This is a genomic window from Streptomyces sp. NPDC051218, from assembly GCF_044455475.1.
In the GTDB taxonomy this organism is placed as follows: Bacteria; Actinomycetota; Actinomycetes; order Streptomycetales; family Streptomycetaceae; genus Streptomyces.
The window spans coordinates 328,668-385,715 of record NZ_JBITEU010000009.1 but is presented as its reverse complement, the minus strand read 5'-3'; the positions used below and the strand labels follow the sequence as shown (position 1 = coordinate 385,715).

Here is a 57,048-nt window from a genome sequence, read left to right as displayed (position 1 = left end):
GGACACGCGCCTTCGGGTGTCGGGCACGGATGAACTGGCCGATCTGTCACGGACGTTCAACCGCACCGCGGAGAGCCTGGAGAAGAAGGTCGACGACATGAGCGCCCGTGACGAGGCGTCGCGGCGCTTCGTGGCCGACATGTCGCACGAGCTGCGTACGCCGCTGACCGCGATCACCGCGGTGACCGAGGTCCTCGAGGAGGAGCTCGACGCGGAGACCGGCAGCGTCGACCCGATGATCGAGCCCGCCGTGCGTCTCGTGGTCAGCGAGACCCGCCGCCTCAACGACCTGGTGGAGAACCTGATGGAGGTCACCCGCTTCGACGCGGGCACGGCGAGGCTCGTCCTTGACGACGTGGACATCGCCGACCAGATCACGGCCTGCATCGACGCCCGTGCCTGGCTCGACGCGGTCGAGCTCGACGCGGAGCGCGGCATCACGGTGCGGCTCGACCCGCGCCGCCTCGACGTCATCCTGGCGAACCTCATCGGCAACGCGCTCAAGCACGGTGGCTCCCCCGTGGAGGTCTCCGTACGGCTCGCGGGCGAGAAGCTCCTCATCGCGGTGCGGGACGGTGGCCCCGGCATCCCCGAGGACGTCCTGCCGCACGTCTTCGACCGCTTCTACAAGGCGAGCGCGTCCCGGCCGCGTTCGGAGGGCAGCGGGCTCGGGCTCTCCATCGCCCTGGAGAACGCCCACATCCACGGCGGTGAGATCACCGCCGCGAACTCGCCCAAGGGCGGCGCGGTGTTCACGCTGTGGCTGCCGCGCGATCCGTCGGCGCTGCTGCCCGATGACGAGGCCGCGGAGGGCACGGACGGCGACGCCGCCGTTGAGGGGGAGAAGCGATGAACCGCCGACGGCTGCGCGCCGCGCTGCTGGCCACCGCGCTGACCGCGACCCTCGCGGGCTGCGGGATCCGCTCGACGGAGGTGCCGACGGACTTCGGCCCCGGCCCGTCACGGGTGCCCTGCGTGATGTCCGGTTCGAGCATCGCCTCGCAGTCCAGCGGGGTCCCGGTGCAGGTCTTCCTGGTGTGCGCGGCGCAGCTGGTGACCGTCGACCGGTCGGTGCGCATCCCCACCGAGAAGGCGACGACGGACCGGGTGCGTATCGCGCAGGCGCTCCTCGACGAGCTGTCGCACGCGCCGTCGGACCAGGAGAAGCAGGCGGGCTTCGCCACGGACGTACGCGGTGGCACGGTGGTCGGCGGCCCGGGGAAGGGTGACCCCGAGGACGCGCTGCGGTTCAGCACGTCTCCGGAGGACCTGTCGGCGTTCGCGCTCGCCCAGGTCGTTTGCACGTTCGCGGACAGCGCGGCGGCGGGCGACGACCGCGAGGTCATCATGGGCGGCCCCGGCGACGCCCCCCTGCGCCGCTACGAATGCACCCAGGAGGTCCGCCAGCGCCCCGGGACGGTGGCCCCGCCCACGGAGACGGTGAAGTGACCGAGCCGGTGAAGCGGCCGATCAGGACAGTCACGGTGTGCGATCAGGACACTGCCGGGCACCGGGAGTGAATGCGCGGAACCGATCCTGCCGCTAGGCGCGTCTTGGGGTGCGTGCGTCAAGGCTCGGGCGGCCACGGGGCCGCCATCCGCTTCCGTGCGGCAGGAGGATTCCTCCTCGTCGCGCATCTTCTGTTCGTCGGCTGGCTCACTCTGCGTCCACTGGACGTGCCGTGGGTCAGCGCGGCGAATCTGCAGCCGTTCGCCGGCATCAAGGCGGATCTGGCGCTCGGTCCCGCGCAGGCAGCCCGGCAGATAGGCGGCAGTCTGCTGCTGCTCTCCCCGCTCGGTGTGCTGCTTCCGCTCGCCGGTGGGCGGGTCCATGTGTCGCCGCTGGGTTCGCTGGTGCGGACGGTCGCGGCGGGCGCGCTGATCTCGCTGGGCATCGAACTGCTGCAGACCGGGGTCCCCGGGCAGGTCGTCGACGTCGACTCGCTGTTCCTGAACACCGTGGGCGTGGCCCTCGCGCATGTCGCCGTGGTGCCGGCGCTCAGGGCCAGGCTCCGCCGCCGTACTGATGTGGAGCACCGCGCGGCCCTCCCTCGGGAGGACGCTTCTCAGGGGTCGACCCCGACGATTCCCAGGGTCGGTATCGCACCCTAGAGCGACGCTTTGCCCGCTTCGCGAACGTAGCTTTGAGACATCGGGGTAGACGCCCCGGACCTCATACCGACGGTTCACGAAGGAGCCACCATGACCGCCCTTGCCCGCCCCACCAACGGCCGGATGATCGGCGGAGTGTGCGCCGCCCTCGCCAAGCGTTTCGGCACGTCGGCGACCACGATGCGCGTGATCTTCGTGATCTCGTGTCTGCTGCCCGGCCCGCAGTTCCTGCTCTACATCGCCCTCTGGGTCCTGTTGCCCTCCGAGGGCAAGGCCAGGCAGGCAGCCTGGTGAACCGGCGGCCCTCGCTGCCGCACACGTACGCCGATGGGGCGCACCCTTGAGCAGGGGTGCGCCCCATCGGCGTGTGCGGGGACCGTGGTGATCAGCCGAGCGGCACACCGTTCACGGGCAGGCCCTCCAGGGGGAGACCCTGCAGGGGCAGCCCCTGCACGGGCAGGGCGCCGGCCAGCGGCAGGCCGCCGAGCAGACCGGTGACCGGGTCGGCCGGAGCGGGCTTGCCCCGGTCCTCGGCGGGCTTCATGCTCTCGCCGAGCTTGCCGACGGTCGGCGCGGAGGCCTGCAGGGTGCTGCCGACCACGTTCTGGCCGGCGGCGACCGCCTCGGGGCCACCCGCGGGCAGGTTCTCGCCGAGCTGCTCCGTGGGAAGCATGGCGGTGGCGGAACCCAGGGCGCCCGTGGCGTCGGGCAGGGCCGGCGCGGCGTTGGCGGCACCCGCGCCTGCGGCGGCGAAGGCGGCGCCGAGAGCGGCGACACCGAGGGTCTTGGCTGCAGACTGCTTCATCTTCAATGCGTCCTTGATGACGGGGACTTTTGAGCGGCCCATGACCGTAAACATGTGAAGGGGCAGTCCGCAAACAGCAAAACGCGACCGGGAATTAATGTTCCCGGCCGCGCCCACAATGCTGAATTTTCTGTTACGCGTCGGCAGAAGCCCTGGTGGAGGCGGTCTGACGGAACAGCCATTCGGACTTCAGCTCGGCATATCCGGGCTTGATCACGTCACTGATCATGGCAAGGCGTTCATCGAAAGGAATGAACGCTGATTTCATCGCATTGACTGTGAACCACTGCATGTCGTCGAGCGTGTAACCGAATGTGCCGACCAGGTGCTCGAATTCGCGGCTCATGCTGGTGCCGGACATCAGACGGTTGTCGGTGTTCACCGTGGCCCGGAAGTGCAGCTTGCGCAGCAGACCGATGGGGTGCTCGGCGTACGAGCTCGCCGCGCCGGTCTGCAGGTTGGAGCTGGGGCACATCTCCAGGGGGATGCGCTTGTCGCGCACATAGCTGGCGAGGCGGCCGAGCTTCACGGTGCCGTCGTCGGCGACCTGGATGTCGTCGATGATCCGCACGCCGTGGCCCAGGCGGTCGGCGCCGCACCACTGCAGGGCCTGCCAGATGGACGGCAGGCCGAAGGCCTCGCCCGCGTGGATCGTGAAGTGGTTGTTCTCGCGCTTGAGGTACTCGAACGCGTCGAGGTGCCGGGTGGGCGGGAAGCCCGCCTCCGCGCCCGCGATGTCGAAGCCGACGACGCCCAGATCGCGGTAGCGGTTGGCGAGTTCGGCGATCTCCAGGGCGCGGGCGGCGTGCCGCATGGCGGTGAGCAGCGCGCCCACGCGGATGCGGTGGCCGTTCTCCTTCGCGCGCCGCTCGCCCTCCCGGAAGCCTTCGTTGACGGCCTCGACGACCTCTTCGAGGGTGAGGCCCTGCTCCAGGTGCTGCTCGGGGGCGTACCGGATCTCGGCGTAGACGACGCCGTCCTCGGCGAGGTCCTCGGCGCACTCGGCCGCCACGCGCCTGAGGGCGTCCTTCGTCTGCATCACCGCGCAGGTGTGGGCGAAGGTCTCCAGATAACGCGGCAGCGAACCGGAGTCGGCGGCTTCCCTGAACCAGATCCCGAGCTTGTCGGGGTCGGTCTCGGGCAGTCCCTCGTAACCCGAATCGCGGGCGAGGTCGACGATCGTGCCGGGGCGCAGGCCGCCGTCGAGGTGGTCGTGCAGGAGCACCTTCGGGGCGCGGCGGATCTGGTCGGCGCTGGGCGTTTCGCGGTCCGTCTGACCGGCTTTGGTGGTCTGGCTCGTCATCTCGGCACTCTAGCGCCTACGCGCGTAGATCGCCGGGCCGATCTCACGGGTCGATACGTAACAGTGACCCTGCGGAAGGGTGGCGTACACCATCGCTTCTGACACTGTTCTGTCATGGCACAGCAAGCGACGCCCGATTCCGCGCGCGCGGCCAGGCTCGGGCGCGTGATCGGCGCCCGGCCATCGGCGGTCAGCGGCGCGGTGCTGCTGCTCCCCGGCGGCCACGAGACCTCCGCCCGCAAGCCGACCCCGTTCGCCGCGAACTCGATGCGCGCGCTCGGCCGCAGGCTCGCCCAGGACGGGCGCGCGGAGGGGCTCGCCGCGCACGTCGTGCACTACCGCTACCGCGGCTGGAACGGGGCGCAGGCGCAGCTCGCGCGGGACGCGGAGTGGGCGGCGGACGAGATCGTCCGGCTCTACGGCGACGTCTCGATCTGCCTCGTCGGCAGGGACATGGGCGGCCGGGCCGCCCTGCGGGCCAGTGGCCACGACGCGGTCAACTCCGTCCTCGCGCTGGCCCCTTGGCTGCCGGAGGACGATGTGGCCGCGTCCCCCGAACCGGTGAAACAGCTCGCGGGGCGGCGGGTTTTGATCGTGCACGGCACGAACGACGAGCGGACCGACCCCGAGCTCTCGTTCCGGCTCGCGGCGCGGGCGAAGAAGGCGAACCGGGAGGTGTGCCGGTTCGAAGTCCATTCCGACGGGCACCGGTTGCAGCAGCACCAGGGCGAAGTCGAGGCGCTGGCATCGGACTTCGTCCTGGGTTCCCTGTTCGGCCATGCGTACGCGCGCCCGCTGGAGGACGCGCTCGCGGCGCCGCCGCCGCTGGGGTTGCGGATGCCGCTCGCCGCCGGGTTCGGGGAGTCGATGCGGCACTGAGGGGGGTGGGCCTGCGGGGCTTGCACGATGTCCTCGAACGCCGGACGGGCTGTTTCCATCCGCTACTCCGGCAGCAGCCGCCCCCGCCGCCCCAACAGAAACCTCTTGAACGCCGCCACCGGCGGAGTGTCCGGATGCCCGTCCAGCCAGGCCACGCCGATCTCGCGTACCGCCCGCTGGCCTGTCACCGTCAACTCCACGACTCCCGGGCGCGGCACGGCCGGTGGGGGCAGGAGCGCGACGCCCAGGCCCGCCGCGACCAGGCCACGGAGCGTCTCGGCCTCCTCACCCTCGAACGCAATCCGTGGCTTGAAGCCGGCCTCCTGGCAGAGGTCGTCCGTGATGCGCCGCAGGCCGTAGCCGGGTTCGAGGGTCACGAACGCCTCGTCCGCCGCCTCCGCGAGACGCACCCGCTTGCGGGCGGCGAGGCGGTGGTCGTCCGGCACGACCAGGCGCAGGCGCTGTTCGTCCAGGCGGCGGGCGACGAGATCGGGCGCGTCCGGCACGGGCGACGTCAGGCACAGGTCCAGCTCCCCCGCCCGGAGGCGCTCGATCATCGCCTCCCCGTAGTTCTGTACGAGGCTGAAGCGGACCCTCGGATGGTCCGCGCGGAAGGCGCGGATCAGACCGGGCACGGTCTCCGAGCCCATCGTGTGCAGGAAGCCGAAGGCCACCTTGCCCGACGCCGGGTCCGCGTCCGCCCGTACGGACTCCGCGGCCCGCTCCACCTCACCCAGCGCCCGTTCCACCGAGGCGAGGAAGGTGCGGCCCGCCGGGGTCAGGGACACCGTCCTGCCGTGCCGCGCGAACAGGTCGACACCCAGGTCCTGTTCGAGGCGTACCAGCGCGCGCGACAGCGTCGACTGCGGCACCTGCATCTCCTGCGCGGCCCGCGTCACGTGCTCCGTGCGCGCGACCCCCGCGAAGTACGCGAGCCGCGGCGAGAGCAGCGCGGACCAGGACTCCGGGGTCAGCTCGGCCGGCGCGGACACTGTCGCGCCGATGTCTCCTACGTAACTGCTCTGCGACAGACGCCGCCCTGAACTGCGCTCATGCACCATGGGAACGATTATGACCAGTTCATGCATTGGACGGATGAGTCCTGTGTGCTTACGTTCGATGCATGCCTCCTGCCAGTAGCGGGGCGTCCGCCACCCACGCGGCCGCCCTTCCTCCGTCGTCCACCGATGCCTCTCCCGAAGCCGACTCCCGGCTCACACCCGGCGGGCCCGGCTACCGCCGGATGAGCTTCGCCCTCTTCCTCGCCGGTGTCGCGACCTTCGCCCTCCTCTACTCCACGCAGGCGCTGCTCCCCCTCGTCTCCGCCGACTTCGGCGTCAGCGCGAGCTCCGCGAGCTGGACGGTGTCGGCGGCGACGGGCGCACTGGCCCTCTTCGTCCTGCCCCTGAGCGCGCTCAGCGAGCGCTTCGGGCGCCGGACGCTGATGACGGCCTCCCTGACCGTCGCGGTGGTCGTGGGTCTTCTCGTCCCCTTCGCGCCGTCCATCGGCGCGCTCATCGCGCTGCGCGCCGTGCAGGGCGCGGCGCTCGCCGGGCTCCCGGCGTCCGCGATGGCCTTCCTCGCGGAGGAGGTGCGGCCCAAGGCGCTGGTCGCCGCGATCGGCATGTTCGTGGCGGGCAACTCCATCGGCGGCATGAGCGGACGCATCATCACCGGCTGGGTCGCGCAGGCATGGGGCTGGCGCGCGGCCGTGGCTGTGGTGGGTGTCGTGGCCGTCCTGTGCGCGCTCGCCTTCCGCGCGCTGCTGCCCGCGCCGCGCCACTTCACGGCGGGCTCGCTCAACCCCAAGGCGCTCGGCAGGACGATCCGTTCGCACCTCTCCAACCCGCTGCTGTGCCGCCTGTACGCGATCGGCGCGCTGTTCATGACGGTCTTCGGCGCGGTCTACACGGTGATCGGCTACCGCCTCACCGAAGCGCCGTTCTCGCTCCCGCAGGGCATCATCGGCTCGATCTTCCTCGTCTACCTCGTCGGTACGGTCTCGTCGGCCGCCGCGGGCAAGCTGGTGACGCGGCTCGGCCGGCGCGGGGCGCTGTACCTGGCGGTGAGCACGACGGCCGGCGGTCTGCTGCTCTCCCTCTCCGACTCGCTGGTCATGGTGCTGCTCGGGCTCGTCCTGATCACCGCGGGCTTCTTCGCGGGCCACGCGGTCGCCTCCTCGTCCGTGAGCCGTACGGCCACCGCGGGGCGCGCGCAGGCTTCGGCGCTCTACCAGTCCGCGTACTACCTGGGCTCCAGCGCGGGCGGCACGCTCGGCGCGGTCGCCTTCCACGCGGGGGGCTGGGCCGGGACGGTGGGCCTGGGGCTGCTCGCGGTGCTCGGCGTCGTCTCCATCACCGTCTGGGGGTCGCACGCGGCCCGGGTGCAGGAGCGGCGGGCGCGTCAGGAGCGGCGGGGGCTCGTGGCGGCGCACTGAACCACCCTTCTCACCTGCGGGTTTCTTCACTCCGGGGGCCGTTGTCAGTGGGCTGCGGTAGCTTCCAAAGTGCTGGGACTTTCGTGGCAGCCGCAGGGGTGGGTGGGTTGGTATGACGGACATCGCAGGTACGACGTCGGAGCTCGACGTCACGCTGGAGAAGCACCGGGTCGAGCTGACCGGGTACTGCTATCGCATGCTGGGGTCGGCCTTCGAGGCCGAGGACGCGGTGCAGGACACGATGGTGCGGGCGTGGCGGAGCCATGAGAAGTTCGAGGGCCGCTCCAGCCTGAGGTCCTGGCTGTACCGCATCGCGACGAACGTCTGCCTGGACATGCTGAACGCCGGCAACCGCCGCGCCCGCCCCATGGACCTGACGGCGGCGGCGCCGCTGGCCCAGGCCGCGCTCACACCCCGCCCGGACAACGTATGGCTGGAGCCGATGCCGGACGCGCGCGTGCTGCCCTCCGTCAGCGACCCCGCCGAGGCCGCCGTGGCGAAGGAGTCGGTGCGGCTCGCCTTCGTCGCCGCCCTGCAGCAACTGCCGCCCAAGCAGCGGGCCGTGCTGATCCTGCGCGAGGTCCTCGCGTGGAAGGCCAGCGAGGCCGCCGAGCTCCTCGACACGTCGGTGGCCTCCGTCAACAGCGCGTTGCAGCGGGCGCGGGCGACGCTGGCCGAGGGGCCCGGGGACGACACCGCCGTGTCCGACCCACTCGACGAGGAGCAGCAGAAGCTCCTTGAGCGGTACGTCGCCGCCTTCGAGGGTTATGACATGGCGGCCCTGACGGCGCTGCTGCACGAAGACGCCATCATGACGATGCCCCCGTTCGACCTGTGGCTGCGCGGCACGTCCGACATCACCGGCTTCATGTCGACCATCGGCGCCTCCTGCGCCGACAGCAAACTGTTCCCGGTGCAGGTCAACGGCACGCCGGGCTTCGCCCACTACAAGCCCGACCCCGAGAAGGGCGGGTTCGCGCCGTGGGCGGTGCAGGTCATCGAGATCTCAGAGGGGCGGATCGCGGGCTTCCACTGCTTCCTGGACACGCCCCGGTGGTTCCCGCTGTTCGGCCTGCCGGTCCATCTCGATCTCAATGGGGAGCCCGACGAGGTGCAGTAGCTCGCGCAGGGCCGGGGCCGGGTTCCTGACGCGGATCCGGCCGCCTGCGCGGCGGGCGGTGAGTTGCAGGCGGGCCAGGGTGTCTATCGCGGAGAGGACAGGTGGGCCTACGTCTGCGACGTCGCATACGAGGGTGTCCGCGTCGTCCCTCGCGCGCAGCAGGCTTCTGGCCTCCTCGCAGAGGCGGTGCGTGGCCTCTCGGTCGAGGGTGCCGGTGAGGGTCAGGTCTGGCTGCGTCTTTGGGGTCACGTTGGGGTGACTGGGCTGGGCGCCGGAACTCATCGGTAGGTTCGTTTCGCCTGCGGCGGGCTCAGTCCCCAACCCCGCCCCTTCCCGAAAACCGTGCCTGCGCCCCGGACCTACCTGGGGCTCCGCCCCAGACCCCGCTCCTCAAACGCCGGAGAGGCTGATTCTCAGCCCGTCCGGCGTTTGAGGACGAACTCGGCGGAGCCGGTGATGACGGCACGCAAGGCCCCCGCGCCAGAGCGGGTTTTCGGGAAGGGGCGGGGTTGGGGAAAAGAACCCCCTACGCGATGCGGTCCAGGACGATCGGCGTCGCCGCGAAGCCCGTGCCCTCCGGCGCGATGTCGAAGGAACCCGCCACCGCCTGCAAGGCGTACTCGAAGCGCTCCGGAGTATCCGTGTGCAGGGTCATGACCGGCTCCCCCGCGCGGACCTGAGCGCCCGGCTTCGCGTGCAGCTCGACACCCGCCCCCGCCTGCACGACGTCCTCCTTGCGCGCACGCCCCGCGCCCAGGCGCCACGCGGCGACGCCCACGTCGTACGCGTCGAGGCGCGTCAGGACGCCCGACGTCGGCGCCGTCACGACGTGCGTCTCCCGGGCCACCGGCAGCGTCGCGTCCGGATCGCCGCCCTGCGCGGAGATCATCCGGCGCCACACGTCCATCGCCGAGCCGTCCGCCAGCGCCTTCGCCGGGTCCACGTCCTTCAGGCCCGCCGCGTCCAGCATCTCCCGCGCCAGCGCGAGGGTCAGCTCGACGACGTCCGCCGGGCCGCCGCCCGCGAGGACCTCCACCGACTCGCGGACCTCAAGGGCGTTGCCCGCCGTCAGGCCGAGCGGCGTGGACATGTCCGTCAAGAGCGCCACCGTGCGTACGCCGTGGTCCGTGCCGAGGCCCACCATCGTGGACGCCAGTTCACGCGCGTCCTCCAGCGTCTTCATGAACGCGCCCGTGCCGACCTTCACGTCCAGGACCAGCGAACCCGTGCCCTCGGCGATCTTCTTCGACATGATCGAGGAGGCGATCAGGGGGATGGCCTCCACCGTGCCCGTCACGTCCCGCAACGCGTACAGCTTCTTGTCCGCCGGAGCCAGGCCGTCGCCCGCCGCGCAGATCACCGAGCCCACGCCGTCCAGGACCGAGAGCATCTCCTCGTTCGAGAGGAGGGCCTTCCAGCCCGGGATCGACTCCAGCTTGTCCAGGGTGCCGCCAGTGTGGCCCAGGCCCCGGCCCGACAGCTGCGGGACAGCGGCTCCGCACGCGGCGACCAGCGGGGCGAGCGGCAGCGTGATCTTGTCGCCGACGCCACCCGTGGAGTGCTTGTCGGCCGTGGGGCGGGACAGGGACGAGAAGTCCATGCGCTCGCCGCTCGCGATCATCGCGGCCGTCCAGCGGGCGATCTCACCGCGGTTCATGCCGTTCAGCAGGATCGCCATGGCAAGGGCCGACATCTGCTCGTCGGCCACCACGCCGCGCGTGTACGCGTCGATGACCCAGTCGATCTGCTCGCCGCTCAGCTCGCCGCGGTCCCGCTTCGTACGAATCACGGAGATGACGTCCATGGCATTACCCCTCTTGCGCCTACAACGGTGATCTACAACGGATCAAAAACGGTGATCGCGAAACTCTACGCGCATAGAGCCGCGAGATGAAGAAGGCCCCTGCCGACCGGATCACAACCGGCAGGGGCCGTACGTCAGTTGAGGTGCTGCGGCCCGAACGGGTCCGGCAGCATCTCGCCCAGGGTCCGGATGCCCGCGGCGGTCTCCAACAGGAGCGTCGCGCCGCCGAACTCGTAGAGCAGCTGGCGGCAGCGGCCGCACGGCATCAGGATCTCGCCCTTGGCGTCGACGCAGGTGAAGTGCGTCAGACGGCCGCCTCCAGTGAGCTGGAGCTGCGAGACCAGGCCGCACTCGGCGCACAGGCCAAGACCGTACGACGCGTTCTCGACGTTGCAGCCCGCCACCGTGCGGCCGTCGTCCACGAGGGCCGCGGCACCGACCGGGAAGCCTGAGTAGGGCGCGTACGCACGGGACATGGCCTCGCGCGCAGCATCCCGCAGCGCGTCCCAGTCGGTATCGGTCACGTTCCTTGTCCCTTTCGGTAGGGCTGGCCGTCCGCCTTCGGCATCCGGAGCCGCTGAGCGGAGAGCGAGAGCACCAGCAGCGTGACGACGTACGGCGTCGCGGTGACGACCTGGTTGGGCACCTCGTCGGTCAAGCCGTACCACGCGAACATCAGCGCCGAGACGGCCGCGGTGATCGCCGCGGGGACGTAACGCTTGCGCCAAACGAGGTACGCCGCGCCGATGACCAGCAGGATCGCCAGGAGCAGGAGCAGTGCGTGCACGTTCGTGCCGCCGCCCCGGAGCTTCAGGCTGTCGGTGTAACCGAACAGGCCGGCACCGAGCGCGAGTCCGCCCGGCATCCAGTTGCCGAAGATCATGGCGGCGAGGCCGATGTAGCCGCGTCCGCCGGTCTGGCCCTCCAGGTAGATGTTCGAGGCGACCAGGGAGAGGAACGCGCCGCCGAGGCCCGCGAGGCCACCGGAGATGATCACTGCCAGGTACTTGTACTTGTAGACGTTGACGCCGAGGGACTCGGCGGCGACCGGGTTCTCGCCGCAGGAGCGCAGGCGCAGACCGAACGCCGTGCGCCACAGGACCCACCAGCTCAGCGGCACCATCGCGATGGCGATGACGGTGAGCGGCGACAGGTTGGTGAACAGGCCGCCGAGCAGGCCCGCGATGTCCGAGACGAGGAACCAGTGCTTCTCGTTCAGGTCCTGCAGCCAGTTCGAGAGGCCCGGCACGGAGAACTCCCCGAGCGAGTCCACCGGCGGCGACTGCTTCGACGTACCACCCTCCTTGCCCTCGAAGGCGAAGGTGGAGAGATAGCGCGTGACGCCCAGGGCGAGGATGTTGATGGCCACACCGGAGACGATGTGGTTGACGTTGAACGTGACCGTGACGATCGCGTGCAGCAGACCGCCGAGCGCGCCGCCGAGGATGCCGAACAGGATGCCGACCCACGGGCCCCACTGGTAACCGGCGAACGCGCCGAACCAGGTGCCGAGGATCAGCATGCCCTCAAGGCCGATGTTGACCACGCCCGCGCGCTCGGCCCACAGACCGCCGAGGCCCGCGAGGCCGATCGGCACGGCGAGCCGCAGCGCGGTCGACATCTGGCCGGTGGAGGTGATGCCGTTCGCGTCGGTGATCAGCCGGACCACGGACGTCAGGACGAGGACGCCCGCGATCACGAGAAGGAGGACGGGGAGCGATATGCGGCGGCGGCCCGGCGTGGGCTGCTTGGCCGGGGGCTTGGCTACGGTTGCCGAGCTCATCGGGCAGCCACCTCCTTCACGGTGTCGTTGGTGCCGTTGTTGCGGGCTGCGGCGGCCAGTTCCTCGCCGACGCGGCGCTGCTGGCGCTTGAGGCCCCAGCGGCGTACCGCCTCGTAGGAGACGACGACCGCGATCACGATGAGGCCCTGCATGATCACCGCGATCTCCTTGTCGTACGCGACCGGGGTCGCGTAGTCGAGGGCGGGCGACGCCTTGTCGAGGAAGGCCCAGAGCAGCGAGGCGAAGGCGATGCCGACCGGGTTGTTGCGGCCGAGCAGCGCGATGCCGATGCCGGTGAAGCCGAGCCCCGCGGGGAAGCTGAGGCTGTAGGTGTGGGTGTCGCCGAGCAGGATCGGCATGCCGGCGAGGCCCGCGACCGCGCCGGAGATCAGCATGGCGCTGAGCACCATGCGCTTGGCGTTCACTCCGGAGGCCGCGGCGGCCGACGTGGAGGCGCCGGTGGCGCGCAGGTCGAAGCCGAAGCGGGTGCGGTTGAGGATCACCCAGTACAGGACGCCCGCGAGCGCGGCGATGATCACGAAGCCGTAGATCTCGCCGGACTCGCCCATGCTGATCCCGGGGAACCAGCCGGACTTGTGCATCTCGCCGGTGGTCTGGTTGTTGCCGACCGGGACACCGAAGTTGTCGGTGAGGGTCATGTAGCCGATGACGCTCGTCGCGATGGCGTTGAGCATGATCGTCGCGACGACCTCGCTGACGCCCCGGGTGGTCTTGAGGATGCCCGCGATGCCCGCCCAGAAGGCGCCGGTGAGCATGGCGACCAGCATCAGGAGCGGGATCTGGAGCGGGGCCGGGAGCGCGATGTGCGCGCCGACCACGGCGGTGGTCATCGCGGCGAGGCGGTACTGCCCGTCCACACCGATGTTGAACAGGTTCATGCGGAAGCCGACGGCCACCGCGAGCGCCGCCAGGTAGTACATCCCGGCCTGGTTGATGGTCAGGACCTGGACGTCGGAGTAGCTGATCTGCTCCAGCATCAGCGTGTACGGCTCGATCGGGTTCTTGCCCGAGGCGAGCAGCACGACCGAGGTCAGCGCCACGGCCACGACGAGCGCGATGACCGGTCCGGCCACCGCGAGGAGCACGCGCTCCTTGTCGAACTTCTTCATCGGGCCTCGTCCTCCGAAGCGTCGCCAGAGCCCTCTTCGGGGTCTTCTTCTACGTGTTCGAGGTGGCCGGAGGCCGCGCCGGTCATGGCCGAGCCGAGCTCCTCCGGCGTGATGGTGGCCGGGTCGGCGTCGGCGACGAGCCGTCCGCGGTAGATCACGCGGAGGGTGTCGGAGAGGCCGATCAGCTCGTCCAGGTCCGCCGAGATGAGCAGGACCGCGAGCCCTTCGCGCCGCGCCTCACGGATCTGGTCCCAGATCTGGGCCTGCGCGCCGACGTCCACACCGCGGGTGGGGTGGGCGGCGATCAGGAAGCGGGGCTTGTGGCTCATCTCGCGGCCGACGATCAGCTTCTGCTGGTTGCCGCCGGAGAGGGACGCGGCCGTGACGTCGATGCCGGGCGTACGGACGTCGTACTGCTCGACGATGCGCCGGGTGTCGGCCTGCGCGCCCTTGGGGTCGAGCCAGAAGCCGCCCTTGCCGCGGGAGTTGGGCTTCTCGGTGACGTGCCCGAGGATGCGGTTCTCCCAGAGCGGCGACTCCAGGAGGAGGCCGTGGCGGTGGCGGTCCTCGGGGATGTAGCCGACGCCCTGCTCGCGGCGGTGGCGCGTGGCCAGGTCGGTGATGTCCTTGCCCGCCATGCGGATGACGCCGGAGTCGGCGTGCTTGAGGCCGATCAGCGCGTCGATCAGCTCGGTCTGGCCGTTGCCCTCCACGCCCGCGAGGCCGAGCACCTCGCCCTCGTGGATAGTGAAGGAGATGTCGTCGAGGAGAGCGCGGCCCGACTCGCCGTCGGCGAGCAGCTTGAGCTCCTTGACCTCGATCATCGCGCGGTCGGTGACCGTCGACTCGGCCGTCTCCGGGGTGGGCAGCTCGCTGCCGACCATCAGCTCGGCGAGCTGGCGCGGAGTCGTCTCGGAGGGGATCGCCGTGCCGACCGTCGTGCCGCGCCGGATGACGGTGATGTCGTCGGCGACGGACAGGACTTCGCCCAGCTTGTGGGAGATGAAGATGACGGACAGGCCCTCGGACTTCAGCTCGCGCAGGTTGTCGAAGAGCGCGTCGACCTCCTGCGGCACGAGCACGGCCGTGGGCTCGTCCAGGATCAGCGTGGTGGCGCCGCGGTAGAGGACCTTGAGGATCTCCACGCGCTGCCGGTCGGCGACGCCGAGGTCCTCGACCATGGCGTCGGGGCGCACCCCGAGGCCGTACCGGTCAGATATCTCGGCGATCTTGCGGCGGGCCGCGCCACCGATGCCGTGCAGCTTCTCGCTGCCGAGAACGATGTTCTCCAGGACCGTGAGCTGGTCGGCGAGCATGAAGTGCTGGTGGACCATGCCGATGCCGCGCGCGATGGCGTCGGCGGGGCCGGCGAAGGTCACCTGGGTGCCGTCGACGGAGATGGTGCCCTCGTCCGGCTTCTGCATGCCGTAGAGGATCTTCATCAGGGTCGACTTGCCCGCGCCGTTCTCGCCGACGAGGGCGTGCACGGTGCCCTTGCGGACGGTCAGGCGGATGTCGTGGTTGGCCACGACGCCCGGGAAACGCTTGGTGATGCCGGTGAGTTCAACGGCGGTGCCACCCGGGCCGGTCGAGACCTTGGCGGTGGGCTTGTCCTTGTCGGGACTGGTGGACGCGTCGATGGCGCACTCTCCTCGGGAATCCTCAGGAAAGGGGCCACCTACGCGCGTAGCGCCCCTGGTTCGACGGGAGTTGAGCAGTGGGCCGCGCGAACGGGGCGCGGGGGAAACCATCGTCCCCCACACCCCGTTCGGCGACCATCACGCTGTTGTTACGGCTGTTGCCGCAGCAGGCGTTACGGCGTCGCCTTGACCTTGATCTTGCCGCTGATGATGTCCTCTTCGGCCTTCTTCAGGGCAGCCTGGAGGCCGGCGTTCTTCTTGAACTCGGGGTTCGAGTCGGCGAGCGCGACGCCACCGGACTTGAGGTCGGCGCGGACGACGCCGCCCTCGGCGTTGTCGTCGGCGACGGACTTCGCCAGGTTGTACACCGACCCGGCGACATCCTTCGTCGCGGAGGTCAGGATGTACTTCTTGTACTTGGCGAGCGCGTCCTGCTTGTACTGGTCGGAGTCGACGCCGATCGCCCAGACCTTCTTGGCGGCGGCGGCCTCGATGACGCCCTGACCGGAGAGACCAGCGGCGTGGTAGACCACGTCGGCGCCGTCCTCGATCTGGCCCTGCGCGGCGGTCTTGCCCTTGTCGGGGCTGGTGAACCCGCCGTCCTCGGCCTTCTCCGTCAGGTACTGCTTGACGACCTTGACCTTGGGGTTCGTGTCCTTGACGCCCTGCGTGAAGCCGGCCTCAAACTTGTGGATGAGGGGCACGTCCACGCCGCCGACGAAGCCGACGGTCTTGCTCTTGGTCGTCTTGGCGGCGGTGACGCCCGCGAGGTACGAGGCCTCCTGCTCGCTGAAGACGAGGTCGGCGACGTTCTTGGCCTTGACCGTCTCGTCGTCGACGATGCCGAAGGTGACCTTCGGGAACTTGGCGGAGACTTCCTTGACCGCGGGGGCGTAGGCGTAACCGACGCCGACCACCGGGTTGTAGCCCTGCTTGGCCAGCTGGGTGAGGCGCTGGGCCTTGTCGGCGTCGGACTCGCCGTCGTTCGGCTCGACGGCCTTCTTGCCGATCTTCAGGTCCTTGGCGGCCTTGTCCATGCCCGCCGTCGCGGCGTCGTTGAAGGACTGGTCGCCCTTGCCGCCGACGTCGTACGCGATGGCGACGCCCTTGCTCTTGCCGTCGCTCTTGGAGCCTGCGGCGTCGCTGGACGTGCCGCCGCAGGCGGTGGCGGAAACGGCGAGTGCGGCGGCGGCTGCGCCCGCTGCGGCAATTCGGGAAACCCGGCGCATAGAGAGGAACTCCTTATGTACAAGCAAGCACAAGCACGTACGAGCGCCTCACCTGGCGCTGATTTCGCCGCAGCGTAACGCGCGTAGACCTGACATAAGAACCCTTCTGTCCCGTCCGTTATCGAGCTGTGGCCGCGAGGTTGCGGGAGCATGTACGCGCTGTGGGGCGCCCCTCACCGCACGGGGCGCCCCACCAGCCACGGACCGGGTTACGGCGTGGTCTTGACCGTGACCTTGCCGGCGACGATGTCCTTCTCTGCCTTCTCCACGGCGGCGACCACGTCCTTCATCGCCGTGTACTTCGGGTTCGTGTCGGCGAACCCGACGCGGCCCGACTTGAGGTCGTAGCGCTGCTCGCCCGTGATCGGCTTGCCGTCGACGACCGACTTCGTCAGGTCGTACACGGCCCCGCCGACGTCCTTGAGGGCCGAGCCGAGGATGTAGTCCTTGTACTTGGCGAGCGCCTTTTGCTTGTACTGGTCGGAGTCGACGCCGATCGCCCACACCTTCTGCGAGCCGGCCTCCTGGATCACGCCCTGCCCGGAGAGCCCCGCCGCGTGGTAGAGCACGTCGGCGCCCGACTCGATCTGGCCGCTGGCCGCGTTCTGGCCCTTGTCGGGGCTGCTGAAGCCCCCGTCCTCGGGCTTCTCGGTCAGATACTGCTTCTCGACCTTGACCTTGGGGTTCGTGTCCTTGACGCCCTGCACGAAGCCGGCCTCGAACTTGTGGATGAGCGGGATGTCCACGCCGCCGATGAACCCGACGTGATCGGCCTTGGTGGCCTTGGCCGCCGCGACGCCCGCCAGATACGACCCCTGCTCCTCGTGGAAGACCAGGTCGGAGACGTTGTCCGCCTTGACGGTGTTGTCGTCGATGATCCCGAAGGTGGTCTTCGGGAACTTCGCCGCGGCTTCCTTGATGGCGGGGGCGTAGATGTAGCCGACGCCGATGACCGGGTTGTAGCCCTGCTTGGCCAGCTGCTCGATCCGCTGCACCTTGTCGGCACTGGACTCGCCGTCGCCCGGCTCCATGTCCACGCCGCCGATCTTGAAGTCCTTGCGGGCCTTCGCGTACCCGGCGTAGGCGGCGTCGTTGAAGGACTGGTCGCCCTGGCCGCCGATGTCGTAGGCGAGGCCGATGCCCTTCGCGCTGTACTCCGAGGAACCGCCGGACTTGTCGTCCTTGCCCTCGTCCTCCGACGCCTCGTTGCTGGTCTTGCCGCACGCTGAGGCCGCGAGGGCGAGGGACGCCACCACGACGGCCACTTGGGAGAGCCTCGATCCCCGTGTTCCACGAGATCCTCGACGAAGACGCATAGGACGCACCCCTTACGTTCCCCAAAGCACCCTTGACGGGCCTGATTTCGGCGCACAGTAACGCGCGTAGAAAGGGAGGGGAACGGGGTTTCGCACTGCCGTTACCTATTCGTGCCGAGGGCCGGTTACGTCCGGGTGAACGGGTCCGCCGTAACCGGCCGATAGCGGTGGTTACCTACCGGATGCCGTCGATCAGCGCCGCGGCGGTGAAGAGCTCGACGCCCACGGTGATCGCCGTCTCGTCCGCGTCGAAGTCGCCCTGGTGCAGATCGCGGACGGTGCGCTCGCCGGGCGTACGGACGCCGAGGCGGGCCATGGCTCCGGGGACGTGTTCGAGGTACCAGGAGAAGTCCTCTCCCCCGAGGCTCTGTTCGGTGTCCTCGACGGAGTGCGCCCCGAGCCGCAGCTCCATGGCCTCCCTCAACAGCTCGGTCATGTCCGGGTCGTTGACGACGGGCGGTACACCGCGGATGTAGTTCACCTCGGACTTGGCGCGGTAGAGATCGGCGATCTCCTGGATGGCTCCGTGCACCAGGTCGGGCGCCTTGCGCCAGGCAGCGAGGTCGAGGCAGCGGACGGTGCCGGAGAGTTCGGCGTGCTGCGGGATGACGTTGCAGGCGTGCCCGGACTCGACGCGGCCCCAGGTCACCGCGAGCCCCGAGCGGGCGTCGATGCGCCGGGCGACCAGGGCGGGGACCTCGGTGACGACCTTGGCGGCGGCGGTGACGAGGTCGGTGGTGAGGTGGGGGCGCGCGGTGTGGCCCCCCGCGCCGTCGAGCGAGACCTCGAGGCGGTCGCAGGCGGAGGTGATGGCACCGTGCCTGAGCCCGATCTTCCCCGCGTCCACCCGCGGATCACAGTGCACGCCGACGATGCGCCCGACTCCGTCCAGCACCCCCGACTCGATCGCGTCGGGCGCTCCCCCGGGCAGCACCTCCTCCGCCGGCTGGAAGATCAGCCGTACGGGCCGGGGCAGTTGCCCTTGCTTCGCGAGTTCGGCCAGGACGAGGCCGGCCCCGAGCACCACGGTGGTGTGCACGTCATGTCCACAGGCGTGGGCGCGGTCGGGCACGGTGGAGCGGTACGGGACGCCGAGCTTGGTGTCCGGGATGGGCAGCGCGTCGATGTCGGCGCGCAGGGCGAGCACGGGGCGCACGGAGTCGCCCTGCTCACCGATGTCACAGACGAGCCCCGTGCCGATGTCCAGTACGCGGGGTTCGAGGCCCGCGCGTTCGAGCCGGGCCTTGAGGGCCGCGGTGGTGCGGAACTCCTGGTTTCCGAGCTCGGGGTGCATGTGCAAGTCGCGGCGGAAGGCGATGAGTTCGGCGCGCAGGGCTTCCGGGAGCGCACCCGGGAGTACCGCTTCCCCGGGGGCGTCCCCCGCTGTTTCCCCGGGCAGATCGGCCCCGGACCCTCGCTCGGACTCTCGTGACATCAGTTGGTTCACCCTCTGAAGGGTAGGGCGAGGCACGGTCCAACTGACCCACGATCAACAAAACTTCAGCCCGATAGGGTAAGAAAAAGTGGCCGCGGGGCGCATGAGCGCTAGTTGAGGTGGGTAAAGTTCCTGGCTTTCAGGCCGTGGCCGCGACCTTCGGTGCCGGGGAGGCGAGGGAGGCCAGCCGGTGCACGTCGCGTGCCGTTCCCGTCACCCCCGACAAGAAGCCCTGGGCCCGTGGTGAGGCGTTCTCCGTCAGCCAGGCCGGGTCGATGTCGCAGACCGCGACGCGGACGTCCGTGCCCGCCAGGGCCAGGGGCAGGGTGTGGACCACCGTCGACGGGAAGCTGAGGATCGTGCGGCCGATCGGGCCCCGGCGGGCGATCAGCTCCAGGGGCAGGTCCGGGCGTACCACCTGCAGGCCCGTCTCCACCGCCAGGCGGTGGAGTTTCTCGGCGCTTTCGCGCCGGTGGGCGAAGTAGCGTGTCGCGCCGTGCGCCCGGGACAGGGAGCGGACCGCTTCCACGTAGCGGTCCGGGTCCACGACGCCGGTCTCCACCAGCGACGTGCCCACCAGGTCCGCGCCCTTGGAGATGCGCGGCGGGCCGAACCGCTCCCGCGTCCACGCGAAGGTGTTGGCCGTCACCGCCACGCCCTCCGGGGCCTTCTCGATCGGCATGGACGAGAAGACCTCCACCGTGCGCTTGCCGCCCGGCGTCAGGCGGCGGCGGGCGGAGGACGAGATCGGGGCGAAGGCCAGGTCGCGCATGCCGGGGCGGCCCCCGCGGCGGTGCCAGCGCACCAGGCGCTCGCCCGCCGCCAGCTGCGCCACGAACTCCATCGTGGCCGTGCCGTCGTCCACGACCACCAGCGAGCGGGCCTTGGTGATGGTCAACAACAGCTGGACGTAGCGCGAGAACGGGTCGCCGATCACGATCCTGTCCGCCGCCCGCAGCGAGCCCGTCAGGCCGGCGATCGTCTGGAAGGGAGCAGCGGCGCCGCCGCGCGCCTCCTCCCAGCGGACGTTCAGGCCCTCGTCGCGGGCCAGCTGGGCCATGCGGCGCAGCTGGCCGCGGGTCATGGGGTCGTTCGGGGACAGGACGACGACGGTGAGCCCCCCGGCCGGGCCTGTCGCCCCCGCCGAATGCGCCCACTCAAGGACGTTGAGGAGCTGCACAGGGCTCTCTACGAACGCCAGGGTGGTGGGCGCCGCAGCGGTGGGGGCCGTCGGCCCGGGTCGGGGGCTCATCGTCGTATGACCGTGTCCTGTCCTTGTGGGGGTCCCGGGAGCTACGGGACTCCCGGTGAGAGGTCCCGTTAAGAGCGCCTGCGCGCTCAGACCGCGACCGGCTCGCGCTCGGCGGCGTCGGCCTCGGCGACGACGCCCGCGACGCGGCGCAGCTTCTTCATCGGGCCGAGCTCCGACTCGTAGACCTTCTTGACGCCGTCACCGAGGGAGGCCTCGATGGTGCGGATGTCGCGGACGAGGCGCGTGAGGCCCTGGGGCTCCACCGACGCGGCCTGGTCCGAGCCCCACATGGCGCGGTCGAGGGTGATGTGGCGCTCGACGAACGTGGCGCCGAGGGCGACCGCCGCGAGGGTGGTCTGCAGGCCCGTCTCGTGGCCGGAGTAGCCGATCGGGACGTTGGGGTACTCGGCCTGGAGGGTGTTGATGACGCGGAGGTTGAGCTCCTCGGCCTGCGCCGGGTACGTCGACGTGGCGTGGCACATCAGGATGTTGTCCGAGCCCAGGACCTCGACCGCGTGGCGGATCTGCTTCGGGGTCGACATGCCGGTCGAGAGGATGACCGTGCGGCCCGTGGCGCGCAGGGCGCGGAGCAGCTCGTCGTCCGTGAGGGAGGCCGATGCGACCTTGTGGGCGGGGACGTCGAACTTCTCCAGGAAGGCGACGGCCTCGGTGTCCCACGGGGACGCGAACCAGTCGATGCCGCGCTTCTTGCAGTGCTCGCCGATGGCCTGGTACTCGGCCTCGCCGAACTCCACGCGGTGGCGGTAGTCGATGTACGTCATCCGGCCCCAGGGGGTGTCACGCTCGATGTCCCACTGGTCGCGCGGGGTGCAGATCTCCGGGGTGCGCTTCTGGAACTTGACCGCGTCGCAGCCGGCGTCGGCGGCCACGTCGATCAGGGCGAGGGCGTTGTCCAGCTCGCCGTTGTGGTTGATGCCGATCTCGCCGGTGATGTAAACGGGCCGGCCGGGTCCGGCCGTCTTCGAACCGAAGGTGCGCAGACGGGAGTTGGAGATCGTAGAGCTCATGGCAGGAACTTTCCTTACTTGTTGAGGGAGGGGCCGAGGATCCATGCGGCGATCTCTCGGATCGCGCCGTCACCACCGGGGAGAGCGGTGACCGCGCGTGCGGCGCCGCGTACGACGTCGTGGGCGCTCGCGACCGCCACGGGCCAGCCGACGAGGCCGAAGCACGGGAGGTCGTTGACGTCGTTTCCGACGTAGAGCACGCGCTCGGGAGCGATGCCCTGCTCCTCGCACCACTGCTTGAGTGCGAGGTCCTTGCGGTCGATGCCGTGCAGGACGGGAAGCTTCAGCTTCCTGGCCCGCGCGGCGACGACCGGGTTCTGTTCCGTGGACAGGATCAGCAGCGGGATGCCCGCGTCCCGCAGGGCGGCGATGCCGAGGCCGTCCCCGCGGTGCACGGAGACGAACTCCCGTCCTTCGGAGTCGATCAGCACCCTGTCGTCCGTCTGGGTGCCGTCGAAGTCGAGTACGACCGCGTCGATGTCGTCGCGGGTCGGAAGGGCGTCGGCCCGGCCGGAGTCGAAGAGGGGCGCGAGGGCCCTGGCGCGGGCGAGGTCGTGCGGGTCGTCGATCTCCAGGACGCGCGCCGGGTCCGTGCGGACCAGTTCCGTGCGGCCGAAGAAGCGGTGCTTGTGCTCGCGGAAGCCGGTCGTGTCCATGGCGTAGACCGCGCCGGTCTCCAGGAGGTCCTGGGGGCGGTCCTGGCGGCGCGGCCGGAAGGACTTGTCGTGGTTGATGCCGTAACCGCCGTCGGTGGCGGTGGAGTTGGCGACCTTCGTGGTGCCGCCCAGCTCGCCGGTGCGGCGGGCGTCCATGGCCTTGGGCTCGTCGTCGGCGTCGCGCCACACGAAGCCGTGGAAGGGCGCGACGGTCAGCGCGGTGTCCGCGCCGCCGTCGATGATCGAGCCGACCACGCCGTCCACGTCCTCGCGGACGATGAAGGGGCTGGTGCACTGCACGAGCAGGACGACGTCCACGGAGGTGCCGTGCAGCGTCTCGTGGGCGTCCATCGCGTGCAGCACGGCGGCCTCGCTGGTCGCGGTGTCCCCCGCGATCGCCGCGGGCCGCAGGACCACCTCGGCGCCGGCCGAGCGCGCCGCCTCGGCGATCACGTGGTCGTCCGTGGAGACGACGACGTCCGTGACGAGCCGCGCGGCCAGGCACTCGCGGATGGCGCGCGCCACCAGGGGCACACCGCCGACCGGGGCGAGGTTCTTGGCGGGCACGCCCTTGGAGCCGCCGCGGGCCGGGATGACGGCCAGGACGCGGCGTACGGGGGTTCCCGCTGGGTGGGGGTGGGACATAGGGGCTCCTTGGGGGATGCCGTGAGTGCCTTGTCTGGGGATGGCTTGCGGGCTGCCTTGTCTGGGGATGCCTTGCGTGGGGTTCACAGCTCGCCCATCCGCCGGATGACGGGGGCCACGCGCTGCACCCCGTGCCGGTAGGCGCCGCGTGCCGCGCTGCGGACGGCCTGGCGCACGGGGCCGGGCTCACGGTCCGCGGCGGGGGCGCCCGGCAGCGGGGAGCCGTCGGGGCCGAGGTGGTGGCGGGCCAGGATGCCGGGGAGGTATCCGGGGGCGGTGATGAGGCTGTAGTACGGGGTGATGGGCGGCAGCTGGTCCTGCGCGAGGAGGCTCACGACGCGCTCACGTGCCGCGTCGAAGGCCTTCGCGTACGTCCCGTCGGGCGCGACGCCCTGCCGTGCGACCCACTCGGGGGCGGCCTCGGGGCTGTACCCGGCGTCGATCTCGTCCCAGGACGCCAGGCATCCGGAGCCGATGAAGTGGTGGTTGCCGAGCGCCTCGCGCACCCCGAGGTCGGTGAGGACCGCGGTGGGGATGCGGCGGTGCAGGGATTCGAGCGCGGCGGTGGAGCTGACCGTGACGAGCAGGTCGGTGCGGTCCAGGACCTCGCCCATGTTGCCGTACACGAGGCGGCAGTTGGCCGGCAGGTCCTCGCCCTTGGCGAGCTTCTGGTAGGGCAGTTCCTCGATGTGCGTGGTGTGTTCGCCGGGCTTGCTGCGCAGCTTGATCAGGACCTCGCGGTCCGGGTGGAGCCGTGCGTGCTCGACCATGCGGCGCAGCAGGTACGTGCGGTGTGCGCGGTTGTCGGGCACGGAGGGCTGCGCGGCGAAGACGACCGTGTACGGGTCGTTCTTCTGGGCGGTCTCCTGGTCCGTCTCCTGGTCCTTTTGGCGGTAGGCGGCGCCGCCGAGGAACGGCAACGCGCTCTCCACGACGCCCGACGCGTCGGCGCCCACTCCCTCGTACACGGCGCGGAAACGTTCCGCGTCCTGGCGGGAGTTGGCGAGGACGACGTCCGCGCCGTGCCGGAGCAGCAGGCCGTCGGCGAGCTTCTCGTAGACGACGCCGACGTAGCCGGTGACGATCACGGGGCGCCGCTTCCCGGAAACCGCCGAGGCCGCTGTACGGGCGAGCCCGTGCAGCACCGCCTGGACCGCGCCGCCCACGAGGGCGAGCACGATCACGTCGGGCGCTTCGCGCTCCACCTCGCGCAGGAACTCGACGGCGGTGACCTCGCGGAGCGTGTCCGCGCGCACCCCGACCTCTTCGAGCTGCCGGACGGTGGGCGTGGCCCTGCCCCGGAGGAGGCGTCCGTCGAGGTGAGTGTCCGCTCCCTCGCCGGCGAGGCGGCTCGCGGTGAGCGCGCCCCATTTCCACCGGGTGTCGGAGTCGGCGAGCACGGTGATCCGTGTCGTCCCGCTGTTGCTTACTGGCACAGGAAGGACGCTAGGAAGGCATGGAGATTGGCGGCCCAACTCAGGTGCAACAAACGGTTAACAGCACGCCGACGAATGGCGAATCAGCCCGGGAATCAGCGGTCGAGCAGGCGGGTTAACCGTTCCGCCATGCTTCGTTCACCTGAGATCTCACCCTCGGCCAAGACGAATGCCGGGCCGACACCTAACGTCACCCACGTGGTTAAGCTCTCCGTCATCGTGCCGTTCTACAACGTGCAGCAATACGCGCCCGACACCTTGAGGAGTCTGCGAGCGAACGCACGCGAAGACTTCGAATTCATTCTCGTCGACGACTGTTCGAAGGACGAGACTCCAGAGATCCTGGAGCGTGCCGCGCGCGAGCTGCCCGGCGCCGTCCATCTCCGACATGAGACGAACGGCGGTCTGGCGACCGCCCGCAACACGGGCCTCGACGCGGCGCGCGGCGAGTACCTCACCTTCCTGGACGGTGACGACTGGCTCGCCCCCGGTTACTACGCGCAACTCGTCGCAGCCATCGAGGAGTTGGGCTGCGACTTCCTGCGTACCGACCATGTGCAGTGCACCGCTCGGGCCCGCAGCATCCACCGTGTCCCGCACGGCAGGCGCGGTGTCGTCATGCCGCCGCGGGACGTCATCCTGCCCGCCGACCGGTCGACGTCCGTCGACTACGCCTACGCCTGGGCGGGCATCTACCACCGGCGCCTCGCCGACCAGGGCATCCTGCACTTCACGGACGGCCTGCGCACCGCGGAGGACCGGCCCTGGATCTGGCGCCTGCACCGCGAGGCGGAATCGTTCGCAGCGGTGGGTCTGCTCGGCGTGTTCTACCGGCGCGGCGTCGCATCGTCACTGACCCAGATCGGCGACGTGCGACAGCTCGATTTCATCCGGGCATTCGACCAGGTGGTACGCGAAACAGCCGAGGACCGGGACGCCGACAAACTCCTGCCGAAGGCCGTCCGTACCTATTGCGCGATCATTTCCCACCATCTGGGATCCATCGAAAGGTTCGAGCCACAAGTGGCGCGGAAATTGAAGTCACTGAGCGCGGCCGCCCTGAAGCGGATGCCGCAGGGCGTTCTCGACGACGCCCTCGACTCCATGGACATACAGCGGGCGACCCGTCTTCGCCGTCTTCGCCGGCGCCCGGTCTCGGCGGAGGTGGCCGCGTAATGGCGACGACGCAGATCTTCCTCGCGTCCACGCTGTACGGCACCGCGACGCTGGCCGCCGCGATCGACGCCGACCGCTTCGGTCCCGCCGACCGGCGGCTGCTGCTCGTCAGCAACAACGCGGCGACGCCGGAGACGACGGTCGCCGTGGACGAGATGCCGGGCTTCGAGCGGCTGCGGGACCGGTTCGACGACGTACGGTCGTGGAACGAGACCATCTCCCCTTTCCACCCGGGCGGTTGGGCCCCCCGGGCGGACGACATCCCGATGTGGGAGCGGTACATCCGGCTCCTGTGGGACCTCGGTGACGACGACATCGAGCTGGCCGTCGAGTCGATCCAGGTCAACCCGGCCCTGGCCCTCGCGCAGATCTTCACGGGCGCGCCCGTGGACGTCTACGCGGACGGCCTGATGAGTTACGGCCCGACCCGCAACAAGATCGATCCGCTGGTCGGCACGCGCGTGCGCCGCCTGCTGCACCTGGACCTGGTGCCGGGCCTGACCCCGCTGCTCCTGACCGAGTTCGACGTCGAGCCGGAGATCGTGCCGACCGAGGCGTTCGTGAAGGTGCTCGACCGCCTCGCCGAATCCGACGCGGGTGCCGCGGACGTCCCGGACATCGCCGAACCCGCCCTGCTCCTCGGCCAGTACCTCTCCGCCCTCGGCATCCTGACCGCCGAGGAAGAGGAGGAGCTGCACGTACGCATGGTGCGCGGCGCCGCCGAACTCGGCCATACGCGCGTGGTGTTCAAGCCGCATCCGACGGCACCGGCCCGCTGGTCGCGCATGCTCGAGAAGGAGGCGGAGGCGATCGGCGTGGAGCTGACCGTCCTCGACTCACCGGTCCTCGCCGAGGTCCTGTACCAGCGGATGCGGCCCGCGCTCGTCATCGGCTGCTTCTCGACGGCGCTGCTCACCGCCTCCGCGCTGTACGGCCTGCCGGTCGCCCGCACGGGCACGGAGACCCTCCTGGAGCGGCTCGCGCCCTACCAGAACAGCAACCGCGTCCCGGTCACCATCGTGGACGCGCTGATCCCCGACCTCGCCGACAAGGGCGCGGTCACCGGGCGGCAGCCGGGCATGCCGGTCGCCGACCTGGGCGAGCTGCTCGTCGCCGTCGGCTTCGCCATGCAGCCGCAGATCTACCCGCGCCGGCGCGAGGCCGCCGAGAGCTACCTCTCGACGCGTCTGACCCCGCACACCTGGCGCTACTTCAAGCGGCGCCGCCTCACGGCCCTCGCCCTGCCCGGAGCGCTGCCCCCGCAGCTCTCGTTCATCCCGCGCAACGCGGCCGTACGCAGGGTCGCGCGCCGCGCCCGTTCGGTCCAGCGCTCCATCAAGCGGACCGCACTCGGATGACCTCTCCCACCGCCACGCTCCCGAGGGAATCCTCAGGGGCGGACACACTCGCGCGCACCATCGCGACCCCCACCGTCCGACGGGTACGCCCGCGCCTCAGAGCCCTGGACGGGCTGCGGCTCATCGCGGCCCTGATGGTCGCGGCCTACCACTACGGCGGGCGTGACGGCGAGATCTCCGAGGCCTGGGGCAGCTCGCCGCAGCTCCAGTTCCCCACGGCGCACAACTGGTTCGCGTACGGCTGTCTCGGCGTTCAGATCTTCTTCGTGATCAGCGGCTTCGTGATCTGCATGAGCGGCTGGGGCAGGCCGCTGCGCGCGTTCTTCGCCTCACGCGCCTCGCGGCTGCTGCCCTCCTACTGGGCGGCGATCATCCTGGTGACGGCGGTCTTCGCGCTGCCCGTCGTGGCGTACAAGGCGGTCTCGCCCAGCGACGCCCTGGTGAACCTGACCATGCTGCAGCAACCGCTCGGCGTGGACCGGGTGCTCGGGGTCTGCTGGACGCTCTGGGCCGAGCTGCGCTTCTACGCCCTCTTCGCGCTCTGCGTCGTCCTGCCCGGCGCGAACCGGGCCCGCGTGATCCTGTTCTGCGCGGTGTGGACGCTGGCCGCGGTCGTCGCGGAGGGTGCGAACGAGCCGCTGCTCGACCTCGTCCTGATGCCCGAGTACGCGCCCTTCTTCATCGGCGGCATCGGCATCTACCTCGTCCACCGCGACCGCAAGGACCTCACGGCCTGGGGCATCGTGGGCGTGAGCTGGCTGATCGGCCAGCACTACGCGGTCGACCGGCTCTGGCACGCACCGAACCCCGAGTTCTTCTCCTACCGCACGTCCTTCGGCATCATCGCCGTCGTGACGGCTGGCTTCGCGGCGGTCCTGCTGATCGCGCTCGGCGCGCTGCACCGGGTCGACTGGAAGTGGCTGACGGTGGCGGGTGCCCTGACGTACCCCTTCTACCTGGTGCACGAACACCTGGGCTGGGTGACCGTGGGCGCGCTGCACCGGGGCCTCGGGCTTCCGTCCTACGCGACCCTCGGCCTGACGATCGCGGCGATGCTGCTGCTGGCGTGGCTCCTGAACCGTTTCGTGGAGGAGCGTCTGACGCCGCTGATCCGCAGCGGGCTCACGACGCGGAAGTGACTCCGTCCGCGGTGGTGTCGGCGTCGTCCGCCGCCACCGCGCGGGCCACGTCCAGCGCCTCGCCCATGGCGGCCTCGGCCTCGCCCAGGGCGTCCGCCAACTCCTGGACCAGCCGTTCCAGCGTCTCGGCTTCATTCATGGGGCCAGACTACGTTTCCCGCATCGTCGCCCCGATCCCGGCCACCACCGCGGCAAGGCCCTTCTCGAACCCCGCGTCGTAGTCGCGGAACATCTCGTGGCCGGCCGCCGCCGCGAGCGGGTACGCGGCCAGGCGTTCGGCCCGCGCCTCCAGGTCGTACCCGCCCTGCGCCTTCGCGGGGTCGGGTCCCATGGACTGCTCCTCGATCACGTATCCGATGGTGTAGCTGTACGCCGTGAGCCAGGCGCGGGCGGCTCCGCCCGGTGTGAAGCCGCCGCCGGTGAGCGTGCGCAGGTGGGCCTCCATGGGGGCGGCGTACGACAGGTCGGTGAAGTGCGTGCCGCTGTAGACCTTCGCGCCGTCGCGGTACATCAGCAGGTGACGGCGCAGGCCGCGCATCGCGGCGATGAGGGCGGTCCGCCAGTCGGCGTCCGGCTCCGCGCCCGCCAGGAGCTCCTCGTTCATGCGGCGCAGCATCTCGGTCGCCATCTCGTCGAGCAGCGCCTGCTTGTCCTTGAAGTGCCAGTACAGAGCGGGCGCCTTGACGTCCAGCTCCTTGGCGATGGCGCGCAGCGAGAGCCCGTCCAGGCCCGTCTCGTTCAGGAGCTTCAGGGCGGTGCGCGCGACGCGGGTGCGGTCCAGCGGTGTCGTAGCCACCTTGACAATTTAACACCGTTAAGCGCAGGCTCTGGAGCATGGCACTTAACAGCGTTAAGGACGCAGCCATGACGGCTGTCGTGACGGACGTACTCATCGTGGGCGCAGGCCCCACCGGCCTGACCCTCGCCTGCGACCTCGCACGGCGCGGCGTGCGCGCCCTGGTGGTCGAGCAGGCCGACGCCCTGTTCCCGGGCTCCCGCGGCAAGGGCATCCAGCCGCGCACCCAGGAGGTCTTCGACGACCTCGGCATCCTCGGAGCGGCCGAGGCGGCGGGCGGCACCTACCCGGTCGGCATGATCTGGCAGAACGGCGAGCGGCAGGGCGAGCACCGGATGTTCGACGAACGGGAGCCGACACAGGACGCCCCGTACGACCGGCCGCTGATGCTCCCCCAGTGGCGCACCCAGGAGATCCTGTACGCCCGCCTGCGTGAACTCGGCGGCGACGAGATCGCGTTCGGCGCCGCACTGACCGGCATCGCGCAGGACGACGACGGCGTCACCGCACACCTCGCGGACGGCCGGACCGTCCGCGCCGCGTACGCCGTGGCGGCGGACGGCGGCCGCTCCGCCGTGCGCGCGGCACTGGGCATCGGCATGACGGGCGATTGGGGTCTCCCCTGCTCGAACGAAGCTGAGAGCTTGGGGAAGGTCGACCCGAACCCGGTCCTGGTGGCCGACGTCCGCATCCCCTCCCTGGACCGCGACAACTGGCACATGTTCCCGCCCACCGCCGAGGGCGCCGGCTTCCTCGCGGTCTGCCCGCTGCCGGGCATCCCGGACTTCCAGCTGACGGCCCAGTTCACGGACGGGACCGCCCCCGACCCCTCGCTCGAAGGCGTACGCAAGGTCGTCGCCGCCCGGACGCACCTCACCGCGGACGAGGTGACGGAGGTGCGCTGGGCCTCCGCCTTCCGGCCGCGCGCCGCGCTGGCGGACCGGTTTCGCGAGGGGCGCGTGTTCCTCGCCGGAGACGCGGCGCACGTGCACTCACCGGCCGGCGGGCAGGGCCTGAACACCAGCGTGCAGGACGCCTACAACCTGGGCTGGAAGCTCGGCGCGGTGCTGCGGGGCGGCGCGCCCGCCGCCCTCCTCGACACGTACGAGGAGGAGCGCCTGCCCGTGGCCGCGCAGATGCTCGGCCTCTCCACCCGTATCCACCGGGGAGAGGAGCGCCGCGGGGACGCGACCCGCCAACTGGGCCTCGGCTACCGGGACAGCTCCCTGGCGGTGGAGACCCGTACGGGCCTCGCGGACGACGCACTGCGGGCCGGCGACCGCGCGCCGGACGGGCCCTGCGCCGGGGGAAGGCTGTTCGACGCGTTCAGGGGCCCGCACTGGACGCTCCTCGCGGTCGGCACCGATGCGGAACTGCCGTCACTGGAGGGGGACTTGACGCACGTACACCGCGTCGACGCCTACGCACCGTACGGCAAGGGCCTGTTCCTGGTGCGCCCCGACGGGTACGTCGGCTGGGCGGGCGAGGACGCGAGGGGCCTCGCTGACTATTTCAGGCTGATCCACCAGGCCGGTTGACCTCAATCAAACAGGACGGTTGACCTCAATCAAACTTGAGGTTCTACGTTCTGCGCATGGACACTTTCACGTACTCCCACAGCGACGAAGACCTCATCAACCAGCCCATCGGATACTGGGCATCGGCGGCGGGCGATGCCGTCGTGCACCACATCCGCACCATGCTCGCCGAGTTCGGACTCACCCAGCCCGAGTGGTGGATCCTGAACCAGATCGTCGCCGATGACGGCCGCGACAAGGCGGCCGTGGTGGATACCCTGCGCGGTTACCTGAACGTGGGCGACGGGGCCCTGCGCCACGACATCGAAGCGCTGCACGACCGCGGTCTGCTCACCGAGGACGCCCGGAGCCGCCTGCGCCTCACCGAGGAGGGGCGCAGGGTCCGGGGCGACGCCGCCGCACGACAGCAGAAGACGCGCGCGGAGATCCACGAGGGCGTCACGGACGAGGAGTACGTCCGCACCCTCAAGGTGCTTCAGCGCATGATCCACAACGTGGGCGGCACGGCCTGGCACCACTGAGCACCTCTGCCGTCACTCACCCACTGGCGAGCGACAGCTTCGCCGCGAACCCGAGGAACAGCGCGCCCGCCGCCGAAGTGGCTCCCGCCGAGAGCCGCTTGCGGCGGCGGAAGGCGGCCGACAGCTTCGTGCCGCTGAAGATCAGGGCGGTGAGGTACAGGAAGCTCGCCACCTGGGCGAAGGCCCCGAGCACCAGGAAGGAGAGCGCGGGATAGGCGTATCCGGGATCGACGAACTGCACGAAGAAGGCGATGAAGAAGAGGATGGCCTTCGGATTGAGCAGGCTGATCACCAGGGCCCTGCGGAAGGGCCGCTCCCCCGCCTCGTCCGTCCCGCTCTCCTGCCGCTCGGCGACCTGCTCGCGCCGCGCGCGCCACATCCCCCACGCGGCCCGCAGCATCCCGACCGCGAGCCAGGTCAGATAGCCGGCGCCGGCGTACTTCACGATCCCGAACAGCAGGGCGTTGGCCTGCAGGAGCGAGGCGACACCGGCCGCCGAGAGCGTCATCAGGACGGTGTCACCGCACCAGACGCCCGCGGCGGCGGTATAGCCGGTGCGTACGCCGCGGCGCGCGGCGACGGAGAGCACGTACAGCGAGTTCGGCCCCGGCAGCAGAATGATCAGGGCGAGGCCCGCGAGATAGGTCGGAAGATCGGTGACACCCAGCATGGGGCGGAGTCTCGCACGCGCGTACGACATGAGGGATCAGGTGTCCGTACATCGGACACCGCGACTTCTCGTCGTGCGTCAGAAGGCGTCCGTCGGCTCGTACGCGCCCCAGACCTCCCGCAGCGCGTCGCAGACCTCGCCCACCGTCGCCCGCGCCCGCAGCGCGTCCTTCATCGGGTAGAGGACGTTGGCCTCCCCCTTCGCCGCGTCCTGGAGTGCGGAGAGCGCCGCGTCCACCGCCCGCTGGTCGCGCTCCGCCCGCAGCTTCGCGAGGCGGGCCGCCTGCTGGGCCTCGATGGCCGGGTCGACGCGGAGGGGCTCGTAGGGGTCCTCCGCGTCGAGCTGGAAGCGGTTGACGCCGACCACGACGCGTTCGCCGGAGTCGGTCTCCTGGGCGATGCGGTAGGCGCTGCGTTCGATCTCGTTCTTCTGGAAGCCGTTCTCGATGGCGGTCACCGCGCCGCCCATGTCCTCGACGCGCCGCATGAGTCCGAGGATCGCGTCCTCGATGTCGTCGGTCATCTTCTCGATGACGTACGACCCGGCGAACGGGTCGACCGTGGCGGTCACATCCGTCTCGTACGCGAGAACTTGCTGCGTGCGCAGGGCCAGGCGCGCGCTCTTGTCGGTCGGCAGCGCGATCGCCTCGTCGAAGGAGTTCGTGTGCAGCGACTGGGTGCCGCCCAGCACCGCGCCGAGGCCCTGGACCGCGACCCGGACGAGGTTCACCTCGGGCTGCTGCGCGGTGAGCTGGACCCCGGCCGTCTGCGTGTGGAAGCGCAGCATCAGGGATTTCGGGTTCTTCGCACCGAACTCCTCGCGCATCACGCGGGCCCAGATCCTGCGTGCGGCACGGAACTTGGCCACCTCCTCCAGGAGCGTCGTACGCGCCACGAAGAAGAAGGAGAGGCGGGGCGCGAAGTCATCCACGTCCATGCCCGCGGCGACCGCGGTGCGCACGTACTCGATGCCGTCGGCCAAGGTGAAGGCGATCTCCTGCGCGGGCGTCGCACCCGCCTCGGCCATGTGGTAGCCGGAGATGGAGATGGTGTTCCACTTCGGGATCTCGGAGCGGCAGTACTTGAAGATGTCCGCGATCAGGCGCAGCGACGGCTTGGGCGGGAAGATGTACGTGCCGCGCGCGATGTACTCCTTCAGGACGTCGTTCTGGATCGTGCCCGTCAACTCGCCCGCGTCGACGCCCTGTTCCTCGGCGACCAGTTGGTACATGAGGAGCAGCAGGGCGGCGGGTGCGTTGATCGTCATCGACGTCGACACCTGGTCCAGCGGGATGCCGCCGAACAGAATGCGCATGTCGTCGACCGAGTCGATCGCGACCCCCACCTTGCCGACCTCGCCGGACGCGATCGGGGCGTCCGAGTCATGGCCCATCTGCGTCGGCAGATCGAAAGCGACCGAGAGACCCGCCGTGCCGTTGGCGATCAGCTGCTGGTAGCGGGCGTTGGACTCGACCGCCGTGCCGAAGCCCGCGTACTGGCGCATCGTCCAGGGGCGCCCCGTGTACATGGAGGGATACACGCCGCGTGTGAAGGGATAGGCGCCCGGCGCGCCCAGCTTCGTCGCGGGGTCCCACCCGTCGAGGGCCTCGGGGCCATACACGGGCTCGAACGGCAGTCCGGATTCCGACTCACGCGCCATCGCTCTGTGCCTCCTGCCAGAGATCCCGGAGATCCTTCTCCGTTACCTCTCCGGTATAGCGGTCCGCCTCCAGCATGGGGCAACGTTCAGGCGTGGTCACTCGCGGGGAGACTCCTCGCGAGTCTGTCGAGCGTCGAGCGATGACGGGGGTCATTGTGCGCAGAGGTGCGATAGCCGTAGGGGCCGTGGTCACGGTCGCCCTGGTGGGCGGGTGCAAGGCGCAGGCCGTGAACTCCGACGGGAAGGCGCAGCCGGTCCGCATATCACCCACGAAGACGGCGGCGGACGGCCCGGACGCGCCGTCCACCAGGCCAGGGCGGACCGCGACCCCGCAGACGGCCCCGAAACCCGCCCCGAAGACCTTGCTCGCCCCCGGACAGCGCGGCGACCAGGTGCGTGAGCTGCAGGCCCGGCTCCGGCAGATCGCCTGGTTCTTCGACAACCCGTCGGGTATGTACGGCTCCGCCACGACCACCGCGGTCAAGGGGTTCCAGGGCAAGCGCGGGCTGCCCCGCACGGGCACGACGGACACCGTCACCTGGCAGAAGCTGGTCGGCATGACCCGCACGCCCACGAAGTACGAGCTCTACTCCGGGGGCGGCATCCCGGCGTCGAAGCCCGACAAGCGCTGCCTGACCGGCCGCGCCCTGTGCATCAGCAAGGCCAGTCGCACGCTGACCTGGATGATCGACGGCAAGGTCGTCTCGACGATGGACGTGCGCTTCGGCTCGCAGTACACGCCCACCCGCGACGGCACGTTCACCGTCTACTGGAAGTCGCGGCACCACGTCTCGACGCTCTACGACACCGCCATGCCGTACGCGATGTTCTTCAGCGGCGGCCAGGCCGTGCACTACTCGTCGGACTTCGCGGCGACCGGCTACAACGGCGCCTCGCACGGCTGTGTGAACGTACGGGACGAGAAGAAGATCGCGAACCTGTTCGCGCAGGTCAGGAAGGGCGACAAGGTCGTCGTCTACAAGTGAGGCCGCGGGACGGGCACGGGAGGGGTGCGGGAGGAGCGGCGCGGGATTAATCAGCGTGGGCGGGATCGGGGGAACGTCTCCCGCCCACGCTGGTGGCACTGAGCCAAAGGTACGGGGGGAACCCCTGGCTCGTGCGCGGGCCGATGACCAGTCGGCTCACTTCTTACTGCGTCACTGCTTCAAAAAACGTCACACCCACGGTGGGCGGGGCTTTTCAGCAGGTCAGGAGCGTGGCAGTACGGGCTGCGCGCTGTAGGAGGCGGAGACCGCGGGGGCGGGCACCGGTCGCGGGAGCGAGGGTGCGACGACGGGCGGGACGGGGTTGCTGCCGCCGTTGCCCCAGTGGTCGTTGCCGCCGCCGGCCGAGCCGTCGCCGTCGCCCTTGTCGCCGTCGCCCTTGTCGTCGTCATCGCCGTTGCCGTTGCCGCCGGGCTTCCCGCCGCCGTCGTACTCGCGGTCGCCGCCCGATCCGTCCAGGACACGGCCGCAGAACTCGGTCACCCGCCGGGAGCCCTTGGCCGCCTCCTCCAGGCGGCGCCTCTTCTCGCCCTGGAGTTCCCCGCTGCGGTAGTCGCGGCAGGCGGAGACCACCTTGCGGTACCAGCCCTTCGCCTCGTCCTCGCGCTGCGGGTCGCCGGAGCCGGGCCGCGCGGTGCCCGCGGTGTCCTGGGAGGCGCCGTCGGGGGTTTCGGACTGCTGCGGGGGCGCGCTGCTGCCTGGCTCGCGGGAGGGGTCGTCCGGGGTGGTCGTCACATCGTCGGGCTCCACGTCCGGGGTCTCGCTCGCACCCTCCGAGGGGGAGACGAGCGGCTCGGGCGACGCGACGGACGATGCGGATGCCGCGGGGCCCGGCTGCTCCCGGTCGCCGAAGGGCGAGGGCAGCACGCCCGTACCGGCCGCGACGGCGACGCCGCCGACCATGCAGCCGGCGAGCACGGCGGCGAGGCCGTAGCGCAGGGGGCGGGCCCAGGGCGCGGGGCGGGAAGGCTCTACAGGCCGCCCGATACGTACGGTTTCGCCCGCTCCCACGCGCGTAGAAGCTGTCCGGGCCTTCGGGCCTCGGGCTTCCCGGAACGCCGCGAGGGCGGCGGCCTCACCAGGGAGTTCGGAGGAAATGTCGGCGGGTACGACCGATCCCGCGCGGTCGTCCGCCGCCAGTGCGGCCAGGGCCTTGGCCAGCTGTGCGGCCTGTTCCCGTGCGTGATGGTCGGTGCCGTCGATGGACTCACCGCTCAGCAAACGCTCCGCCGCGTCGCGGTCCAGCCACCTGTAATCCTCGTCGGCCATCACATGTCCTTCTGCGCCCGCGAACGAGAATGCGTCACACCGGCGGGCGTCACCACCCGCCCGCGCCGCTCCCTCTGGGGCGGTACGGCGTCCAGCGCGCCCTCGCTCGGCGGGGCGTCCGCGCCGAGGAGTTCCGCGAGCCGCTTCAGGCCCCGATGTGCGGCGGTGCGGACCGCGCCGGGGCGCTTGCCAAGGGTCTGGGCGGCGCTCTTCGCGTCGAGGCCGACGACCACCCGGAGCACGACCGCTTCGGCCTGGTCCTGCGGGAGTTGGGCTATCAGGGCGAGGGCGTCGCCGGTCGCGAGGGACTCCATCGCCTCGTCGGCGGTGTCCGCGTCGCCCGGCTTTCCGGTGAGCTCGGTCTCGTCGCCGCCTATCGCCGGGCGGCGGCCCCGCATGCGTATGTGATCGAGGGCGCGGTTGCGCGCTATGCGTGCGGCCCAGCCGCGGAACCGGTCCGCGTCGCCGCTGAAGCGGTCGAGGTCCCTGGCTATCTGCAGCCAGGCCTCGGACGCGACGTCCTCGGCGTCCGGATCCCCTACGAGTGTCCGTACGTAGCCGAGCAGCCGCGGGTGCACGGAGCGGTACACAGTACGGAACGCGGTCTCGTCCCCGTCCTGCGCCGCAAGCACCGCGGCGGTCAGTTCCGCGTCGTCCCCCAGCACAACTTCTCCCTATGCGCCTACACCGGTTGCGGTCCTGCCCCCGCAGCCTGGCGCGAAGCAGCACGCTACGGGCTGAAGTGGGGTCACGTCCATGTTTGGTACAACGTGCAACTAGCGCGTGACAGTACGCGGTGTGACAGAAAACGCACCCACGGCGCTGAAGGGAGTACGGACCGCGTGCGGTCCGTCCGCGTGACGGCCGGGGTCTCTCCTGTGGGGGGTGGCGACCCCGGCCGCTCACCTTGGCAGGGGCCTGACGGACTTGACTCGGCGGCTCCGCCACCCCGGGGCTTTGATCCCCGCCCCCCTTCTAGCTCACCGTCGCGCAGTTCCCCGCGCCCCTTTCAGGGGCGCGGGGAACTGCGCGGCCAACCCCCACGCACGTGCAGACGAAAGACGACGGGGGCGCCCCCGTCAGGGGCGCGGGGAACTGCGCGGGCAACCCCCAGCCGCCCGCAGGCGAGGGGCGACGCGAACCCCCCTCCCCCCCTCCCCCCCCGGGAGGGCTAGCGGCGCCAGTCGTCGGTGGGGCGGGTCCGCGGGGCAGGCTTCGCCGACCCGCGGGCCGAGCGGAACGCCGCGAGCGCCCGGCGCTGAGCCTCCACGTCCACACGGTCGACGCGAATCGCCTCCGCCAGGAGCCTGGCGAGACCCCCCGCAGCCGCCGCAGGCCCCCTCACCCCGCACCCCCCAACTGCTGGGCAAGCCGCCGAAGCCCCCGATACGCGGCAGTCCGTACCGCCCCGGGGCGTTTACCGAGGACCCGCGCCGCCGCCCCGGCGTCAAGGCCCACGACCACCCGCAACAGCACCGCCTCCGCCTGATCACGCGGCAGCCCGGCGATCAACGCGAGCGCATCCCCCGTGGAGATCGATTCGAGCGCCTGCTCGGAGGTGCTGTGCGGCCCGGGGAGATCCAGCACGTCCTGTTCGAGGGCGGAAGGCCGCGGCCTGACCTTCTGGCGCCGCAGATGGTCGAAGGCCCGGTGCCGCGCGATGGTCGCCGTCCAGCCGCGAAAGCCCGCGCCGTCACCGCGGAACCGCCCCAGATCGCGGGCGATCTCCAGCCAGGCCTCGGCCGCGATGTCCTCCGCGGTCTCGCCGTCGTGGCCGACGAGGCCCCGCAGGTAGCCGACGAGCCCCGGCTGCACCAGCCGGTACGCGACCGCGAAGGCCGCCTCGTCGCCTTCCTGCGCCCGCGCGACCGCGGCGCCCAATTCCTCGTCGCGCACCCGTGCGCGACGGGGTTCCCCTCCTCGACCCACGCTTTCCCATCCGTACCGACGCGACACAGCTCACCGTGTCCGTGCCCCCACGCTGAGCTGCGCCAGGGCTCACAGAAATGTCACAGGTACGGACCGGCGGTCATCCCGCCCTCGCCCACCGTCGGGACGAAGCTGTCACGGATCCAGCGCAATCCCCCGTCCACCTGTCACACCCCTGGAGTGCGGCATACGTCACGTCACATTTCACCCACCGCCGTACAACCGTTTGACCCCACGGGCGGTCGTACGCACTCGCTTTGGTCAACCGGATCAAGCCGCGATTCCGTTAAGGGGTGGGGCATTTGAGCCCGCGCAAACCGCGCGAAGCAGCGCGCAGCACGCACGCGTACAGACCACTGAGTCTCAAGCGCAGGGCGTGGCTGACGATCGGAGCCGTCGTCCTTGGCGGCGCGGGGGCCGTCACGTACGCGATGGCGGATCCCTCGAACGGCGACCAGCCGGGCGACGTCTCACGCGACAAGCGCCCGGTGAGCGTGCACGACATCGCGCTCAAGGCCGACGGAACCAGGGAGAGGGAGCTGCCGCGTACGTCGACGGAGCAGTTCTCGCTGCTCGGCGTCTCGTGGACCGGCGTGACGCAGGAGTTGGAGGGCACGGCCCAGGTCCGCACCCGCTCCATCGAGAGCGCCGAGTGGAGCGGCTGGCAGAACCTGGACCTGGAGCTGCACCTGCCCGAGAAGGCGGAGGCGGGCATGCGCGCCGCCTCCGAGCCGCTGTGGGTCGGCCCGTCGGACGGCGTCGAGGTCCGCGTGGTGGCGGCCGACGGCACCTCAACTTCCGCGCTGCCCAGGGGGCTTGAGGTCAACCTCGTGGACCCCGGTGTGACGTCCAAGGAGGCGAAGAACCCGGCGCTGGACGGTTCGGCGATGGCGCCGGCGGCGCTCGCAGCGCCCGTGGCCGACGAGACGACGGTGCCGCCCGACCCGGGCACGGGCGGCGGTTCGGGTTCGCCCGAACCGACGGAGGCCCCGACCTCACCGGCCCCGACCGCATCGGATCCGGGCACCGAGCCGCCCGCGTCACCGACCCCTTCGGGCTCGGCATCCCCCGACCCGGAGCCCGAGCCCACGGTTCCGACAGCCCCGCCGTCCACCGTCACCAAGCCGCCCATGATCAGCAGGGCGGCCTGGGGCGCGGACGAGTCGCAGGTCAAGGATCCGCCGGAGTACATAGAGAAGGTCAAGGCGGTCTTCGTCCACCACACGACCGGTACGAACGACTACAGCTGTGCCCAGTCGCCGTCCCTGGTCCGCGGCCTCATGGCGTACCACGTGGAGACCGAGGGCTGGAACGACCTCGGCTACAACTTCCTTGTGGACAAGTGCGGTCAGATCTTCGAGGGCCGCGGCGGCGGCACCGATCTGCCGGTGCGCGGCGCGCACACGTACGGCTTCAACGGCGAGTCGGCGGGCATCGCGATCATCGGCGACTTCGAGGGCAACGAGAACCCGAAGCCCGGCGAGACGTACAAGAAGGCGGGCAAGCCGACCCGCGCCGCGCTGGAGTCCGCCTCCCGCGTCGCGGCCTGGAAGCTCGGCCAGTACGGGGGCAACCCCGCGGGCAAGGTCACGCTGACGGCGGCCGACGACACCGGGGTCTGGAAGAAGGGCGACACTCCGTCGCTCAACACGATCTCGGGCCATCGGGACGGCTTCGCGACCGCCTGCCCCGGCAAGACCCTCTATCCGAAGCTCGGCGAGATCCGCCGCTACGCGACGAGCGCGGCCCGCAACTCGGCCATTCCCACCGCCGACTTCAACCGTGACGGCATCACGGACCTGGTGGCGGGCACGCCCAAGGCGTCCGGCGGCGTGGGCACGCTGACGGTCGTACCCGGCGGCCTCGACGGCCCGGTGGCCGGATCCAAGAAGACGCTCACCCAGTCGAGCCCCGGCGTCCCCGGAGCCTCCGAGGCGGGCGACAACTGGGCCGCGGCCACGGCGTGGGGCGACATCAACGGCGACGGCCACGCGGACCTCGCGATCGGCGCCCCCGGCGAGGACGACGCCACGAACAAGGACCGCGGCGCCGTGACGATGCTCTACGGCCCGGACTTCACCAGCGGCACGGACATGCAGCTGGCGGACGACTTCCACTACCCGGGCGCCAGGTTCGGCTCGGCCGTGGCGGTCGGCGACTTCAACGCGGACGGCAAGGCGGACGTCTTCTCGGCGTCCACCGGCACGGGCGGCACATGGGCGGCACGCTTCAAGGCGGGCACCGAGGTGGGCGGCACGCTGACGTCGGGCGACACAGCCATCTCGTACGCGGATGCCGCGTCCGGCGACTTCAACCGCGACGGCTACGCGGACGTGGCCCTGAACTACCGCGACCAGGCCGGAATCGGCAAGGTCCAGTGGTTCAAGGGCACGAAGTCCGGTCTGAGCAGGGTCGGTTCCCTCTCGGTGAAGGGCGGCCGCTCGGTGGCCGTCGGCGACGTGAACGGCAACGGCTACGACGACCTGGTCATCGGCCAGCCGTACACGGCCGAGTCGGGTGCGTACGCGGGCGGCCAGGTGACGGTGGTCCCGGGCACGTCGACGGGCTTCACGACCACGGGCCTGAAAACCGTCCACCAGGGCACGTCCGGAGTGCCCGGAGCCGCCGAGTCCGGCGACGCGATGGGCTGGTCGGTCTCGGCGGGCGACTTCAACCTGGACGGTTACGCGGACGTCCTGGCGGGCGCGCCGAACGAGGACATCACGCGGTCCGGTGCGGCGAAGAAGGACGCGGGTACCTCGCTCCTCCTGAAGGGCACGTCATCGGGCCTGACGGGCACGGGCGCGCAGGCGTTCTCCCAGGACACCGAGGGCATCACGGGCTCCACGGAGTCGGCGGACCGTCTCGGTTCCTCGGTCCTCCTGGCCGACCTGTCGGGCTACGGCCGCGCGGACCTCGCCATCGGCGTGGACGGCGAGGACGAGGGCAACGGCACGATCCTCCAACTGGACAGCGGTTCGTCCGGGGTCTCGACAGCGAGCGACGTCTACTACGGGCGTACGCAGCTGGGAACTCCGGCGGCAGCGCACTTGGGCCAGCTCCTGACCCCGTAACCGCGGGCCGGCACCCAGGCGCCGTGCTGCTCCCCGAAGGCGGGGGGGGTGGCGCGGCGCTCGGCGTTCCGGAGTCGACCGCCAGGGCCAGCCGTGGTTCGACACCCCGCAGCCCGCCCCTCCGCAGGGCCGCACGGACGGCGCGCACCCCGCGCGGCGGCCTGGGCCCCCTCAGCGGTCTCCGCACGCGCCTGACGACAGTCGGCGCCGAGCAACTCATCGGCGACGGGCCGGAAGAGGCGCGGCTGGGTGCGACTTTCCTGCATCCGCTCCTACGCGAACGGGCCACCGCCGAGCCACACGCCACAATGCCGCTTCAGCAAACCGCCCGTCTCTCCCGCCGCATGGCATACCCACTTCCGATGGGAGGCCGCCGAGGAGGACACACCGGCTCCGCCTCACGGGCCAACTGCCTAGCCAGCCCGCGCAGTCCACGATAAGTAGCCGCACGCACGGCCCCAGGCCGCTTCCCCAGTACCTTCGCGGCGGCCGGCCCGTCGAGCCCCACCACGACACGCAGCAGCACCGCCTCGCCCTGGTCCGGCGGAAGCTCGGCGACGAGTCCCAGGACGCGATCGGTGGTGAGCGACTCGATGACCTCACCGGCGGTGTCATCGGCGGCCGGCAGCGCGAACGCGTCCCACTCCAGCACCGAGGCGCGCGGTCTGCTCTTCTGTCGGCGCAGGTGGTCAATGGCACGGTGGCGAGCCACAGTTGCGGTCCACCGGCGGAAGTCGGCGCCTCCCCCGCGAAACCGGCCCAGGTCCCGGACGATCTGCAGCCACGCCTCGGAAGCCACGTCCTCGGCGTCATCACGTACGAGCCCGCGCAAGTACCCGAGCAGCGCGGGCTGCACACACCGATAGACGGCCGCGAAGGCCGCCTCGTCCCCGCCCCTGGCACGCCCTATGGCCCGCGTCAGTTCCTCGTCGCCCGCCGCCGCACGGCGATGTCGTTCCCCACCCTGCCCCACGCTCTCCTCTTAACCCCGCTGACACTGTTCACCGTGCCCGTGCCCCCGAGAAAGCCCCCTTCGGGGCGGTCTATGCCGCGCGCCGAGTGCGACCCGGAAGGGTGAGGTAGAACGTCTGCAATGACTGCTCCGTGGAATCAGCGGCAGCGTCAAAGCAATTGACGACCTTCCCCAAGGGATTCCACACCCTCCCGTCCGGCATCCGTACACCCACAGATTGTCCGAAGTAGAGACGCTGGCTCTCGTCGAATTCGACCCAGACGGCTCCGGCGCGACGCACCAGCACCTCCCCGACGTAGGCGCCCAGGCCGAAGAGTGCCCCGCCGACTTCCTCGCGTCGGCGGCCGCCCTTGCGCAGTCCTTCGATGAGGAAGTCGACGACGCGGAGGCTCGCGACGGAGTAATCAAGCGGGAGCCGATTCCGCACGGTCACCCGCGCCACGAACTCCCGGGCCCGCCCCCGCATCTCCCCCGCTCTCGGCGCCCGTCTTCCCTCACCGTCCATGACTCCCACCCCTTCAACTCGGTAACAGGGAGAGCGCGCAGCGCACCCTCCCTCTACCAAGCGAAAGTCACCACTTTCGCGTGACGGCTCTGGACGTGCTGCTTCTCACAGGGCAACTCCCGCCCCAGGTACAACCATTGGACACACTCATACGTCGCGCGGGCTCCTGGAGACGTCAGCTGTCACCCTCGGAGCCTGGCTCGAACGTTGGATCCAGGGAGTACTGCGCAATCCCGAACGGTTGGAAATCAGCATCCGCGAGGACCTTGTACAGAAACTCCGATGTAGACATGTCATACCTGTGCCATTCTCCGTCCTCGGCTCGCGCGAGGATGGGGTACTCGCCGGGTTGCCCGGCATCGACCAGCCAGAAGTATTCATCAGCCCACTCGGTGGAGCCCCAGGGAACAAGCCCCTTGCCGCCCGGAGCGTAAATCGCGTACGGCTCGACGGAGGAAAGCCCGTCGGCTCCGCCTCCCTGGTCGACTGAGAGAGCAACTCGCCATTGCGTGAGGAAGTCGAAGGCAAGACCTTCGTCACTTCCGAGGAAATAGACAGAATCACTGAAGACCCCGCCACCAAAGATCTCGAAGAGCTCTTTGTAGTCGACCGGCAGGGGGCACTGGAGCTCACCTTCGATCCCCTCCCAGTCGACAGACATTCCCAGCGGTTCCCATCCAGTCAACTCGACCACTCGCTGGACCCACATATCAGAACCTCTCAGACAGAAAGAGTGTGGGCGAATACCAGAGACGATATTCACCCACACCCATACAATTCCTGGACGAAGAACCTCAATCAGGCTTCACGACTCAGGGTTCAAGCCCTGTAGGCGTATTCCAGATCTTCGTTCCGGGCTCGAATTCCCCGGTATCCATGTTCAACCATGTGATGGTCAAGTAGTCTGGAGCACCTTTTCGCCCGGTGTAGTGAGGATTTACTTGGTAGTAGACGGTTTGTCCGGACTCCACCATCGCGGCCACCTGGTTCTCCACCCGTTTCATCTGCGACCTGTTGGGGGTGGCCCACAAGGAGACAAGATTCCGACGCTCGGTCCCGCTCCCACCCAAACGATTCGCCAGGAGGTGGCCACGGTTCATCCCCTTCTTGAATCCCGGAGGAGTCAATTCAGGGTAATCCCGCTGGGGGCGTGGGACAGGACTTCCCGCGATCTTGGAGCCGGCGTCGCCCCGTGCAGCCCCCGCGTCATTGATCCAGCCGTAGTCACCGTTGTTGAGGCAGGCACTTACTCCCGTCGCCCTCTTCTGCTGATCGAGCGGCTGGTAGTACACCATACTCTGGCCTTGTGCACAGTCATCCCTGGTGAAGGGGAAGCGCGCGGCCCCCGGCTGCCATTCCTTTTCGGAGTCCGGCTTGAGCAACAAGCCCTTGCCGAAGTCGGGCTTGGCGCCGGGCTCCGACTCGTAGCCATCCGAAGCCGTGGGCGAATTCCACCCGATTCCGTTCAGGAGAACATCAATCGGGCTGGTCAGGTTACGGGCACCCTTGGCGACCTTTACCGCACCCTTGGCCGCACTCTTGACGGTGTCGACGACATCGGAGCAGATCCCGCATCCGAATATATGGCCGTCCAACTCGACATTTCCGACGGGATTGCCACCCGCGAACGCATATCGGTTCCCCGTCATCGGGTCAGTCCCGAGCCCCATATCCGCAAGAGCCCCGTTGTACATATCCCGAGTAGTGAACCGATTGAGCCCCGGACTGTAATCCCGGAACCCCATGTCATACGTCGCCGAAGCCGCGTCCCAGCGCTTCGAGTTGAAGCGGTACGGGTTGTACGCGTCCTTCGTGGGGTTGCCCGCCTCCGGCTTGTCGATTCCTGTGAAGTCCGCGGAATCGTCCGAGCCGTATGCCGAGTAGCCGTACGTCGCCTTCGTGTTGCCGTCCTTGCCGGTCAGCGTCTCGACGTCCGTGTGGCTGTTGTAGCCGTAGTACGTGGACTCCCCGGCCGAGCCGTCCGCCGCATGCTTGATCTGCGAGAGGCGGTCACCCCACGGGCCGTACTGGTACGACTTCGTCAGCTTGCCGGCGACCTCCTCGCCCAGGACCTCGCCCGACATGCCGAGGTACGTGTAGTCCGTCGACCTGCCTCCCGCATCCGTCCGCGACGACGTGCGGTCCAGCGGGTCGTACGCGTACTTCGTCGTCTTCAGGGCACCACTCGCCGCGTCCGCCTTCTCGTGCTGCTTCACGCGGTCGAAGCCGTCGTACGCGTTGCGCTCGATGACCTTGCCGCCCGCCGTCACCGACTCCTGGCGGCCGAAGGCGTCGTACGTGTGCAAGGCCGACGCGCCGCCCGTCGTCGTCTTCAGCAGACGGTTGCGGTCGTAGCCGAACGTCGTCGTCTTTCCCTTGACCGTCTGCGAGATGACGTTCGCGTTGTCGTCGTGGACATAGGTCTCCGTACCCGCGCCGTCCCCGGTACGGACGGACTTGGCCAGGCGGTCCGCCGGGTCGTAGGTGTAGGCCGTCGTCGACGACATGTACTTCACGTGGTCGTCGGCGTTCATCTTCTTCGCCACGTCCTGCGCCTTGTTGCCGTTCGCGTCATAGGCGTAGGTGTGCGAGGAGACGAGCGTCGTGCCGTCCGGCTTCTTCTCCGTCTGGGACTTGAGCGCGCCGTCCAGGTAGTAGGCGTAGTCGACCTTGTTCTTGTTTGCCTTGGTCTCCGTCTTCCGCTCGCCCCGGTACGTGTAGTCGTACGACGTGACCTTCGGTGAGGCGTCCGACTCCGACTTGCCCACCGTCGCCGTCTTCACCAACTCGCGGAGGTCGTACGTGTACTTCGCGTACTGGTCCGGGTGCTTGAGCGTCTCCGGCCGACCGTTCGCGTCGTACGTGTAGGAGGTGGTCTTCTTCTCCTGGCCCGCCAGCGCCTCCGCGACCTTCTCGACCTGGTTCAGGCCCGTGTACGACATCGTGTACGCGTCGACCTTCGTACCCGTCGAGGTGTCGTCGATCGACGTCAGGTTGCCGTTGATGTCGTACGCGTACGCGAAACGCTTGCGCTCCGTGTCCGCCGCCTTCTCCGCCGCGTTGTCGCGGACCAGCTTCACGGTGTCCGCGGGCGCCTTCAGGTCGGCGTTCTCGCCCTTCTTGTAGGTGGCGGTACCGAGCTTCGTCCAACCCCCCGACTTCCCGGACTCCGCGTACGCCGTGTACGTGCCCGCCTTCGCGATGGGCAGCTTCCAGGTGTGCGGGGACGACTCCGTTCCCTTGCCCGCGCGAGCCTGGGACTCGTACGCCACCAGCTCACTCGCCCCGACCGGAATGCCGTCGTCGTCACGCGACTTGAGCTTGCCGTCGGGGTAGTGGCCCCAGCGCATGGTCCGGCTCGTCGAGCCGCCCGCCGACGTGAGCTGGCGGGCCGTCTGCTGGCCGAGTGCGTTGTAGTCGTACGTCGTGCGGATGTCCCACACGTCCTGCGACGTCTTCACCCAGCCGTTGTCGTAGTAGCCGTACGTGGTGTCGTTGCGCGTCGTCTCGCCCTCGGAGGGCGGCATGGACGTCTTCTGCACCCGGCCCACCGCGTCGTACGTCGTCTCCGACCAGACCTTCCTGTTGTAGCGGGGGTCCTTCGGGTCGTAGGGCTGGATCTGGCGGGAAGGGCGGTTCAGGGGGTCGTACGTCGTCTCCGCGACGAAGTCGTCCGGCTCGCCCTCCGTCGCCACACCTCTCGGCGTGAAGACCTTGACCCGGTTGCCGACCTCGTCGTAGCCGAACTTCGTCGTACGGACCGTCGTGCCCTCGTGCGGGGTCTCCACCACCGCGAGCTTTCCGCGCTCGTCGTAGTGGTTCCTGGTCGTGTTCTCCTCCGCGTCCGTCGTGGAGACGGTCAGGGAGTCCTTGTCGTACGCCTGCTTGACCGTGCGGCCCGCCGCGTCCCCGACCGCCACGACACGGTGGTTCATGTCGTAGTCGGTCTTGGTCGTGTAGTCGTCGGGCGAAGGGGACGCGTTCTTCTTGGGGTCGATGACGCGGACCGGGTTGCCGACCCCGTCGTAGACGTAACTGACCTTGTCCTTCTTGGCGTTCACCACGGACGTGAGCTGGTAGATCTCGTCGTAGGAGTTCGTCGTGACGTAGTCGTCGGGGATCGCAGGTGTCGCCGTGCCCTTCGGTTCCGTCGTCGTCTTGAGGTTGCCTACGCTGTCGTACGTGTACGCCGTCCTCCGCTCCCCGGACGTGTCCGAGTCCTTGGGCGCGGTGGCCGACACGACCTGGTCCGCGTCGTCGTAACTCGCCGTCGACACAGCACCGTTCGGCGCCGTCGACTTCGTGACGTTGTCGTTCGCGTCGTACTCCGGCGCCGGAGTCGTGATGAACACGCCCGCCGCCTGGTCCTTCGGCGTCTTCGACACCAGCGGGCGGCCGAAGCCGTCGTACGTCTGGGTCGTCTTCTTGCCCAGCGCGTCGACGACCTCCGTCACCTGGCCGCGCGCGTCGTACTCCGTCGTCGTGATCTTCGCCAGGGCGTCCGTCGTGGTGCGCGGGTAGCCCGCCGCGACGAAGTCCTTGTACGCCGTCGGATTGCCGTTTGCGTCCGTCGCCCGCGTCAACTGGCCGTAGGCGTCGTACTCGTACGACGTCGTGTAGTCGCCCTCCTGCGACGAGGCGACGCCCTTCGGGTCCGTGACCGTCTTCAGGTTGCCCTTCGCGTCATGGCCGAACTGCCAGACGCGGCCCTCCGCCGATGTCTTCTTGACCAGGTCGGCCGCATAGCCGTCCGCACGCGTCTTGTACTCGTAGCGGACCGAGTGGGCAGGCGACTTGCCCGGCGCGCAGTCTGCCTCCGCGGGGACGCCCGCCTTGTTCTCCTCCGCCGAGCGCTCCCAGAGCGGGTAGCCGGTCTTCTCGTCGTAGCAGTACGCCGTCTTCGCGCCGTTGTTCTCCTCCAGGAGCGTGACGTTGTGGTCGGCGTCCCACGTCATCGTGGTCTTCTCGGACTTGGCGTTGGTGACCTGGACCGGGCGGTCCTGGGCGTCCGTCGTGTACGTCGTCGCGTGCTTCTCGGCGTCGGTGGCACTGGTCTCGGTGCCGTTGCCCACCGCTGGCTTGTACGTGAAGCCGGTCGTGGTGCGCAGCCGGTCCGTGATCGTCTTGGTCGACGCCATCGAGTCGGGGCCTTCGCCGTACTCGACGCCGGTCGCCTTGCCGCGCGGGTCGGTGACCTTGGTCAGCTTGGTGTTCTTGTTCCCCTGCGCCGCGTCGTACGCGAAGTTGAAGACCTTCGGCTGCGCCGCTCCGTCGCCGTCCGTGAGGCGGCCGAGGTGGCCCTTCTCCGTGTAGAGGAAGGAGACCTTGCGGCCCGAGACGTCCGTCATGGACTTCACGTGGTCGTAGATCTTCGGGTTCCACAGGTCGGTGCCCGAGGCCTTCTCGCCCTTGGCGTCGATGTAGTCGTACGTGGCGTCGCCGGCCCCGAAGTAGTCGAGCTTCAGGGAGCTGCGGCCCGCCGGGTCCTTGATCTCCTTGAGGAACTTGACCCAGCGGTTGCCGGAGTCGCGCAGCTCGTAGACGTAGCTCTGGGTGTTGCCGTTCTTGTCGACGACCGAGGTGAGGTAGCCGTCGCAGCCGAGCACGAAGCGCGTGCCGTCCGGGCGGGTCAGCGTCCAGGCGTCCGGGACCTCCGGGCTGCTGCCCGTCTGGCACACCTTCACGACGTCCGGTTTGGCGGTGAGGCGGTAGCGGTAGCCCGCCGAGGGCTTCCAACTCCCGTCGCCCTGCTTGCGGAACAGATGCTGCGTGCCGTCACCGTCGATGACGTACGCCTCGCCGGGTTCGGAGTCCGGGTGGAAGTCGAGCATCGAGCCGAGCCGCAGGGGCCCCGCGGCCTGCGCCGACCAGCCGTGGCCGAGCTGGCTGTCGGAGGTGTCCTGCGCGTTGTACGTGAAGCGCGCGAAGGTGTTGATGCCGCGGCCGGGGTTCGTGAAGGCGTTGTACGACCACGCCGCGTTGCCCGAGCCGAGGTTGTTCATCAGGGTCGAGCCCGCGCCGGTGTTCATGCCCGTGTACGCGTGGTGCTTCTCCATGCCGACGCGGTCCGCGGTGGGGTCCTCGACAGCTGTGGCCTGCTCCAGACCGCCGATGCCCGGCTTCTGCGAGAGCCAGCTGCCGTCGGTCTTGTTGAGGATGTCCCAGATGAGGGTGTATCCGGAGCGCCGGTTGCCGTCGGCCGTGTAGGGCGACTTGACCGTCGCCCTGACGGTTACGGTGGCACCGGGCGCGAGGGCCGGGATGTCCGCCTTCAGCTGGTTGTCGGCGGTCGTGGCGTCCGTGCCGTCGGGCAGGGCCCACTTGTACGACAGCGTGCGCTCACCCTCCGGCCAGGCGGCCGTCGTGGTGTTGGTGACCGTGACATCCACGGGGTAGGTGTTGTTCTCGGACATGCGGGTGGGCGTGTCCGGTGCGTAGTACGTGTCCCAGGGCGTGGGTTCCGCGGTGATGACCCGGAGCTGGGGCCGCTGCGTCGCCTCCGGGGCCTCGCTCGACCGGAAGCGCGTGGGCTCCTGATCGGCGGCGCTCAGAAGGACACCCTTGTTGGTGCTCGGGCGCTTCGCCCACTGCCGGGCGAGCGAGGTGACGTCCCAGGTGTACGCGCCGCTGCGGCCGACGGTGTCGGCGACGGGCGCCGACGCGTCACCGCCGTCCGAGCCCCACTGGGCCTTGGCTCCCGCCTTCTCCCAGGTGGCGGACTTCTCGGTGAACTCGCGCTTGAGGGGGCTGAGTTCGATGAGCCGGCCCCGGGCCTTGGTCCCGGCCTTCTGCTGCCCTGCCGTTCGCAGGCGCAGCTCGGCCTGGAGGACGGTGGCCTTCTTGGGGATGCCGGAGGTCGGGAACTTCAGGGCCGCGCGCGTGGTGCCGTACGTGCCGTCGCCGGTTCCGGCGCTCAGCCACTTCTCGTCCAGGTTCGTACGCGGCTCGGAGGAGGAGAGCGTGGTGTCCGACTGGCCGGCCCGTAGGACCCGTAGCGTGTGCCCGGCCTTGGGCACACCCACGCGGCGCACCGGTGAGGCGAGCAGGCGCCCGTCCCTGGTCTCGGCCAGGAGGCGGTACGCGTAGTGGCGCGCGGTCTCCGTCGCGCTGTTCGCGCGGGTCGGCTCGGCGGTCGTATCCCTGTACGAGGTGGTGTCCTTGCCGAGCGGGGTCACGAGGGTGGCGGCGGTCGCCTTGAAGTCGGGGCGGGTCGAGCGGTGGAGCTGGTAGCCGACGACAGCCTCCCCCCTCCCCTTGCCGGAGCTGGACTCCGGTTTCGGCCACGACAGTTCGGGGCCGGTGCCGTGCACCACGGCGGGGGCGTCGAGGGTGACTCCGCGCGCGCCGTAAGTGACCTTGGGGTCAGGGGTGTTGGTGGGGTACTTCCGTGGCGGGGTTCTCGGAACCTTGGGGCCCTTCTGGGGGCCGTCACCCTCGTCCGCGGCCGGAGCCCGCACGGGCGCCGGTCTCTCCTCGGTCTCCGCGTGGGCGGCCTGGGGCAGCACCGTGCCCACCACCGCCGACGCGAGAAGGCCGACCAGCAGCCTTCGATATCCGTTTCTCACCGTGTCTACTGCCCTTCCGGAGCCTTCTTTCGGAAATACGCGCAGTTCACTCGCACGAGCAGAACGCGAACAGAAAGAGGGCAGGATCGAGTACCGCTCAAGGAATTCCTGGAGCGGCTCAGAAACATGGATCAATCAGCAGCCGAGAGTTCTACGCAGTCGTTCTTCACCGCGTCAACCCGCCGCACATACCGGGCACTTGGTGATAGGTCCGAAATCTTCTTCCCCTGGTGGACCTTCGTGCACGTGTTGTATAACCGGCCGGAATTTGAATGGTGCTCGCTTACGCGAATCACTCATGGGGTGGGGAAATGACGACCGAAAAGCTGGTGGACGCGCAGCGGGCGGATGTGCAGGTGACGTATCCGCCGATGGCCGAAGCGAAGGTGGTCGGCGAGATCTCGGACCGGCGCGTGGTCGCCGTGGGCGCGGTGCTGTTCGCCATCTGCGCCGCAGGCGTCACGTATGGCTTCCTCGGCGGCGACGAGCAGGAGGAGAGACCCGTGCCGACGGCTTCGGTGACCTACCGCATCACCGGCACGGGCAACGCCGACGTCTCGTATCTGGCCCGGAGCTCGGAGGGCAGCGCCACCGTCGAGGCAGGTGTCGACCTCCCGTGGAAGAAGACGGTGCGCGTACCGCTCGGCAAGGACCCGGCCGTCAGCATCCAGCTCGGCAAGAAGGGTGGCGAGGCGAGCTGCGCTGTGGCGGTCCGGGGTGAACACCGGCAGCGCGCCACCGCGTTCGGCTCCTACGGACGGGCCACCTGCACCGCCGAACTGCCCGCGCGCGAACGGCCCGACGCAGGGCGGCCCGACGCCGAACGGCCCGACGCAGGGCGGCCCGACGCAGGGCGGCCCGAAGCCGAATCCCGGTGAGGCGGCCTCCGAGAGGTCCCGGTCCCGGTCCCGGCCCCAGCCCCGGCCCCAGCCCCGGTCAGACCCGGGGTCAGACCCTGCTCCCCCGCTCCCGCCGCGACACCACCGCCCGCAGCACCCGGCGGCCCTCCATCGACACGTCCAGCGCCTGGCGCAGGCCCCCGGCACCCGTGTCCTGGCGGGCCAGGAGTTCGAGGATGCGTACCTGGCGCCTCAGTTCGGCGGCGACCAGCGGAGTCATGCCGTCGGCGCGGGCCGCGCGCCGCGCGGTCAGGGCCGACGTCCTCGGCCCTCCGTCCGGCGCGGTGTCGAGCAGCCGGTGGATCTGCAACGCGGCGACGGAGCAGGCGTCGGCCCACTCCCGGAGCTCGGTGGCGGAACGCCGCGAGGGAACGGCACCGAGCATGCGGTAGGCGAGGGTGCTCGCCTCGTCCGCCGAGGGGTCCTCCAGGACGTCGGCGCCGCCCAGCGTCACCCGCGCGTCGGCGAGTTCCGCGTCCCAGGCCACGCCCTCCGCGAGGCTCCCCCACAGCGGGCGCAGCACCTCGTCACCGCCGCCGAGCAGCGGCACACACCGGTCGAGGCAGGCGAGCCCGCTCGCCGCCAGACCTCTCTCGTCGGCCTCGGCGATCAGCTCGACCAGACTCGCGCCGCTCATGTCGTACGCCTCCCGTCGTGGACCGTGCACGTCCATGCAGGTCCGTGCGCGTCCCCTCGCGGACAGCGCACGTCCCCTACTGCGTGCGGGTCCCCGGGAACGTCACTGCGGCACGACGCCGAGCCGGTCGAGGAAGCGGAAGAAGAGCTCCTCGGCCGAGGGTTCGGCGGCGGCCTTCAGTACGTCGAGCAGCGGCGCCGGCGCCACCGTCCTGCCCGATTCCGCCGCCCAGGTGACCGCGCGGTCCGCGGCGTCGCGGGGCTCCAGGAAGTAGTCGTCGAGGCTCAGGCCGTCGTCACCGATGTACCCGGCCATCGCCTCGCGGGCCAGGCACGTCGTCCATACGCCGCTCTCGGGGGCCGCGGCCTCGACGACCACGCAGTCGCTGTCCATGACGTAGCCGAAGAGGGCGGGCGAACCCGTCTCCAGGGCCAGGGTGTTCATGTTGCCGACGTCGCGCGTGCCGTCGCCGCCCGGCACCTCCCACACCTGCCAGCCGTCGTCCCGCTGCACGAGGAGGCTCAGCTCGTCCCGCACCCCCGCCACCGCCGAGAGCTCCACGAGTGGCCGCTCGCTCCTGCCCACGACGTAATAACCCCAGTAGCCCATGCTCGCGTCCCCCCGTGTACTCGACTCCGCTGCTCAACTGCGCTCGACGGCTGCGATGGCGATCGGCTTTGGGCCGAATACACCACAGATGTAAGCAAGTTCGCCACCAAAAAGCCGAAAACGGATCTCGCCGCCGCCCCCGCCGCGCCCCCTCCCTCGCGTCTTCCGGCCGCCTACCCCACCTGGTCGGCCAGCTTGACGAATTCCGCCCACGGCATCGACGGCTTGCGCGCGTCCCACAGCTTCTGGACCGTCGCCCGCAGCGGCATCCGGATCCCCTGCGCCACCTGTTCCTGCGTCTGGGAGTTCGCCAGGTCGCACCAGACCGCGAAGGAACCGCCGAGGATCTGGTCGTCGTACTCCGCGCTCACCGGCTTCGTGCCGCGGATCACCAGCGGCGTCCACTGCTCGTAGATCCGCTGCCCGGTGGGGTAGCGGAAGGCGTTGGGCTGGCCGAGGACGTAGTAGAGGTACTCGTCGTTGTAGTTGATGACCTTCCGGCCCTCCTTCAGATACTCGACAGGCTCCCTCGACCCGATCTCCTTGCCCGTCCAGTACGCGACGTCGATATCCTCGTCGGCCTTCGCCACGCCGCCGCGGAAGAACCCGTCGTTCCAGGCCCTGAGCCCGCGCTCGTAGGGGCGCATGGTCTCGGCCCTGTCGTTGAGCCAGCCGGTCGCGAGGTCCTGGACCCGGGCGTTCGGCCCGTACTTCTCGCGGGCCGCGGACGCCAGTTGCGGGAAGCTGGCCTCGGGGTTGCTGACCGTGAGGGCCTGGTACTCGTCGGCGCCCAGATGCCAGTAGCGCCCGGGGAAGAGGTCCGCGTACTCCTCCAGGAGGTCGTCGACGATCTCCGCGGCCTGCGGCTTGGAGATGTCGACGGCGCCGCGCGTGGCGACGCCACGGGTGTCGCGGAGCTGGAGGGAGGGGTGCGCGGCGATGACCGTGCCGAGGTGGCCCGGTGAGTCGATCTCCGGCACGACGGTGATGTGGCGGCTGGCCGCGAGCTTGAGGATGCTGCGGACCTGCGCCTTGGTGAGGTGGTCGCGCGAGACGATCTCCGGGTGCGACTTCGACTCGATGCGGAAGGCCTGGTCGTCGGAGAAGTGCAGGCCGAGCTGGTTGTACTTGAGGTCGCCGAGCTCCCGGATGCGGTCCTCGATCCAGGCCGCGTCGAAGTGCTTGCGCGCGATGTCCATCATGAATCCGCGCTGCGGCTTGGCGGGGCTGTCGCGCACGACGCCCTCGGGCGCGGTCCGGCCGCCGCGTACCTCCTGCTTCAGGGTGCGGGTCCCGTAGAAGACGCCCGCTTCCTCGGGGGCGGTGATCTTCACCCGCTGCCCCTTCACGGAGAGGGTGTACGACTCGTCGCGCCCCCCGGAGCTGTCCTCGGCGCTGTCCGCGGAACCGTCGTCGGAGAGCGCGAGCTCCACGTCACCCTTGCGGGGTTCGGCGTCACCGGCGTACTTCAGCTTCAGCTCACCGGCGAGCAGCTTGCCCTCGTCCGCGAGTTCGTCGTCACCGACGACCACACGCCCGCCGCTCCCCGGCTTCCATCCCGGGCCGCGCGCCGCGCTGTGCTCGCGTACGGCGGGGATGGTCGACGGGGCCTTGGAGAGGGGGTACGACTTCGTGGGCGAGGGGCTCGGGGTGGCGGACTTGCTCGCGGAGGGCGAGGCCACGGAGCCGCCGCCGCTCCCGCCGCCGGGCCAGACGACCACGGCTAGGGCGACGGCACCGGCGACGAGGACCGCGGAGGCGAGCGCGAAACGCTGCTGGATCATCGGCTGCCGCCCTGGGGGCGGCCGCACGCAGCCGGGGGTACGGGTGGGCGCGTGGTGATCCGCCCCGCGGGGCGGGCGGCACGGGCGTCAGCAGTCAGAGCCAGCATCCGGCCACCGTAAAGCGGGGCCCGCGGCCACCCCGTCCACCACGCGAAGCGAAACTCTCCCATCCGGGTGATATTTCACGCATCCGCCCACCGGGCTTCACCACACCTCGCTAGCGTTACGACAAAACCCCCACAGCCCCCAGCCGATGCCCCCTGCCCTGGAGCCCCCGCTGTCCGCGCACAGTTCACCGAGTCCCCCGGCGGAGCCGACACGCACCCCGGAGCAACTGAACTCCGCCGAGCCCGGCGTGGCCGAGGCCGCCTTCCTCGCCTGCTGCGGCAGCCGGCTCTGGGCCCGCCGGCTCGTCGCCCACCGGCCCTACCCCGATCTGGAAGCCCTGCTCGCCGCGTCCGACGAAGCGGCGTACGACCTGCCGCCCGCGGCCCTCGCCGAGGCCCTGGCCTGCGAACCTCTGGGTCCGGCCGTCCCGCGCCAGGGCACGTACGGCGCCGCGGACACCGCTCTGCGGGCCGCTCACGCCGCGTACGAGAGCCGGTTCGGTCATGCCTTCGTGATCTGCCTGGACGACGTCCCGCCGACCCAGGCCCTCGACCATCTGCTCGCCGGAATCCGCGCGCGCCTCGCAGGCGACCCGGAGGAGGAGCGGGTCCTGGCGGCCGAGGAAATGCGGAAGCTCGCCCGCGGGCGACTCACCCGGCTCGTGCACGACCTGAATAGCCCGTACGTGCCTGTTTGATTGCCTGTTTGATCACACCTGGCTACCCCGCGCGAGCGAACCGACAACTCGTCGATACGATGACGAGCGGCCGGTGGACCGTACCCGGCCGGGCCCGTCCGACCGCCCAAGCCGGCTGGCCCCAATCCCCGCTCCCGGAGGGTTCTGCCGTGCCGGCTGGAACGCTGTACCGCGGCCGGGAAGGAATGTGGTCCTGGGTGGCTCACCGAGTCACCGGCGTCCTCATCTTCTTCTTCCTGTTCGTGCATGTGCTGGACACCGCTCTCGTCCGCGTCTCCCCGGAGGCGTACGACGATGTCGTCAGCACTTACAAGACGCCCCTCGTCGCACTCCTTGAGTACGGCCTGGTCGCCGCCATCCTCTTCCACGCGCTGAACGGCCTGCGTGTCATCGCCGTCGACTTCTGGTCGAAGGGCCCGCGCTTCCAGAAGCAGATGCTCTGGACCGTCATGGGTATCTGGATCGTCCTGATGGTGGGGGCGCTCTACCCGGTCCTCGGCCACGCCGTCCGCGAAGTCTTCGGGAGCTGACGCCAGACATGTCCGACACCACGCTCGAGAAGTCCGGCGGGTCCGGAGTGGGTCCCGTCGAAGGCGCTTCGCTCTACGACGCCGACAACCCGGCCCCCCTCATCGAGGCACCGCGCAAGCGCACCTCCAAGACCCCGCGCTCGACCCGCGGCAACTTCGAGATGGCCGCATGGCTCTTCATGCGCCTGTCCGGCGTCGTCCTCGTCGTCCTTGTCATCGGCCACCTGCTGATCCAGCTGGTGCTCGACGGCGGCGTGAGCAAGATCGGCTTCGCGTTCGTCGCCGGTCGCTGGGCCTCGCCGTTCTGGCAGGTCTGGGACCTGCTGATGCTGTGGCTCGCGATGCTGCACGGGGCCAACGGCCTGCGCACGGTCATCAACGACTACGCGGAGCGCGCCAACACGCGCCTGTGGCTCAAGGGCCTGCTGTACACCGCCACGGTGTTCACCATCCTTCTGGGCACGCTGGTGATCTTCACCTTCGACCCGAACATCCGCTAAAGCCGAGGCGAACCCAGTGAAGATTCACAAGTACGACACTGTCATCGTCGGCGCCGGCGGCGCGGGCATGCGCGCGGCCATCGAGGCGACGAAGCGCAGCCGGACCGCGGTCCTGACGAAGCTCTACCCGACCCGCTCCCACACGGGCGCGGCGCAGGGCGGCATGGCCGCCGCGCTCGCCAACGTGGAGGAGGACAACTGGGAGTGGCACACCTTCGACACGATCAAGGGCGGCGACTACCTGGTCGACCAGGACGCCGCCGAGATCCTGGCGAAGGAGGCCATCGACGCGGTCCTCGACCTGGAGAAGATGGGCCTGCCCTTCGGCCGTACGCCCAAGGGTGAGATCGACCAGCGCCGTTTCGGCGGTCACTCCCGCAACCACGGCGAGGCCCCGGTCCGCCGTGCCTGCTACTCGGGCGACCGCACCGGCCACATGATCCTCCAGACGCTGTACCAGAACTGCATCAAGGAGGGCGTGGAGTTCTTCAACGAGTTCTACGTCCTCGACCAGCTCATCGTCGAGGTCGACGGGGTCAAGAAGAGCGCGGGCGTCGTCGCCTACGAACTGGCGACCGGCGAGATCCACATCTTCCAGGCGAAGGCCGTCATCTACGCCTCCGGCGGCACCGGCAAGTTCTTCAAGGTGACGTCGAACGCGCACACGCTGACGGGCGACGGCCAGGCGGCCTGCTACCGCCGCGGTCTGCCGCTGGAGGACATGGAGTTCTTCCAGTTCCACCCGACCGGCATCTGGCGCATGGGCATCCTTCTGACGGAAGGCGCCCGCGGTGAGGGCGGCATCCTCCGTAACAAGGATGGCGAGCGCTTCATGGAGAAGTACGCGCCGGTCATGAAGGACCTCGCGTCCCGTGACGTCGTCTCGCGTTCGATCTACACGGAGATCCGGGAGGGCCGCGGCTGCGGTCCCGAGGGCGACCACGTGTACCTCGACCTGACGCACCTCCCGCCGGAGCAGCTGGACGCCAAGCTCCCGGACATCACGGAGTTCGCGCGCACGTACCTCGGCATCGAGCCCTACACGGACCCGATCCCGATCCAGCCGACCGCGCACTACGCCATGGGCGGCATCCCGACGAACGTCGAGGGTGAGGTCCTCGCGGACAACACCACGGTCGTCCCGGGCCTGTACGCGGCGGGCGAGGTCGCCTGTGTCTCCGTGCACGGCGCCAACCGCCTGGGCACCAACTCGCTCCTGGACATCAACGTCTTCGGCAAGCGCGCGGGCGTCGCCGCCGCGGAGTACTCGGCGAAGCACGACTTCGTCGAACTCCCCGAGAACGCCGAGGAGCTCGTCGTCACCCAGGTCGAGCGCCTGCGCGACGCCACGGGCAACGAGCGGGTCGCCGAGCTCCGCAAGGAGCTGCAGGAGACCATGGACGCCAACGTCATGGTGTTCCGTACGGAGCAGACGATCAAGACGGCGGTGGAGAAGATCGCGGAACTCCGCGAGCGCTACCTCAACGTCTCGATCCAGGACAAGGGCCGGCGCTTCAACACCGACCTCCTGGAGGCCGTCGAGCTGGGCAACCTGCTCGACCTGGCCGAGGTCATGGCGCAGTCGGCCCTGGCCCGCAAGGAGTCGCGCGGCGGTCACTACCGCGAGGACTTCCCGAACCGCGACGACGTCAACTTCATGCGCCACACCATGGCGTACCGCGAGGTAGGCGACGACGGCGCCGAGTCGATCCGGCTCGACTACAAGCCGGTCGTGCAGACCCGCTACCAGCCGATGGAGCGTAAGTACTGATGGCAACTCCGACCCTCGACAAGGAAGACGCCAAGCCCGAGGCCGGCTTCGCCGACTCCCCGTACATCACGGCGACCTTCCGTATCCGCCGCTACAACCCGGAGATCTCGGCGGACGCGACCTGGGAAGACTTCCAGGTGGAGATCGACCCCAAGGAGCGTGTCCTCGACGCCCTCCACAAGATCAAGTGGGAGCTGGACGGGACGCTGACCTTCCGCCGCTCCTGCGCCCACGGCATCTGCGGCTCTGATGCCATGCGCATCAACGGCCGCAACCGCCTGGCCTGCAAGACCCTGATCAAGGACCTCAACCCGGCCAAGCCGATCAC

At 69.8% G+C, this 57,048-nt stretch carries 50 protein-coding genes (2 of these 50 running past the window's edge); 20 read left to right on the top strand and 30 right to left on the bottom strand.

The window, feature by feature from the left end; all coding sequences use genetic code 11:
• The 4 genes from ACIBCK_RS27540 to ACIBCK_RS27525 form a co-directional block, all read left to right on the top strand.
• Positions 1-853: the 3' portion of an ATP-binding protein gene (locus ACIBCK_RS27540; protein WP_399394464.1), read on the top strand. 728 nt of this gene lie to the left of the window's left edge; the window shows 853 of its 1,581 coding nt (coding positions 729-1,581); its start codon lies off the left edge, out of view; its stop codon occupies positions 851-853.
• Complete coding sequence (locus ACIBCK_RS27535) at positions 850-1,449, top strand: hypothetical protein (RefSeq protein ID WP_399394462.1); 600 nt, start codon at positions 850-852, stop codon at positions 1,447-1,449. The genes ACIBCK_RS27540 and ACIBCK_RS27535 overlap by 4 nt, the downstream gene beginning before the upstream one ends.
• A gap of 113 nt (positions 1,450-1,562) precedes the next feature.
• Positions 1,563-2,111, top strand: a complete 549-nt coding sequence (locus ACIBCK_RS27530) for a VanZ family protein (protein ID WP_399394460.1) — start codon at positions 1,563-1,565, stop codon at positions 2,109-2,111.
• Positions 2,112-2,201: 90 nt separating this feature from the next.
• Entirely contained in the window at positions 2,202-2,405 is a 204-nt protein-coding gene (locus ACIBCK_RS27525; protein WP_399394458.1) for a PspC domain-containing protein, read from the top strand.
• Positions 2,406-2,496: 91 nt separating this feature from the next.
• Here the strand turns inward: ACIBCK_RS27525 and ACIBCK_RS27520 are convergent, their stop codons facing one another.
• Positions 2,497-2,916, bottom strand: a complete 420-nt coding sequence (locus ACIBCK_RS27520) for an ATP-binding protein (RefSeq protein WP_399394457.1) — start codon at positions 2,914-2,916, stop codon at positions 2,497-2,499.
• A gap of 133 nt (positions 2,917-3,049) precedes the next feature.
• The gene (locus ACIBCK_RS27515) at positions 3,050-4,219 is read right to left on the bottom strand and encodes an adenosine deaminase (protein WP_399394455.1); all 1,170 of its coding nucleotides are present in this window, start codon (positions 4,217-4,219) and stop codon (positions 3,050-3,052) included.
• A gap of 114 nt (positions 4,220-4,333) precedes the next feature.
• Between ACIBCK_RS27515 and ACIBCK_RS27510 the strand changes: the two genes are divergently transcribed.
• A complete protein-coding gene (locus tag ACIBCK_RS27510) occupies positions 4,334-5,098 on the top strand; it encodes an alpha/beta hydrolase (protein WP_399394453.1) in 765 nt (254 codons plus the stop codon).
• A gap of 62 nt (positions 5,099-5,160) precedes the next feature.
• Here ACIBCK_RS27510 and ACIBCK_RS27505 read toward each other — a convergent pair whose 3' ends face one another.
• Entirely contained in the window at positions 5,161-6,159 is a 999-nt protein-coding gene (locus ACIBCK_RS27505) for a LysR family transcriptional regulator (RefSeq protein ID WP_399394452.1), read from the bottom strand.
• Between the two features lie 62 nt (positions 6,160-6,221).
• Between ACIBCK_RS27505 and ACIBCK_RS27500 the strand changes: the two genes are divergently transcribed.
• A complete protein-coding gene (locus tag ACIBCK_RS27500; RefSeq protein WP_399394450.1) occupies positions 6,222-7,535 on the top strand; it encodes an MFS transporter in 1,314 nt (437 codons plus the stop codon).
• 112 nt (positions 7,536-7,647) lie between these two features.
• Positions 7,648-8,655: a sigma-70 family RNA polymerase sigma factor gene (locus ACIBCK_RS27495; protein ID WP_399394448.1), complete on the top strand. Its 1,008-nt coding sequence runs from the start codon at positions 7,648-7,650 to the stop codon at positions 8,653-8,655.
• Here the strand turns inward: ACIBCK_RS27495 and ACIBCK_RS27490 are convergent.
• From ACIBCK_RS27490 to ACIBCK_RS27430, 13 genes are all read right to left on the bottom strand, one after another.
• A complete protein-coding gene (locus ACIBCK_RS27490; protein ID WP_399394446.1) occupies positions 8,542-8,937 on the bottom strand; it encodes an STAS domain-containing protein in 396 nt (131 codons plus the stop codon). The genes ACIBCK_RS27495 and ACIBCK_RS27490 overlap by 114 nt on opposite strands.
• A gap of 244 nt (positions 8,938-9,181) precedes the next feature.
• Positions 9,182-10,459: a thymidine phosphorylase gene (locus tag ACIBCK_RS27485; protein WP_399394444.1), complete on the bottom strand. Its 1,278-nt coding sequence runs from the start codon at positions 10,457-10,459 to the stop codon at positions 9,182-9,184.
• A gap of 134 nt (positions 10,460-10,593) precedes the next feature.
• The gene (locus ACIBCK_RS27480; protein WP_399394442.1) at positions 10,594-10,983 is read right to left on the bottom strand and encodes a cytidine deaminase; all 390 of its coding nucleotides are present in this window, start codon (positions 10,981-10,983) and stop codon (positions 10,594-10,596) included.
• Complete coding sequence (locus tag ACIBCK_RS27475; protein WP_399394440.1) at positions 10,980-12,242, bottom strand: ABC transporter permease; 1,263 nt, start codon at positions 12,240-12,242, stop codon at positions 10,980-10,982. Before ACIBCK_RS27475 ends, ACIBCK_RS27480 begins: the two co-directional genes overlap by 4 nt.
• Positions 12,239-13,372, bottom strand: a complete 1,134-nt coding sequence (locus ACIBCK_RS27470; RefSeq protein ID WP_399394438.1) for an ABC transporter permease — start codon at positions 13,370-13,372, stop codon at positions 12,239-12,241. The genes ACIBCK_RS27475 and ACIBCK_RS27470 overlap by 4 nt, the downstream gene beginning before the upstream one ends.
• A complete protein-coding gene (locus ACIBCK_RS27465) occupies positions 13,369-15,123 on the bottom strand; it encodes an ABC transporter ATP-binding protein (protein WP_399394436.1) in 1,755 nt (584 codons plus the stop codon). Before ACIBCK_RS27465 ends, ACIBCK_RS27470 begins: the two co-directional genes overlap by 4 nt.
• Positions 15,124-15,185: 62 nt before the next feature.
• Positions 15,186-16,241 carry a BMP family protein gene (locus ACIBCK_RS27460; protein WP_399394434.1) on the bottom strand — a complete coding sequence of 352 codons (1,056 nt, stop codon included), beginning with the start codon at positions 16,239-16,241 and terminating at the stop codon, positions 15,186-15,188.
• 209 nt (positions 16,242-16,450) lie between these two features.
• Positions 16,451-17,557 (bottom strand): BMP family protein, encoded by a 1,107-nt coding sequence (locus ACIBCK_RS27455; protein ID WP_399394432.1) that lies wholly within the window; start codon positions 17,555-17,557, stop codon positions 16,451-16,453.
• A gap of 175 nt (positions 17,558-17,732) precedes the next feature.
• On the bottom strand, positions 17,733-18,992 hold the full coding sequence (locus ACIBCK_RS27450) for a M20 family metallopeptidase (protein WP_399394430.1): 1,260 nt from the start codon (positions 18,990-18,992) through the stop codon (positions 17,733-17,735).
• A 139-nt stretch (positions 18,993-19,131) separates the two neighbouring features.
• Complete coding sequence (locus tag ACIBCK_RS27445) at positions 19,132-20,244, bottom strand: hypothetical protein (protein WP_399394428.1); 1,113 nt, start codon at positions 20,242-20,244, stop codon at positions 19,132-19,134.
• Between the two features lie 86 nt (positions 20,245-20,330).
• Positions 20,331-21,260, bottom strand: coding sequence for an N-acetylneuraminate synthase family protein (locus tag ACIBCK_RS27440; RefSeq protein ID WP_399394630.1), 930 nt, complete (start codon positions 21,258-21,260; stop codon positions 20,331-20,333).
• 26 nt (positions 21,261-21,286) lie between these two features.
• Positions 21,287-22,573 (bottom strand): cytidylyltransferase domain-containing protein, encoded by a 1,287-nt coding sequence (locus tag ACIBCK_RS27435; RefSeq protein WP_399394426.1) that lies wholly within the window; start codon positions 22,571-22,573, stop codon positions 21,287-21,289.
• A gap of 83 nt (positions 22,574-22,656) precedes the next feature.
• Positions 22,657-24,009 (bottom strand): DUF6716 putative glycosyltransferase, encoded by a 1,353-nt coding sequence (locus tag ACIBCK_RS27430; protein ID WP_399394424.1) that lies wholly within the window; start codon positions 24,007-24,009, stop codon positions 22,657-22,659.
• Between the two features lie 198 nt (positions 24,010-24,207).
• Between ACIBCK_RS27430 and ACIBCK_RS27425 the strand changes: the two genes are divergently transcribed.
• From ACIBCK_RS27425 to ACIBCK_RS27415, 3 genes are read left to right on the top strand one after another with little or no spacing between them, the layout of a single operon-like run.
• Positions 24,208-25,185 (top strand): glycosyltransferase family 2 protein, encoded by a 978-nt coding sequence (locus ACIBCK_RS27425; protein ID WP_399394422.1) that lies wholly within the window; start codon positions 24,208-24,210, stop codon positions 25,183-25,185.
• On the top strand, positions 25,185-26,543 hold the full coding sequence (locus tag ACIBCK_RS27420) for an alpha-2,8-polysialyltransferase family protein (RefSeq protein ID WP_399394420.1): 1,359 nt from the start codon (positions 25,185-25,187) through the stop codon (positions 26,541-26,543). The genes ACIBCK_RS27425 and ACIBCK_RS27420 overlap by 1 nt, the downstream gene beginning before the upstream one ends.
• The gene (locus ACIBCK_RS27415) at positions 26,540-27,682 is read left to right on the top strand and encodes an acyltransferase family protein (RefSeq protein ID WP_399394418.1); all 1,143 of its coding nucleotides are present in this window, start codon (positions 26,540-26,542) and stop codon (positions 27,680-27,682) included. The genes ACIBCK_RS27420 and ACIBCK_RS27415 overlap by 4 nt, the downstream gene beginning before the upstream one ends.
• On the opposite strand, the gene ACIBCK_RS27410 is transcribed toward ACIBCK_RS27415, so the two are convergent.
• Both ACIBCK_RS27410 and ACIBCK_RS27405 read right to left on the bottom strand, forming a co-directional pair.
• Positions 27,666-27,821 carry a hypothetical protein gene (locus ACIBCK_RS27410; protein WP_399394416.1) on the bottom strand — a complete coding sequence of 52 codons (156 nt, stop codon included), beginning with the start codon at positions 27,819-27,821 and terminating at the stop codon, positions 27,666-27,668. The genes ACIBCK_RS27415 and ACIBCK_RS27410 overlap by 17 nt on opposite strands.
• A 9-nt stretch (positions 27,822-27,830) precedes the next feature.
• Positions 27,831-28,487: a TetR/AcrR family transcriptional regulator C-terminal domain-containing protein gene (locus ACIBCK_RS27405; RefSeq protein ID WP_399394629.1), complete on the bottom strand. Its 657-nt coding sequence runs from the start codon at positions 28,485-28,487 to the stop codon at positions 27,831-27,833.
• Positions 28,488-28,516: 29 nt separating this feature from the next.
• Here ACIBCK_RS27405 and ACIBCK_RS27400 point away from each other — a divergent pair, with 29 nt between their 5' ends.
• Complete coding sequence (locus tag ACIBCK_RS27400; RefSeq protein ID WP_399394415.1) at positions 28,517-30,016, top strand: FAD-dependent oxidoreductase; 1,500 nt, start codon at positions 28,517-28,519, stop codon at positions 30,014-30,016.
• A 56-nt stretch (positions 30,017-30,072) separates the two neighbouring features.
• The gene (locus ACIBCK_RS27395) at positions 30,073-30,537 is read left to right on the top strand and encodes a MarR family winged helix-turn-helix transcriptional regulator (RefSeq protein WP_399394413.1); all 465 of its coding nucleotides are present in this window, start codon (positions 30,073-30,075) and stop codon (positions 30,535-30,537) included.
• Positions 30,538-30,553: 16 nt separating this feature from the next.
• Here ACIBCK_RS27395 and leuE read toward each other — a convergent pair whose 3' ends face one another.
• Together leuE and ACIBCK_RS27385 are read right to left on the bottom strand one after the other, a co-directional pair.
• Positions 30,554-31,207, bottom strand: coding sequence for a leucine efflux protein LeuE (leuE, locus tag ACIBCK_RS27390; protein ID WP_399394411.1), 654 nt, complete (start codon positions 31,205-31,207; stop codon positions 30,554-30,556).
• Between the two features lie 78 nt (positions 31,208-31,285).
• A complete protein-coding gene (locus ACIBCK_RS27385) occupies positions 31,286-32,866 on the bottom strand; it encodes a methylmalonyl-CoA mutase (protein ID WP_399394409.1) in 1,581 nt (526 codons plus the stop codon).
• Positions 32,867-33,006: 140 nt separating this feature from the next.
• Between ACIBCK_RS27385 and ACIBCK_RS27380 the strand changes: the two genes are divergently transcribed.
• Positions 33,007-33,852, top strand: a complete 846-nt coding sequence (locus tag ACIBCK_RS27380; protein ID WP_399394407.1) for a L,D-transpeptidase family protein — start codon at positions 33,007-33,009, stop codon at positions 33,850-33,852.
• A gap of 222 nt (positions 33,853-34,074) precedes the next feature.
• Here the strand turns inward: ACIBCK_RS27380 and ACIBCK_RS27375 are convergent, their stop codons facing one another.
• From ACIBCK_RS27375 to ACIBCK_RS27365, 3 genes are all read right to left on the bottom strand, one after another.
• Positions 34,075-35,139 (bottom strand): hypothetical protein, encoded by a 1,065-nt coding sequence (locus ACIBCK_RS27375; protein WP_399394405.1) that lies wholly within the window; start codon positions 35,137-35,139, stop codon positions 34,075-34,077.
• On the bottom strand, positions 35,139-35,804 hold the full coding sequence (locus ACIBCK_RS27370; RefSeq protein ID WP_399394403.1) for an RNA polymerase sigma factor: 666 nt from the start codon (positions 35,802-35,804) through the stop codon (positions 35,139-35,141). The genes ACIBCK_RS27375 and ACIBCK_RS27370 overlap by 1 nt, the downstream gene beginning before the upstream one ends.
• A 676-nt stretch (positions 35,805-36,480) precedes the next feature.
• Positions 36,481-37,068 (bottom strand): RNA polymerase sigma factor, encoded by a 588-nt coding sequence (locus ACIBCK_RS27365; RefSeq protein WP_399394401.1) that lies wholly within the window; start codon positions 37,066-37,068, stop codon positions 36,481-36,483.
• A 293-nt stretch (positions 37,069-37,361) separates the two neighbouring features.
• On the opposite strand from ACIBCK_RS27365, the gene ACIBCK_RS27360 reads away from it, so the two are divergent.
• Positions 37,362-40,142: an FG-GAP-like repeat-containing protein gene (locus tag ACIBCK_RS27360; RefSeq protein WP_399394399.1), complete on the top strand. Its 2,781-nt coding sequence runs from the start codon at positions 37,362-37,364 to the stop codon at positions 40,140-40,142.
• A 316-nt stretch (positions 40,143-40,458) separates the two neighbouring features.
• On the opposite strand, the gene ACIBCK_RS27355 is transcribed toward ACIBCK_RS27360, so the two are convergent.
• The 4 genes from ACIBCK_RS27355 to ACIBCK_RS27340 all read right to left on the bottom strand — a co-directional run bounded on the left by ACIBCK_RS27355 (position 40,459) and on the right by ACIBCK_RS27340 (position 49,185).
• On the bottom strand, positions 40,459-41,115 hold the full coding sequence (locus tag ACIBCK_RS27355) for an RNA polymerase sigma factor (RefSeq protein ID WP_399394397.1): 657 nt from the start codon (positions 41,113-41,115) through the stop codon (positions 40,459-40,461).
• A 70-nt stretch (positions 41,116-41,185) separates the two neighbouring features.
• The gene (locus ACIBCK_RS27350; RefSeq protein WP_399394395.1) at positions 41,186-41,620 is read right to left on the bottom strand and encodes a hypothetical protein; all 435 of its coding nucleotides are present in this window, start codon (positions 41,618-41,620) and stop codon (positions 41,186-41,188) included.
• 175 nt (positions 41,621-41,795) lie between these two features.
• Positions 41,796-42,281, bottom strand: coding sequence for an SMI1/KNR4 family protein (locus ACIBCK_RS27345; RefSeq protein ID WP_399394393.1), 486 nt, complete (start codon positions 42,279-42,281; stop codon positions 41,796-41,798).
• Positions 42,282-42,432: 151 nt separating this feature from the next.
• Positions 42,433-49,185, bottom strand: a complete 6,753-nt coding sequence (locus ACIBCK_RS27340) for a DNRLRE domain-containing protein (protein ID WP_399394391.1) — start codon at positions 49,183-49,185, stop codon at positions 42,433-42,435.
• A gap of 311 nt (positions 49,186-49,496) precedes the next feature.
• Between ACIBCK_RS27340 and ACIBCK_RS27335 the strand changes: the two genes are divergently transcribed.
• A complete protein-coding gene (locus tag ACIBCK_RS27335; protein ID WP_399394390.1) occupies positions 49,497-50,063 on the top strand; it encodes a hypothetical protein in 567 nt (188 codons plus the stop codon).
• Between the two features lie 70 nt (positions 50,064-50,133).
• Here the strand turns inward: ACIBCK_RS27335 and ACIBCK_RS27330 are convergent, their stop codons facing one another.
• The 3 genes from ACIBCK_RS27330 to ACIBCK_RS27320 form a co-directional block, all read right to left on the bottom strand.
• Complete coding sequence (locus ACIBCK_RS27330; protein WP_399394388.1) at positions 50,134-50,721, bottom strand: hypothetical protein; 588 nt, start codon at positions 50,719-50,721, stop codon at positions 50,134-50,136.
• A gap of 102 nt (positions 50,722-50,823) precedes the next feature.
• Entirely contained in the window at positions 50,824-51,330 is a 507-nt protein-coding gene (locus tag ACIBCK_RS27325; RefSeq protein ID WP_367044455.1) for a hypothetical protein, read from the bottom strand.
• Between the two features lie 173 nt (positions 51,331-51,503).
• Entirely contained in the window at positions 51,504-53,114 is a 1,611-nt protein-coding gene (locus ACIBCK_RS27320; protein WP_399394386.1) for a glycoside hydrolase family 20 protein, read from the bottom strand.
• Between the two features lie 253 nt (positions 53,115-53,367).
• On the opposite strand from ACIBCK_RS27320, the gene ACIBCK_RS27315 reads away from it, so the two are divergent.
• The 5 genes from ACIBCK_RS27315 to ACIBCK_RS27295 form a co-directional block, all read left to right on the top strand.
• Complete coding sequence (locus tag ACIBCK_RS27315; protein WP_399394384.1) at positions 53,368-53,919, top strand: 2-oxo-4-hydroxy-4-carboxy-5-ureidoimidazoline decarboxylase; 552 nt, start codon at positions 53,368-53,370, stop codon at positions 53,917-53,919.
• Between the two features lie 149 nt (positions 53,920-54,068).
• Positions 54,069-54,449, top strand: a complete 381-nt coding sequence (gene sdhC / locus ACIBCK_RS27310) for a succinate dehydrogenase, cytochrome b556 subunit (RefSeq protein WP_160506796.1) — start codon at positions 54,069-54,071, stop codon at positions 54,447-54,449.
• Between the two features lie 8 nt (positions 54,450-54,457).
• The gene (locus ACIBCK_RS27305) at positions 54,458-54,949 is read left to right on the top strand and encodes a succinate dehydrogenase hydrophobic membrane anchor subunit (RefSeq protein ID WP_399394383.1); all 492 of its coding nucleotides are present in this window, start codon (positions 54,458-54,460) and stop codon (positions 54,947-54,949) included.
• A gap of 16 nt (positions 54,950-54,965) precedes the next feature.
• Entirely contained in the window at positions 54,966-56,720 is a 1,755-nt protein-coding gene (gene sdhA, locus ACIBCK_RS27300) for a succinate dehydrogenase flavoprotein subunit (protein WP_399394381.1), read from the top strand.
• A protein-coding gene (locus ACIBCK_RS27295) for a succinate dehydrogenase iron-sulfur subunit (protein WP_399394379.1) crosses the window boundary here: on the top strand, positions 56,720-57,048 show its beginning. It continues 442 nt past the right edge of the window; only the first 329 of its 771 coding nucleotides appear in the window; its start codon is at positions 56,720-56,722; its stop codon lies beyond the right edge, outside the window. Before sdhA ends, ACIBCK_RS27295 begins: the two co-directional genes overlap by 1 nt.

Bases quoted from the DNA above. Each gene is read 5' to 3' on its own strand.
- ACIBCK_RS27400 (WP_399394415.1), top strand. From the start codon at position 28,517: ATGGCACTTAACAGCGTTAAGGACGCAGCCATGACGGCTGTCGTGACG.
- ACIBCK_RS27320 (WP_399394386.1), bottom strand. From the start codon at position 53,114: ATGATCCAGCAGCGTTTCGCGCTCGCCTCCGCGGTCCTCGTCGCCGGT.
- ACIBCK_RS27445 (WP_399394428.1), bottom strand. From the start codon at position 20,244: ATGAGCCCCCGACCCGGGCCGACGGCCCCCACCGCTGCGGCGCCCACC.
- ACIBCK_RS27475 (WP_399394440.1), bottom strand. From the start codon at position 12,242: ATGAGCTCGGCAACCGTAGCCAAGCCCCCGGCCAAGCAGCCCACGCCG.
- ACIBCK_RS27415 (WP_399394418.1), top strand. From the start codon at position 26,540: ATGACCTCTCCCACCGCCACGCTCCCGAGGGAATCCTCAGGGGCGGAC.
- ACIBCK_RS27420 (WP_399394420.1), top strand. From the start codon at position 25,185: ATGGCGACGACGCAGATCTTCCTCGCGTCCACGCTGTACGGCACCGCG.
- ACIBCK_RS27380 (WP_399394407.1), top strand. From the start codon at position 33,007: ATGACGGGGGTCATTGTGCGCAGAGGTGCGATAGCCGTAGGGGCCGTG.
- ACIBCK_RS27435 (WP_399394426.1), bottom strand. From the start codon at position 22,573: ATGTCCCACCCCCACCCAGCGGGAACCCCCGTACGCCGCGTCCTGGCC.
- ACIBCK_RS27495 (WP_399394448.1), top strand. From the start codon at position 7,648: ATGACGGACATCGCAGGTACGACGTCGGAGCTCGACGTCACGCTGGAG.
- ACIBCK_RS27460 (WP_399394434.1), bottom strand. From the start codon at position 16,241: ATGCGCCGGGTTTCCCGAATTGCCGCAGCGGGCGCAGCCGCCGCCGCA.
- ACIBCK_RS27535 (WP_399394462.1), top strand. From the start codon at position 850: ATGAACCGCCGACGGCTGCGCGCCGCGCTGCTGGCCACCGCGCTGACC.
- ACIBCK_RS27485 (WP_399394444.1), bottom strand. From the start codon at position 10,459: ATGGACGTCATCTCCGTGATTCGTACGAAGCGGGACCGCGGCGAGCTG.
- ACIBCK_RS27500 (WP_399394450.1), top strand. From the start codon at position 6,222: ATGCCTCCTGCCAGTAGCGGGGCGTCCGCCACCCACGCGGCCGCCCTT.
- ACIBCK_RS27395 (WP_399394413.1), top strand. From the start codon at position 30,073: ATGGACACTTTCACGTACTCCCACAGCGACGAAGACCTCATCAACCAG.
- ACIBCK_RS27490 (WP_399394446.1), bottom strand. From the start codon at position 8,937: ATGAGTTCCGGCGCCCAGCCCAGTCACCCCAACGTGACCCCAAAGACG.
- ACIBCK_RS27465 (WP_399394436.1), bottom strand. From the start codon at position 15,123: ATGGTTTCCCCCGCGCCCCGTTCGCGCGGCCCACTGCTCAACTCCCGT.
- ACIBCK_RS27510 (WP_399394453.1), top strand. From the start codon at position 4,334: ATGGCACAGCAAGCGACGCCCGATTCCGCGCGCGCGGCCAGGCTCGGG.
- ACIBCK_RS27345 (WP_399394393.1), bottom strand. From the start codon at position 42,281: ATGTCTGTCGACTGGGAGGGGATCGAAGGTGAGCTCCAGTGCCCCCTG.
- ACIBCK_RS27505 (WP_399394452.1), bottom strand. From the start codon at position 6,159: ATGGTGCATGAGCGCAGTTCAGGGCGGCGTCTGTCGCAGAGCAGTTAC.
- ACIBCK_RS27335 (WP_399394390.1), top strand. From the start codon at position 49,497: ATGACGACCGAAAAGCTGGTGGACGCGCAGCGGGCGGATGTGCAGGTG.
- ACIBCK_RS27455 (WP_399394432.1), bottom strand. From the start codon at position 17,557: ATGCGTCTTCGTCGAGGATCTCGTGGAACACGGGGATCGAGGCTCTCC.
- ACIBCK_RS27385 (WP_399394409.1), bottom strand. From the start codon at position 32,866: ATGGCGCGTGAGTCGGAATCCGGACTGCCGTTCGAGCCCGTGTATGGC.
- ACIBCK_RS27315 (WP_399394384.1), top strand. From the start codon at position 53,368: ATGCCCCCTGCCCTGGAGCCCCCGCTGTCCGCGCACAGTTCACCGAGT.
- ACIBCK_RS27525 (WP_399394458.1), top strand. From the start codon at position 2,202: ATGACCGCCCTTGCCCGCCCCACCAACGGCCGGATGATCGGCGGAGTG.
- ACIBCK_RS27330 (WP_399394388.1), bottom strand. From the start codon at position 50,721: ATGAGCGGCGCGAGTCTGGTCGAGCTGATCGCCGAGGCCGACGAGAGA.
- ACIBCK_RS27450 (WP_399394430.1), bottom strand. From the start codon at position 18,992: ATGTCACGAGAGTCCGAGCGAGGGTCCGGGGCCGATCTGCCCGGGGAA.
- leuE (WP_399394411.1), bottom strand. From the start codon at position 31,207: ATGCTGGGTGTCACCGATCTTCCGACCTATCTCGCGGGCCTCGCCCTG.
- ACIBCK_RS27520 (WP_399394457.1), bottom strand. From the start codon at position 2,916: ATGAAGCAGTCTGCAGCCAAGACCCTCGGTGTCGCCGCTCTCGGCGCC.
- ACIBCK_RS27325 (WP_367044455.1), bottom strand. From the start codon at position 51,330: ATGGGCTACTGGGGTTATTACGTCGTGGGCAGGAGCGAGCGGCCACTC.
- ACIBCK_RS27410 (WP_399394416.1), bottom strand. From the start codon at position 27,821: ATGAATGAAGCCGAGACGCTGGAACGGCTGGTCCAGGAGTTGGCGGAC.
- ACIBCK_RS27375 (WP_399394405.1), bottom strand. From the start codon at position 35,139: ATGGCCGACGAGGATTACAGGTGGCTGGACCGCGACGCGGCGGAGCGT.
- ACIBCK_RS27305 (WP_399394383.1), top strand. From the start codon at position 54,458: ATGTCCGACACCACGCTCGAGAAGTCCGGCGGGTCCGGAGTGGGTCCC.
- ACIBCK_RS27515 (WP_399394455.1), bottom strand. From the start codon at position 4,219: ATGACGAGCCAGACCACCAAAGCCGGTCAGACGGACCGCGAAACGCCC.
- ACIBCK_RS27350 (WP_399394395.1), bottom strand. From the start codon at position 41,620: ATGGACGGTGAGGGAAGACGGGCGCCGAGAGCGGGGGAGATGCGGGGG.
- ACIBCK_RS27470 (WP_399394438.1), bottom strand. From the start codon at position 13,372: ATGAAGAAGTTCGACAAGGAGCGCGTGCTCCTCGCGGTGGCCGGACCG.